The organism is Microvirga sp. CF3016, assembly GCF_036314085.1.
Taxonomy (GTDB): domain Bacteria; phylum Pseudomonadota; class Alphaproteobacteria; order Rhizobiales; family Beijerinckiaceae; genus Microvirga.
Genome location: NZ_JAYGGM010000003.1, coordinates 110,852 through 167,897 on the forward strand (window position 1 = coordinate 110,852; position 57,046 = coordinate 167,897).

Here is a 57,046-nt window from a genome sequence, read left to right on the forward strand (position 1 = left end):
CTCGACATCCTCATGCGCCGCGTCCGCAAGCGGGCGACCCGCCCGCTGCTGCAGAATCCGGACCCGGAAGGGACCATGCGCCGCCTCATGGAGCTGCGCTACCCGGTCTATGCTCAAGCCGACATCACCATCGATTCCCACGAGGCGCCGCACGACCGGGTGGTCGCCGACGTCGTCAAGGCCCTAGGGGAGTGGTTCGCCCGAGAGAAACAGGGGAGCGCCGAACCATGACGCGCCTGGCCGCCCGTACGGCAAGCCCATCCTTCATCACGGTTCCGGTGCCGCTGGGCGACAGGGCCTACGACATCCTGGTCGGGCGCGGGCTCATCGAGACGGCCGGATCGCGCATCGCGCGCTTGAGCGCCCGTGCAGCCGCCATCGTGACGGACGAGCATGTGGGGCCGCTCTATACCGCGGCTCTGGCGAAGTCACTGGAAGCGCAAGGGTTGCGCGCGTCCGTGATCACGCTTCCTCCCGGCGAGGCCACCAAGTCCTATGCCAGCCTGGAACAGGTCTGCGACGCGGTGCTGGCTGCGAAGATCGAACGCGGCGATCTCGTGGTGGCGCTCGGCGGCGGCGTGATCGGGGATCTCGCCGGTTTCGCCGCGGCGATCGTGCGCCGGGGCGTGCGCTTCGTCCAGGTGCCCACGACCCTGCTGTCCCAGGTCGATTCCTCCGTGGGCGGCAAGACCGGCATCAATTCCCGCCATGGCAAGAATCTCGTCGGCGCCTTCCACCAGCCGAGCCTGGTCCTGGCCGACACGGCCCTCCTCGACACGCTGCCGGTCCGCGAGATGCGCGCGGGCTATGCCGAGGTGGCTAAATACGGCCTCATCGGCGACGCGCGCTTCTTCGCCTGGTGCGAAGCGAACTGGCAGGGCATCTTCGAAGGCGGGCCCGAGCGAGACCAGGCGGTGGCGCAGAGTTGCCGCGCCAAGGCCGCCGTGGTGGTGCGCGACGAGCACGAGAACGGCGACCGCGCGCTCCTCAATCTCGGCCACACCTTCGGCCACGCCCTGGAGCGGATCACCCGTTACGATTCCGCGCGCCTCGTCCACGGCGAAGGCGTCGCCATCGGATTGTGTCAGGCCTTCCGTTTCTCCGCCTCCCTCGGGCTGTGCCCCACGGAGGACGCGCAGCGCGTCGAGGCGCATCTGTTGGCCGTTGGACTTCCCACGCGCCTCGCCCATGTTCCCGGGGGCTGCGGCACGGTGGACGAACTCATCGACGCCATGGCCCAGGACAAGAAGGTGAAGGGCGGCGCCCTGACCTTCATCCTGGCCCGGGGCATCGGGCAGAGCTTCATCGCGCCGGGCATCGAAGCCGACAAGGTCCGCGTCTTTCTGGACAGCGAAATCAAACCGTCACGGTCATGATCGAAGAATCCTCCGGCGATCTCTGGCTGGCGGCCCTGGTCGTCATCTTCTGCCTTCTGCTCTCGGCCTTCTTCTCGGCGGGCGAGACGGCCTTCACGGGCGCCTCCCGCTCCCGCATGCTGGTTCTGGAAAAAGGCGGCGACCGGCGCGCCAAGCTGGTGAACCGCCTGCTCGAGATGCGCGAGCGCTTCATCGGCACGGTGCTGATCGGCAACAACATCGTCAACATCGGCGTCTCGGCCTTCGCCACCAGTGTGCTCGTGGCGATCTTCGGCCACGAAGGCGCGATCTACGCCACGGTGATCATGTCGGTTCTGGTGATCGTCTTCGCCGAGGTACTGCCGAAGACCGTCGCCATCTCGTCGCCCGAGACCGCGTCGCTCGTTCTCTCACGGCCGATGTCCTGGGCCGTCGCGCTGCTGGGACCGCTCGCCATCGCCATCGAGCGGATCGTGCGGCTCATGCTGCTGCCCTTCGGCATCAGGATCGGGGAGAACACGCCGATCCTCTCCGCGAGCGAGGAGATCCGCGGACAGGTGGCCCTGCTGCACAAGGAAGGCGGCGTCGCCAAGGTGGAGCGCGACATGCTGGGCGGCCTCCTCGACCTCGAGGACCTGACGGTCTCGGAGGTGATGGTTCACCGTACCAAGATGCGCACCATCAACGCGGATCTGTCGTCCGAGGAGATCGTTCGCGAGGTGCTCTCCTCGCCCTATACGCGCATGCCGCTGTGGCGCGAAAGCCAGGAGAACATCGTCGGTGTACTCCACGCCAAGGATCTGCTGCGGGCGCTCGACGCGGTCGGCGGCGATGCAAGCAGGCTGAAAGTGGAGGCGATCGCGCTGGAAACCTGGTTCGTGCCGGACACCACGTCCCTGCGCGACCAGCTGAAAGCGTTTCTCGCCAAGAAGACCCACTTCGCCCTCGTCGTCGACGAATACGGCGAGGTGATGGGCCTGGTGACGCTCGAGGACATCCTCGAGGAGATCGTCGGCGACATCAAGGATGAGCACGATCTCTCGGTTCAGGGCGTGCGGCCGCAGCCGAACGGTTCGGTCAACGTCGACGGCTCCGTGCCGATCCGCGACCTCAACCGCGCCATGGACTGGAACCTGCCCGACGAGGAGGCGACCACCATCGCGGGTCTCGTCATCCACGAGGCGCAGACCATTCCCGACACGGGCCAGATCTTCACGTTCCACGGCTTCCGCTTCCAGGTCCTGCGCAAGTCGCGCAACCGGATCATGGCGCTCAGGATCACGCCTCTTACGCAGGTGCGGGCCCGGGCAGAGTGATCCTCACGGCAGGCTGGCTCATCATCATGCGCATCCCCGAGCCCTCCTCCTGAGGAGCGAAGCGTCTCGAAGGACGAGGGCGATTCCAGTGCACTCTGGGTCCCCCTTCGAGGCGGTCACTTCGTGACCTCCTCAGGATGAGGGGCAGAGATTGTTGCGCTATCCCCTCAAGAACCCCACCAGCGCCGCGTTGACGGCATCAGGCTCCTCGTGCTGGACCCAGTGGGTGGCGTTCTCGATCCAGCGAACGTTGCCGGACTCGCACAGGGCGAGGCTCGCCTCCGCTAGTCCTCTCTCGAGAAATCGGTCGCGTGCTCCCCAGACGACGAGCGTCGGCGGACGGACGGCGGGATCCTTCATGTCGGGCCTGAACGGCAATGCCCGATACCAGTTCAGCATGGCCGTGAGCGCGCCGGGCTGCGACCAAGCCTTCTCATAGTGAGCGATGTCATCGTCCGAGAAGGTACCGGGACGGCTCGTGCGCAGGAGCGCATCCTTGAGGCTGCGGTGGCCGTTGGCCGAGAGCATGGTCTCGGGCAGGCGCGGGATCTGGAAGAACCCGACATACAGGCTTCTCAGCATCTGGCTCGGATGCGAGCGCATATAGGCTCCGGCGACGCTCGGGTGGGGCGCGTTGAGCACTGCGAGCTTCGAGACGCGATCCGGATAACGCGAGGCCGTCCACCAGGCGACGAGCCCGCCCCAATCGTGCCCGACCACGGAGAAGGTCTCGCGCCCGAGCGCATCCGCCAATCCGACGACATCCTTCGCCAGGATATCGAGATCATAGGCCCGGCGCCCTTCGGGTTTGTCGCTGAGATTGTACCCACGCTGATCCGGCACGAGCACCCGACATCCCGCGTCGGCCAGCGGGCCGATCTGATAGCGCCATCCCCACCAGAATTCGGGAAAGCCGTGGAGGAGGATCACGAGCTGTCCGTCCGTAGGACCGGCCTCGACGGCATGAAGCGTGATGCCGTTGACCCGACGGCGGACGCCCGTTGATTGGGGATCGAAGCTCTGGATCATGCGTGCGCCGAAACCTTCACGCGTTTCGGGGGCTCCTCGGACGCCATGAACTGCGCCCGGGCCAGCTCTGCGAACCGGCCGCCCTTCGCCACGAGCTCGTCGAAGGTGCCGGTCTCGATGACGCGGCCCTGATCGAACACGAGAATGCGGTTGGCGTTGCGGATGGTGGCGAGACGGTGGGCGATCACGAAGGTCGTGCGTCCCTTCATCACCTCGTCGAGCGCGAGCTGCAGCTTGCGCTCGGTCGCGGCATCGAGCGCGCTCGTCGCCTCGTCGAGGATGAGGATCGGCGGGTTCTTCAGGAGCGCGCGGGCGATCGACAGGCGCTGGCGCTCGCCGCCGGAAAGGGAGCGTCCGCGCTCGCCGATGACCGTGTCGAGCCCCTCCGTCTGGCGCGAGATGAACTCGATGGCCTGCGCACGCTCCAGGGCTTCGATCATCTCCGCGTCCGTGGCATCGGGCCGTCCGACCTGCAGGTTCTCGCGGATGGTGCGGGCAAACAACATCGGCTCCTGAAACACGACGCCGATGTTCCGGCGTAAGGACGAGAGCGTGACGTCGCGGATGTCGAGGCCGTCGATGCGAATGGATCCCGATTGGGGATCGAAGGCCCGGTGCAGCAGCCCCAGGGTCGTCGACTTGCCGGAGCCGGTGGCGCCGACGAGCGCCACGTTCTCGCCCGTATGCACCGTGAAGGACACGTCCTGCACGGCGGAGCGCTTGCCGTCATAGGAAAAGCTTACATTGTCGAAGACCACGTCGCCCCGGTAACGCTCCACGTTCCTGGCATTGGCTCGGTCGTGAACGACGGGTGCCGTGTCCAGGATCTCGAAGAATTCCTGCAGCTTCGGCGCCTGCATGAAGAGCTGGTTGATGAAGCTGACCGCCTGCTCCAGCCGGCCGATCAGCATGGTGGCCATGCTCATGAACATCACGACCTCGCCGATCGTCGCCAATCCGTTCAGATGCAGCCAGGTGCCGAGAAGAAAGACCGCCGTAACGGTGATCGTGGCCGAGGCGCGGGAGGCCACGGAGGCGAGCGCCCACCACGACAGCACCGGATTCTGCGCCTGGAGCAGCTGCTGGATGATAGTGCGCAGGGAGCGGCTCTCGGCCTCGACCCGGGTGAAGGACTGGATCACCGGCACGTTGCCGAGCGCGTCGGAGGCATGCTCGGCAAGGCTCGAATGGTAGCGCTCCACCGAACCCTGGAGGGTTTCCGTCTTGCGCAGCACGATGGCCGTGAGAAATGCGAACACAGCCACGAGCGCGACGAGAAGCAGGCCCAGGCGCCAGTTCAGGAACACGGTCAGCGGCAGGAGGACGACGAGGGCGATGAGAGCGGAGAGATGCTCCCGGAAGAAACCGAGCCAGAGCCAGGACATGGCCCCCGAGCCCTCCAGCATTACCTTCAGCACGCGGCCCGAATGAGTCGAGGTATGGAAGGCGAGCGGCAGTTCGAGCACATGTTCGAAATAGTTCGCCACCACGGCCAGCCGCCGGCGATGCGCCAGGCGGTCGGCGTGCAGCGCCACCAGGGCGCCGGCGCCGATGGAGAACAGCCCGAAGGCCACCCAGGCGGCGATGAGCGGCGTGAGGGTCCCGAACGTCACGGGCGCAGCGCTCGGCAACTGGGCACGGGTGAGAACGTCGATGATGCGGCCGAACAGGATGGGCTCCGCGAAAGCAGAGATCGCGAGCGCGATGTTCGCAAGGGCCAGCAGCGCACCGACCCTCAAATCGGATCCGAGCTGGCTCAGAACACGGATGTAAAGCCTGATCAGCCGCATGGGGATCTACCTGCCGATGTGACGACGATGGCTGCGCCTCCGGTCAAGATTTACCCAGTTCAACCCGCTTGAAAAGCCGGGACGGTGCGGACCGGTTCCCCTCATCAGGCCCGGCTCCGCGCCGGCTTCAGGCTCCGGCGGAAGCGCCCGATCCATTTCGGCCCGGAATTCGATGGCGAGTGTCCGTTGTGCCGCGCCCGCGGCCGGGCCAGGAGAATGGCGCCTTCCTTGGTCTTGCGGATGTGGAGGGTGCGGGTGTGGAACTCCTCGAGACCAGGCCGGTGCCCGATCGACAGGACGCTCGCCCCCTTCAGCTCGTTCTCGAACAGAGCCAGCATCGATGCCTGGTTTTCCTCGTCGAGGGCGGAGGTCGCCTCGTCCATGAACACCCATTTGGGCCTGTGCAGCAGCACCCGGGCGAAGGCTATCCGCTGCTGCTGGCCGAGCGACAGGCTCCGGTCCCAGCGCTCGTGCCGGTCGAGCATCTGGACGAACTCGCCCAGGCCGCAGCGCTCGAGCGCCTCGCGCACCTGGGCATCGTCGAAGGTTTCGGGCGAGGCTGGATAGCTGATGGCGGCCCGTAATGTCCCCAAAGGAAGATAAGGCCGCTGCGGCAGGAACATCATCTCCTCGGGCTTGGGGATGCGGATCCGGCCGGAGCCCCAGGGCCAGAGGCCGGAGATGGCGCGAAACAGCGTGCTCTTGCCGGCGCCCGATTCGCCCATGATCAGCACCCGCTCGCCAGGCTGGATCTCGGCCGTCGCATCCTCGATGAGGATGCTGCCATCGTTGAGCGCGATCGAGACGCCCTCGAAACTGAGCCAACCCTTGGGATGGGGGCCAGTCTCGATCTGACGGGTCTCGGCTGCAACCTCGTCGAGATCGATGGCGGCCTGCCGGAACGTGGCGACGCGCAGGACGGCGGAGCGCCAATCGGCGATCTTCGGGAAGTTGTCGACGAAGTAGCGCAGCGCCGACTGCACCTGATTGAAGGCGCCGACCACCATCATCATCTCGCCGAACGACAGGCGTCCCGCGAAATAGTCCGGTGCAGCCGCAAGAATGGGCACCACGATGGCGAGCCAGCCATAGCCCGAGGTGATCCAGGTCAGCCGGGCGAGGCCGCTGGACAGGCGCCGGGACGCCTTGAGGACGGCCTCGACGAATTCATCGAGGTTGCGGCGCTCGTCCGGCTCTCCGTTGTAGAGGGCGACGCTCTCGGCACTCTCGTTCACGCGCACGAGCGCGAAGCGCAGTTCGGCCTCGCGGGCATAGCGCAGCGTGTTGAGGCGGATCATAGGGCGCCCGACGAGCCAGGTGAGCCCGGACCCGATCCCGGCATAGCCGACCGCGACCCAGACCATGTAGCCGGGGATCGTGATCTCGCGGCCGCTCAAGGTGAAGCTCACGGGCCCCGACAGCGCCCAGAGGACGCCGATGAAGCTCACGAGAAGCAGGAACGCCTGGAGCATGCCGACCCCGAGCTCGGTCGAGAGTTCGGAGAAGAGGCGGCAATCCTCCTGCATCCGCTGGTCCGGCTGGGCGCTGTTCTCGCCCATGAAGCCCATCTGGTACGCCCGGTTCGGCTTGAGCCAGATGTCGAGCAGCACCTGCGTCAGACGCTGGCGCAGCCGGATCTTGAGACGCTCCTGCAGCCACGTCTGGGCTACCACGAGAGCCAGGAGCACCGCGACGATGACCAGGAAAACCAGAAGCTGATCGAAGAAGGCGGACGTATCGCGCTTCTCGACCGCATCGAAGAAGGCGCCGTTCCATTCATTGAGCCGAACTTGGCCGAACATGTTGCCGACGAGGATGACGAGAATGGCCACGCTCAACCGCAGCATGGGCCAGCCCTTCCCGTTCCGGAGCATGTCGCGAAAGAGCAGAAACAGCTCCCGAAGGATGCTGGGCGACATCTCGTGGGGATGAGGCGCGTCCGGATGATGGGCCGCCGCGATGGCGGCCTCCTTCGCCAGGGTATTGCCTTGACCGGGGCCGACTTCCTGTTCGCTGCCCGTCGCAGGAGGGGGCGGCAGTTGCCTGCCCAGTTTGGGATCGAAATCCGGCATAGGTCGAAACGCGCACTCGTCCAGCTTGAGAGTTCCTCAAGCTAAAGCGCGTTTACATAGGTTAAGTTCCGGAACGACACTCGCGCGGATCGCCGCGAGGATCAGCGTCGGTCGCCCGCGACCGCGAGAACCCAATAGACCTTGTACTTGGAATGCGGCGCATAGGCCGTCGCGATCCCGATCCGGGTCGCTTTGGAATCGAGAAGGACCCGATTGTGCTGCGGGCTCTCCCGCCAACCCGAGAAGGCCTCGGCGAGGGTGTGGTAGCCGGCGGAGAGATTTGCCGCCGGAGCCGTGAAGCCCGCGGTGGCGAGACGTGCCTTAAATGTCTCGGCGGAACTCGGCTTGTCCGCCTTTGCCATGGCGGCGGCCTCCGCCTGGGCGGCAGCCTGCAGGTCGGGATCGAGGGCCAGGGGCCGCAGGCCGTTGTTGCCGCGATAGGCACCGATCATGTCGCGGGCCATGGCTGCGTCCACTTCGGCACCGGCCTGGGCCATCGAGACGTAGAAGCTCGGGGTCTGGCTGCGCTGGACGGGCTTCTCGCTCTGGCAGGCGGCCAGAGCGAGGGCGGGAAGGATCAGGAGGATAAAACGCTTCATGCAGGCGTCTTATCCTTGAGAAGGGTTAAGGTTTCGTCCTCTTTCTCGCCCGCTCTCGGCGCCTTGTCATGCGGCTCCTCGGCCGGTTCGGGCGCCGGTGCCGGCGCGGGAACGCCGATGCCGGCCTTGCGCAGGCCGCGGAAGATCTCGAAATAGATGTCGCTCGAAACCCGGGCCGCCGCATCGATATCGTCCACGAAGCAGACGAGGTCGAAATCGATGGTGTTTTCCGTCACCTTCTTGAACAGCACCCGGGGTGCGGGCTCGCTCATGACCTCCCGGTGGGCGAGGGCCGCCTTGCGCATGACCTCCGCCACCTGATCGGGGTCAGAGGCCCGGGGGACAGGAACCGAAACGAGCACGCGTCCCACGCGGTCGTTGCGCACGCGGTTGCGCACGATGCCGGAGATCAGGTTCGAGTTCGGCACGATGATCGTGGAGCGGTCGAAAGCCTGGATTTCGGTCGAGCGCACATTGATCCGGCGCACATAGCCCTCGCCGTCGCCGACGACCACGAGATCGCCGACCCGGATCGGGCGCTCCCAGAGCAGGATCAGGCCGGAGATGAAGTTGTTGACGATGGACTGAAGGCCGAAGCCGATACCGACCGACAGCGCACCGGCCACGATGGTCACCCGCTCCAGGCTGAGACCAAGATAGGTAAAGGCCATCACGCCCGCGATGATGATGCCGACATAGCCTGCTGCGGTGCTGATCGAGTTGCGCAGGCCCGCATCGAGCTCGGTCGCCGGCAGGAAGGTGTTGTTGAGCCAGCGCTGGATCACCCGGGTGACGGCGAAGCCACCGGCGAAGAGCAGGGCTGCAATGAGGATCGACGACAGGGAGATGGTGACGTCGCCCACGTTGAATCCGAAGAACAGGGCCCGCAGCGACCCCGTCACGTCCGTGGACTCGATGCCCCACGGCAACAGCACGAGCAGGATCGCGATGATGATCAGCGCCAGGCGAACGACGCCGCTCACCAGAATGCCGATCTGCTCGAGCGACCGGCGGCGCAGGCCCGTATTGGCCTGCAGCGTCGTGGCGAGCCGGCTCTGGCTGCGGAGCGACCCGCCGATGAACTCGTCCGCAAAAGCGATCCCGAGGATCAGCAAGGAGATCACGATGGAAATGCCCACCGCCTGATCGACCACGAAGGATGCCAGGGCCACGTAGCCGCCCGCCACGCTGCCGAGGATCACCGCGACCACGAACCAGCCGAGGCTGCGCAGCGGACCGCCGATATCGACCTCGGGCGCGACGTAAGGGCCGAGGCAGGCCTCGTCCTGGGACTCGCGGGCCGCGAAGCGCCGCAGGAGTTCGGCAAAGACGAGAGCCTCCGCCAGGGCGAAGACTGCCCGGGTCATGACGGTGACGGGCAAGGCGGCGGCAATGGCCGTGTTGAAGGCCTCGATCACCTTGCCGACCACCATGACGGTGGCCAGGGTGACGGAGAAGCTCATGATCCGGGCGGCGGAGGCATCCCGGACCGGGATCAGCCGCCAGGAGGGGTGCTCCGGTGCCAGGATCGCGTCGATCAGGGCGCGCACGAAGGCGATGAAGGCCAGGCCGCTCAGCAGGGCCTTGCCGACCTGCTCGAGTCGCGGCGGGACGATATCGACCGAATCGAAGGCCACCCAGACGATCCAGCTGCCGGCGATGGCCGGACCCGCCCCCAGGGCAAGCACGCCAAGGGCGGCCAGGAGGCGACTGCGTCGTGCGGGATCAGTGATGGCAGGATCGCGCCGGACGAGACGCGGCGCGATGGAGCGACGCCCGGCATAAAGAGCAATGGCCGCGCCGATGGCCAATCCGAGAAGGAGCAGGACGCCAAGCGAGGTGCTGCGCCGGAGCTGCTCCAAGGCATCGCCCAGGACGATTCCCAGCGCCCGCAGCTCCCGCGGAACGGCCTGCACCACGTCCATCCAGAGGCTCGGGCTGAAGAGGCCGTCGCTCTGCTCGAACAGGGCGCGGGTAAAGCCTGCCCGGCGTAGGTCGCCGATCTGCGTGTTCAGCTGCTCGGCCTGGACGAGCAGGGCGCGTCCGAGCCGCTGGGTCTCATCGAGTTCCGCCACGGCGGCTTCGCGCTCGGCGCGGTCGCGGGCCACATCGGCGCTCTCCTCGGGCTGACCTTTGTCCGGCTTCGGTCCGAGCTGGCTCAGGCGCTGCTTGCTGGCCTCGAGCTTCGGGGTCTGTTCGTCGATGACGGTGCGGATTTCCGCGATGATCGGTTCGATCTGCACGCGGATATTCTGCAGATCCGCATCGGACATGGTCCGCCCCTGGATCGCCGCTTCCTTCTGGTCGAGATCGGCCTTGAAGCCGTCGAGCCTGGCGCGGGCCGCCTTCGTTTCGGCCGAAACGGACGCGGGAGCCGCTGCTGCCGGTGCGGCCGGGGACTGAGACGAGGTCGGGCTTTGAGCCTGTGGCTGGGGATTGGGAGCGGTCTGAGCCTGCTGCGCATAGGGCGCGCCGCCGGCCGCAACGCTCAACACGATCGCAGCAGCCGCGAAGAGCCGCTTCATGCCCTTACTCGTCATTCAGTCTATCCTGTCGCATTCCCTGGAGCACCGGATTGATCTGGTGCTCCTGTTCTCAAAGAGCGCATGATTCGCTGCGGAAGACTGCCCCCTTGCAGGACGATGCGCCAGCGGGGCGGTTCTTTGCGAATCATTACGGCGAAAAGTCGCCGCCCAGCCCACGAAGCGCAACAAAAAAGCCGGGAGAGGCGACCGCCTCTCCCGGCTTCCTGAAGGGAAATCTTATTGCTTCGGCGCTTCGTTGGCTGAAGGCTGGGCCCCAGGGGCAGGATAAGCTGGATTAGCCGGGGACGTCCGGTCGGTCGGGTTGGCGTTCGACGAGCCGGTCGTGGAACCCGTCACATTGGCCCGGGCCGCATCGGTCCCCGGATCGTTGGGAGACGTCGAGCCGGCCCAGATCAGGTAGCCGGAAACGGCAACGGCAAGGAGCAGGAGCGAACCGATCAGCACGCCCAGAACCGGCCGGCCGGACGCTCCCTGGCGGGCGCGATCATCAGGAATCTGTTGAGCCATCTCTAGCCTCTTTGAAAACTTCGGTTTGTCGGGCGAGCAGCAAGGCTCGGCATTATCAGGGCAACGCGAGATGGAAGAGCCGGTTCCTGACGGGCGCCTGCAATCGACAGGGCTCCCGATGATCCGGTCCCTGGGATCCAATAATCCGTTTCCCCGTTGTTCGAGACGGGCCACCAATCACGGTCAGAGACGAGGGGCCAATGGTTCGAACGCGCTTCGGTGACGCGCGATGTCGCAGGCGGGATGCCTTCCCGCACGGCTCGCTTTCAGCCATGTTTTCGCCGCTTTCGAAACCCTTGGGTAATCTCTGATTCAAGGAGATGTCATGCAGGACAATCGCATCAGTCTGGACGGGACTTGGGAATTTTTGCACGTGGCCGACGACCGTCTGTCCGGCCCGGCGGAGGTTCGCCAGATCATGGTGCCAAGTCCCTGGCAGGCCCAGTTTGCGGATCTGCGCATGCGGGCCGGCATCGGCATCTATCGCCGGACGATCGAGATCGACGAAGCGTGGCTGCACGACAGCGTCTGGATCCGCTTCGGCGCCGTCTTCCACAACACCAAGGTTTTCATCAACGGCGAGGCCGTGGGCCACAACGAGGGCGGGTTCCTGCCGTTCTCGTTCGACGTGACCTCTTACCTCAAGCCGGGGCCGAACGAGATCAAGGTGCGTGTCGACAGCCCCACCGACAACCCGGCCGAGTTCCCGGATTCGCCCTTCGCCGAAATTCCGTTCGGCAAGCAGAGCTGGTACGGCCCTCTGTCCGGCATCTGGCAGCCGGTCTATCTCGAGCGGCGCATCTCCGATCACATGAACCGCGTCCGCCTCGTTCCCAATCTGACGACGGGACGGGTGACGTCGGGCGTGTTCTTCGCACGCCCCCTCACGGACGCGACCCAGATCCGCATCGAGGTCACGGACCCTTCAGGCGACGTGGTGCTCGACGAGATGCACGAGACGCAGGTGGGCGTCACCTCCATGCCGTTCGAGTTCACGCTCGACGATGTGCGCGCCTGGTCGCCGGATCACCCGAATCTCTACCGCATCCGCCTCGAACTCATCCGCAACGGTGAAGTGAAGGACGAGATCGCGGACAATTTCGGCTTCCGCTCCATCGAGACGCGCAACGGCAAGTTCTATCTCAACGGCGAGCCGCTCTACCTGCGCTCCGCGCTCGATCAGGATTACTACCCGGATACGATCTGCACCGTCCCGTCGGTGGAGTTTCTGGAAGATCAGTTCCGCAAAGCCAAGGAGCTGGGTCTCAACTGCCTGCGCTGCCACATCAAGGCGGCCGATCCGCGCTATTACGAAGTGGCGGACCGGATGGGGATTCTCATCTGGACCGAGCTGCCGAACGGTGGCATGGCCACGGACCGCTCCCGCGGGCGCAAGGAGAAACTGCTGAAGGGCATCGTCGACCGCGACGGGAACCACCCCTCGATCATCATCTGGACGATCATCAACGAAAACTGGGGCGTCGATCTCGTCAACGACGCCGATCACCGCGACTGGCTCAAGCGCACCTTCGCCTGGCTGAAGGCCTACGATCCGACACGCCTTGTGGTCGACAACTCGCCGCTCGCCCCGAGCTTCCACGTGGAATCCGACATCGCGGATTATCATTTCTACGCCGCCTATCCCGATCACCGGAACCAGTGGGACCAGTTCGTCGACGAATTGTCGAGCCGTGCTTCTTGGCTCTATTCGCCCCACGGCGATGCGGTGATCACCGGACGCGAGCCGCTGATGTGCTCGGAGTTCGGCAATTGGGGCCTGCCCTATCCGAAGGACCTGCGCGACGCCAAGGGCGAGGAGCCCTGGTGGTTCGAAACCGGTCACGACTGGGGCGAGGGCGTGATGTATGCCCACGGCGTCGAGAACCGTTTCTCGGACTGGAGCCTGGATCGCGTCTTCGGCGATCTGCGCCGCTTCGTCATCGCCGCGCAGTGGCAGCAGTTCCGCGCTCTCAAGTACGAGATCGAGTCCATGCGCCGGAAGCCGAATCTCGCCGGCTACGTGATCACCGAGCTGCACGACTGCCATTGGGAATCCAACGGGCTGCTCGACATGCGCCGCAATCCGCGCGTGTTCCATGAGCTCTTCCACATCGTCAATTCGGATACGGTCGTCGTGCCGAAATGGGAACGGGCCTCGTACTGGTCCGGCGAGACGGCGGTTCTCGGCCTTGCGATCGCCCATGGGGCCGGACCGGTTCTGGAGGGCGCCACCCTGGAGATCTCCATCTGCGGCGAGAGCCAGACCCTGTCCCTGCCCCGTCTCGAAGCGCCGGCCGTGCTCGATCTCGGCCGCATCGAGGTTCGCGTGCCCATGATGGACGAGCCCTCGCTGCGGCGCATCAGCTTCGACCTGCGCGCGGCCGACGGCCGCGTCGTCGCACACAACCATCATGACATCGCGATCCATCCCAAGCGCACGCGGCCGGTTCATGCGCGCGAACTGGTGTGGTCGCCGGATGAGGATATCCGGGAACGCTTCCGGGCGCTGGGCTACAGCATCGCCCGTGCCTTCGAGGAATCGACCCTGATCGTCTCGCGCACGCACAACAAGGCCATTGCGGATCATGTGCGCTCAGGCGCCAAGCTTCTGCTCCTGCCTGAAGAGGACATGGCCCTCTATCCATTCTTCCCGCACTGGCAGGCCGTCAAGGTGCAGTCTCGCGCCGGCACTCTCTGGTCCGGCGACTGGGCCTCGTCCTTCGGCTGGCTGCGGCGCTCGGGCCATTTCGCCCGCTTCCCTTCGGGCCCCCTGCTCGACGAGACCATGGACCGGGTGCTGCCGGATTACGTGATCGCGAACTGCAACCTACTCGACTTCCAGGCCCGCGTGTTCTCCGGCCTCGTGGTCGGCTGGATTCACAAGCCTGTGGCGCTCGGCGTCGAACGCTCCTACGGCCGCGGACGCCTGGTCGCCTCGACACTGCGCCTGTTCCGGGACGAACCGCTGGCAGACCCGACTGCGACCACGCTGACGGATGCCCTGGTGGAGTTGGCCGTGGAATCTCGCGCTGCACGCCTCGAGGAAGCCGTTCGGGCTGCAGAGGCCGCCGCATAAGGCTTCATGGTACGAACATCAAAAGGCGGCCAGAGAGATCCAGCCGCCTTTTTTTTTTCTCTTCACGAAGATCTGGCCATGGCGCTCCCGCCGGACGAGGCTTCGGCAGCGTCCTATTCGGCTGCCAGTCTCATGGTCTCCTCCGACCATTCCACTTCACTGTCCACGAAGAACCGGTCGAGGGCGCTCTCCAGCCTTGGCATGAGGAGGCCTCGCTCGGTGGCGAGAGCCGTGCTGAGAGCCGGATCATCACCGGCGCCGACCACGCGTTCCGGATCGAAGCCCGCACGCTCCGCCGCCATGGCGGCGAGATCGCGCCAGGAGGTCTCGCCGGTATTGGCCATGTGCCAGATGCCGGTGCCGCCATCGATCAGGAGATCCAGCGACGTGTTCACCAGATCAGGCACATAGGTCGGAGACACCACGTCGAGGCTGGCTCTGACGTCCTCGCCCTTGCTGAGGGTATTCAGGATCGACCAGATGAAGTTGTAGCGGTCCCACGGGCCGAAGAAGGCGCTCGTGCGCAGGACAAGCGCCTTGTCATGCGCCTCCAGGACCCTGCGCTCGGCTTCGGCCTTGCTCTCGCCATAGACGGTCGTGGGATTGACCTTGTCGCTTTCCACGTAAGGCCGGTCAAGTGTTCCGTCGAAGACGAGATCGGACGAGAAGGCAACAAGGGGGATGTCCAGATCCGCGCAGGCCTTGGCCAGTGTCTCGGCTCCCGTGGCGTTCTCCCGGAAGCAGGCCTGCCTGTCGTTCTCGGCTTGCATGACGCGCACATACCCGGCCGTGTTGATCACGGCCCAAGGACGATAGCACTCGAGAGCCTTGGCGACGCTCTTGGGGTCGGCGATATCCATGTCCTGGCGCGAGAGCAGGACATGATTGAGTCCACGGAAGTCGCATAGACGGGAATAGGCGCGGCCCAGGGTTCCCGTGGCGCCCGTGATCAGGAGCTGTCGCGGCTCGTCGGCCAACCAGCAGGACTTCGACTGTCGCGCCGGCGGCTTGTAGAATCGGATGTCCCGTTTCCACCAGCCGGCCCGGTCGAGCACCGGATGATCGAAGGTGCCCGCCTTGGCGAGCGCCTCGGCGGCATGGGCGAGCGCCGTGCGCCGTGGCTTGGGAGCTCGCACATCGAAGGGCCCTGGCTCGTAGAAGCCGTTGCGGCGGGTCAGCAAGCTGTTCCAGTCGACGGCACCGTAAAGAGACCAGACGGTGACGGCCCGGATGTCAGCTCCTTCCTCGCGCAGAGTATCGACGGCATTCCAGACTTCCATGAGCCAGCGCAGCTGATCGTCCCGGGTGCTGCCGTGATGCGCCTCCGTAACGGCCATCGGCCGCCTGTAGCGCTCCCACACCTCCCGCAGCCGGGCGGCCGGTCCGAGGTCGTAGGATGGCAGCGGCATGCGGACGGCTTCCGCGTCCGCATATCGATGCCGGCCATTGCCACCCCAGTGATGCTCCGGGTAGCGCGCCATGCGCTCATCGAGATAACGCTCGCTCGTCAAATAATGATTGATGCCGATGATGTCCGGCGCAGCATCTGCTTCGAGCAGGAGTTCGAGATCGGCCTGCGGGACGCCGTTCTCCAGCAGGATGTTCCACCAGGGATGATCCCGATCGACCATGCCGCACAGGAGGTCGAATCCCAAGAAGCGCCGCTGGTTCTCGTGCTCGGCCTGGTAGGCGAGCATGGGCGTCGAGAAAGTCTTGCCCATGTCGTCCGTCTGGACCAGCTGCGCATCGGGCCGGATCTTGCGGATGGCCCGCATGGACAGGACGGTCGCCTTGCACTCGTTCACCAGGATTTTGAGGAAGGCTTCGTAGCTAGTCCCGTGAGGATACCAATGGCCGTAAAGGCCCGAGAACCGGGCCGTGGTGAGCGGCTCGTTGACAGGGGTGTAGAGGTCGAGATGCGGATATCGCTCTGCCACGTTGGCGGCATGGCGCGCCAGAAGCTCGGGCCAGGCGGGATCGAGCATATGGGTGTAGCGCGGACCGCTCCCATGGTGGCAAAGGCCTGCAATGGCGCGAATGCCGAGTGCCTGGAGGCGATCCAGGCGCGCATCATGCCACGAGAAGTCCGTGCGGTCCGGGCTCTCGGGAGAGATCGTCTCCCAGAGCACCGGATGACGCAACGTGCGGATCCCGAGCTCGGCGATGCGGTCGAGATCCTCGATCCGCGCGTGATGACCCGTCTCCAGGCTTTGGTCGCGGTAATCGTCGCCAACTCTTGCGACGGTACATTCCAGGCCGCCCCAAAGCTCCAGTGGTCGTTTCATCATGCAACTCCGAGCTATTACAACAGTACTTCCACAACTGTTCCTAGTGCGGAATGTTCAATGCTCTTTGTCGATTACGAAACCAAAGCCGCCGAGGCCGATACGACTTTCACCGCGGAAGTGTCGGCGCCAACCGGCAGAGACTCGTTGATGCGCCGGAAGGTGGCAAGCGCCTGACCGACGATCTGGTCCATGTTGTAGTAGCGATAGGTGGCCAGACGGCCCACGAACCACACGTCCGGCGTTGCCAGGGCAAGCCTCTCGTATTTCTTGAACAGCTCCTGATTTTCCGCCTTCGGGATCGGATAATAGGGATCCCCCTCGGCGGAGGGATATTCGTAAGTCAATGCCGTCTTGGCGTGTTCCTGCCCCGTCAGGTGCTTGTATTCCGTGACGCGAGTGTAGTCATGCGTCTGCGGGTAGTTCACGACGCCCACGGGCTGATGCCAGGCCTTGTCGAGGGTGATGTGCTCGAAGCGGAGCGAGCGATAGGGCAGCTTGCCGAACTGGAAGTTGAAATATTCATCGATCGGCCCGCAATAGATGACGCGGCGATGGGGGACGACGTTCTTCACATCGTCGTATTCGGTCTGCGTCATGATATGGATGTTCGGATGGCTCACCATCTTCTCGAACATCCGGGTGTAGCCGTGCTTGGGCATGAACTGGAACTCGTCCGTGAAATAACGGTCGTCCCGGTTCGTGCGCGTCGGCACGCGGGAGGTCACCGACTTGTCGAGCTCTGACGGATCAAGCCCCCATTGCTTGCGCGTATAGCCGCGGAAGAACTTCTCGTAGAGTTCGCGCCCCACGACGGAGACCACGACGTCTTCCGAGGTCTTGATCTCACCGATCTGCTCCGCCCGCTCGGCAAACCAGTCCTGCAATTGCTCGGACGTGAGATTCAGCCCGTAGAGCTTGTTGACGGTGTCTAGGTTGATCGGGATCGGCACGAGCATGCCGTCCACTTCCGCCAGAACCCGGTGCTCGTAGAAGCGCCATTCCGTGAAGCGGGAAAGATAGTCGAAGATCTGCTTGGAATTGGTATGGAAGATGTGCGGGCCATATTGGTGGATGAGCAGGCCGTCATCGTCATAGCGATCATAAGCATTGCCGCCGATATGCGGGCGGCGGTCGATCAGAAGAACACGTTCGTTGCGCTCGGTGGCAAGTCGTTCCGCCAGAACGCTGCCTGCAAAGCCGGCGCCGACAATCAACCAATCATACATTCCAGATCACTCCGCAGGCGTGGTGGCATAAACGGGAAGGGACGAGGCAGGACGGTCGGCCGTCGTATCGCCGGTCGCATCCAGCATGAGCTTGTGCATGTTGGCCCAGGTCTTGTCCCAGGACCCGGCTGCCAGGTGACGATCGACCTTGGCGAGCCAGGCCTCCTTCGGCCGGGCCAGAATGGTCTCGACCTTGGCAACCACCTCCTTCGCGTCCTTGGCGATTTCGACGAGCCCTTTCTCGCCGTAAGGCCGCACCACGTCGGTGATCGGCGTCGAGACGACCGGAACACCAGCCGCGAGAAATTCCGGCGTCTTCGTCGGGCTGATGAACTTCGTCGCCTCGTTCAGGGCGAAATTCATAAAGCCCACATCCCAGCCGGACAGGTAATGCGGCAGCTCGTTGTAGGACTTTCCCCCGAGCCAATGAATGTTGGGCCGCTGCGGCAGGGTCGAGGGATCGATCTTCACGACAGGGCCGATCATCACGAAGTTCCAATCAGGGCGCAGATCGGCAACCTCGGCCAAGAGGTCGATATCCATGCGCTCGTCGACGACCCCGAAGAAGCCGAGGCGGACATGCGGGATCTTCGCCTGATCGTCAGGATCCTTGTCGATCGAGCGCGCTTGGGAGAAGTGCTGGAAGTCGATGGAGGATGGGAATCCGTGAACGCTGCGATGGCGATGACGCTTGGCCTCGTAGAGGCTCATGCCGCCCGTGAAGACCAGATCGCACCGGGCGAACAGAGCATTTTCCAGGTCGAGCAGTTCCTGCGACGCGCCACGGAAGAGCGAGAGTTCGTCCATGTTGTCGTAGACGCAAAGGTCGCATTCGAGATCGCTGGTAAAGGCCATGGCCATCGGCGTATAGTACCAGAACACGCGCGGGCCCTTGGCCTCGCGGCCGATCAGATCCTCGATTAGATCGTGCTGCTCGGCGATGATATCCTCATGGGACAGGCCCTCGGGGAGGATGGGCACAGCGATGGCGACGCCCTGAGGCCGGTCGCTCACATCCATATGAGGTTTTGCGCCCGCCTTGAACATCGGCTCTTCGATGATCAGCACATCGTAATGCTTGACGGCGCGGCTCAGGAGATGCTGAGGGCGCTGCCAGACGAAATCCCAGCGGAGATGGGAGAAACAGACGAGGAGCGGCTTTTCTGAATCGGCTTTGACGGGCGAACGAAGGGCATAGGTCTGCGTCATCAAACGCTCATGCATAGCGCCATCCTCGAATACAGGTGTGTTGTCGCGGTCGGACGGAAGAACACGGCCCGGGGTGAATAAAGCGATGTCTTAAGTGAAGCGCACCAACGAAGGGTCGTGGTCGCAATCGATTACACAACGCAGACGGGGCCGTTTGGTTCCATCTGTGTTCATCTTCCTGAACGCCTATTCATGGCTATAGCCAGCATCACTTCTTCTCGAGCATCAGTGTTCCTTGCTTTTGGATGAAGGTCTTGGCCTTCTCTGCCACCATGGCAAGGATCCACGGCAACTGCACTTCGACTCGCACCTGATCCTGCATCACTTCCAGGTGCCCATTGATGTTCTGTCCCATGGCCCCAACGCGAAAATCCATGCGATTTCCGTTCCAGCTCTCGTCGATGGACGCAACCTTGTCGCCGAACTGGGATTTCAGGCTCGTCATGCCGCCATGAAGGCGGCGCATGGCCTCAGCCTGGCCGAGATTATGAGGAATGGAAACGATCAGTGGCTTGGCCATTGGGGTGCTCCGCTTTTCAACGACAAGCGAAGCAGTGCAGGTCAGGTTCCCTCGTCCGGACCTGATCCGGACGAGGGAAATCGGCTCTCCGCAATTTGAGCTACAGCATTTCCACCTTGATCGCGCGAATCACGATGGTTTCCTGCTCGAACCGGCGTTCCAACTCGGCGCGGTATCGCTCCCACCAGGGATGATCGAGCTCTCGGGCCATGACTTCGAACACCACGATATCGTCATGGGACGTATGGCCGCCCTCCTTCCAGACCCCGTGGGCCGGCGCGCGCGTGAAGCTTGTTATGCCGCCGAATCGCTCGGACAGCTCTGTGCGGACCCGCCCATAGGCGGCGCCGTCGAAGCGGCGGCCGGCATTGTCGGCGAGCGGCAGAAGAATTTGAACCAGGTGCATGGACATCCCCTGAGGCGCCATAAGCTGGCGCAGGAAAATAGTTCAGGGGAAGGAAAAGGCGAGGCCCAGGACAGGTCAGGCCTGCAAAGCGGCAAACAGCGCGCGATCTGCTTCCGGCCAATCGTCGTCGGCCCGATAACGACCCGATGGTTTCGAGACGCGCCACGGACAAGCCGTAGACGCGTGAATCGCCTCCGAAGGACGCAAGCGACGCGCGGTGCCGTCTGCCTGTATTTCATCCACGACGACGAAGCCGAAGATGGTGAGGCGCGTTGCCATCACCTTGGTCTCGCGATCGCCTGCCTCGATAGGCAGAGAGCCTGCGGCATAAACCGCATCCATCAGGCTCCGTTGATCGCGGCGGGGATTGGCCGACGAGCGCGCGCCCGGAAAGCGGATGACGTTCGTCAGCTGAGACGAGTTCGATTCCATGTAAGCAACCCTTGGTCCCGAATCGAGCCAAGAATCGCCGCAATGGATTAAGAAGGGCCTAATCGAGCCTGTGCAGAGAAACGTAACCGGTCCCGGTGGATGTCAGCCCAAGCGCCTGAGCCGGACCCTTGGCGAGATCGATGATTCGTCGGTGAGCGAAAGGACCGCGGTCGTTCACTCGGACGACGATCGAACGGCCATTGGTTTCGTTCACGACCTTGAGCCTCGTGCCGAACGGCAGAGAGCGGTGGGCGGCCGTCATGTCGTAGGAATTGAAACGCTCGCCGCTGGCGGTCTTGCGGCCGTGGAATCCGGGACCGTACCAGGAGGCGGTGCCACGCTGAAAGGCTTTGCCGGTCTCGATATTCGTCTGTGCGATGGATCCGGTGATGGACGGGTCGTTCGAGGCGGTTGTATTGCAGGCTGCTACAAGAAGAAGAGGCATCATCGCAGATGCCCGGGTGAGGATGTTCTTCAAAGACAGTCTCCCCTTCCATTTCGATTGGAAGTGAAACTGAGCCTTAAAAAGGCAAGAATAAGGCGCTATGAAATTTTTCTACGTTCGCTCATCCTTCAGGATTATAAAATACTCGCAGAACTAGCCTGAGACAGGCTTTCGCTCGAAAATTATAGCCTGAATAACGTTACTTTTCTGGACGGGAAAGCTTCACCTTTTCGTGATCCAACAGGAAGGCCACTGGCCGAGAGCGCGGGCCGGTCTAGTTCAGACATCCGTTGTTCCACGTCAGCCGGGGCCCACCATCCATGGTCACATCCTCCCCATCGCAGCCTGTTGCGGTCGTCGGGGCAGGCCCTGGAGGTCTGGCCTCCGCCATGCTGCTGGCGCGGGAGGGCATCCCGGTCACCGTGTTCGAGCGTGAGCCCGCGGTGGGCGGACGAACCCGCACGATCCATGCGCCCGGCGGCTACAAGTTCGATATCGGCCCAACCTTTTTCCTTTACCCGCGCGTTCTGAAGGACATCTTCGAGGCGTGCGGCGAGCGGCTGGAGGACCACATCGAACTCAAGCGCCTCGACCCGCAATACCACCTCATCTTCGAGGGCGGCGGGTCCATCCGTGCCACGTATGATCTGGATCGGCTTGAGCAGGAGATCGCACGCCTCGCGCCCGCCGATGCACGCAACGTGCGCCGGTTCCTCGACGACAATCGCGACAAGTTCGAAGCCTTTCGGCCGGTGCTGGAACAGGCCTTCTCAAGCCCGGCAGATCTCTTCTCGCCGGCAATGCTCGCTGCCTTGCCGAAGCTGAGGCCCTTCTCCAGCGTCGACAGCGATCTCAAACGCTACTTTGCCGATCCGCGTGTGCGTCTCGCGTTTTCATTCCAGACGAAGTATCTCGGCATGTCGCCGTTCCAGTGCCCGAGCCTGTTCACGATCTTGTCGTTTCTGGAATACGAGCACGGCGTCTTTCATCCCATGGGCGGCTGCGGCGCCGTCTCGGAGGCGATGGCCAATGTGGCGCGCAAAATGGGCGTCGACATCCGCTTGAACACACCGGTAGACCGTATTCTCTACGACGGCGGCGAGGCCGTCGGCCTCGAAGCAGGCGGGGAGAAATTCGCCGCAGGCTCCATTGTCGTGAACGGCGACTTCGGCCATGCCATGCGGCACCTCGTGCCGGAATCCATGCGCCCGCGCTGGACGAACAAGAAGCTCGATCGCGCAAAAATCTCGTGCTCGACCTTCATGCTCTATCTCGGCATCGAGGGCGACGTCGGCGATCTGGCGCATCACACGATCCTGCTGTCGCGGGATTACGAGCGCAATATTCACGAGATCACGAGCGGCATCCTGCCGGACGGGCCGTCGATCTATGTGCATCATGCCGGCGTCACCGACCCGTCACTGGCTCCCAAGGGTCACACGAGCCTCTATGTGCTTGTGCCCGTGCCGAACCTGCGTTGCGGGATCGATTGGACCAGCGAGGCGCCGCGCTACCGCAAGCTGGCGCTGGACCGGCTGAAGGTGCTTGGACTTGGGGATATCGAAAGCCGCATCCGTTATGAGCGAGTGGTGACGCCGCGCGGCTGGCAGGACGATTTCGCCGTGTTCGAGGGCGCCACCTTCAACCTCGCGCACAATCTCACGCAAATGCTCTACTTCCGGCCGCACAATCGCTTCGGCCGCAACGTCTACCTGGTCGGCGGCGGCACGCATCCGGGCAGCGGCCTTCCCGTGATCTATGAGGGTGCACGCATCACGACGCGCCTGCTGCTTGAGGATCGGGAACGCCGCAAAGCAGGCGACCGCAGCCTGGAGCCTACCGTCACGCCGCTCGGCGAAGCGACGCTATAGAGGAGTACCGGATGAGACACGTTGGACTGACGGCTGCTCTTTTCCTCTCCGTCTCATCCGCCCACGCGGCAACGCTGACGATCCGCGCGGAAGGCGTCCAGCCGGACCAGAACATGGTCTATGCCGGGATCTGCGACACGAGCTTCGAAGAGATCACTTGTCCCTACAAGGATCGCGGCCAAGCCAGGTCGGGAACGGTGGAACTGCGGATCAGGAACGTGAAGCCTGGCTCCTATGCCATCGCCGTCTTTCACGACATCAACGGCAACGGCAGGCTCGACCGCAGCTTCATCGGCCTGCCCAACGAGCCTTACGGCTTCTCGAACGATGTCGGCCGTCGTGGCCCTCCCAGCTTCGAGGCCGCCCGGATCGTGGTCAAAGAACCCGCGACGACGGTCGTGATCCCGATCCGATAGGGCCGTTATGCTGTGGCGCGCCTATGCTCTCCTGTCTCATGGAGGAGACCGCATCGGGCTCGGCTCCATCGGCCCTGCATCCTGGCAGCGACCGGTCACTCCGTCGTTTCGGCGTTCGGTCGACGTGCTGAAAGTTCTTGAAGAGGCCGATCGCGCCATCTGGTCGGCCAGCGCGCTTTCAGCGTGCGCCGAGAGCGGTCTTCTCGCTCATCTCGGCAGGCCCGCGGAGATCGACGAATTGGCGCGGGCCGCCTCGCTGCCGCCCGCGCTCGTAGGAACCTTGATCGACGTTCTCGCGAGCTATGGATTCGTGGTGTGGGAGCGGAGTCGCGTTCGAGCAGCCCCTCCCCTGATGCCTTTCACCACGCCCGAGGGCATGCTGACGTTCCGGGCCTCCCTTCGGGCTCCCCTCCTACAAGCCGACAGCTTTCGGCGCAGACTTGCCGACGGTACCCTCACCCTCGACGGATGGACCCATACGGACGAAGCGATCATCGAGGCGCAAGGGCTCCTGACCCGGCTCTGGACCACCCGGGCTCTGCCGAAGCTGAAGTTCCTGCCGGGCCTCGTCTCCCGTCTTGAAAGGCCTGGTGCGGGCCTGCTGGACGTGGGCGCGGGCGCTGCAGGCCTCTCGATTGCGCTCTGCGAACATTTTCCGCATTTGACGGCAGTCGCTCTCGAGCCTGCGCCACGCCCGGCTGCGATCGGACACCGGCATGTGCAGGAGGCCGGCCTTGCCGCTCGCATCGCCGTTCGGCAGGAGCGCGTGGAGGATCTCAGGGACGAGAAGGCCTTCGACCTCGCCTTCCTGCCGCAGATGTTCCTGCCCGAGGCCGTTCTCCAAGGCGCGATGGAGAGGATCTTCCGCTCCTTGCGGCCCGGCGGCTGGCTCCTCGTCGCGGTTCTGTCCTCCGAGGGGCGCGGCACGATCTCTGCGATCAACCGGCTGAAGAACCTGCTCTGGGGCGGGGGCATGCGCGACGTGAACCATCTGAAGCCACGCTTGGCGGCTGCGGGGTTCGACCCGGTGATCCGTGCGCCAAGCGGACATTCGCTTCGGATGATCTGCGCTCGCCGCCCAAACCTTCGTGAACCGCCTTGAACTGGCCCATACCCTTCCTAGAACCAACTCGATTGGACGCAGACCCATGACGGATGGGCTCGTGCCTTGCGGGAGGGATGCGTGAGCGCTCGACAGACTTCGGTTGCCGTTATCGGCGGAGGATTGGGCGGATTGGCGGCCGCCTGTGTCGCGGCGGCTCGCGGACACAAGGTCACCTTGTACGACAAGAACACCTGGATCGGCGGCAAGGCGGCAGTTTTGCACGAAGACGGCTTTCGCTTCGACATGGGGCCGACGATCCTGACCGTGCCTCGGGTTCTGGAGCGCATCTTCGCAGAAGCCGACCGCAACCTCTCCGACTACGTCGACCTCGTGCGCCTCGATCCGCAATGGCGCTGTTTCTTCGATGACGGAACGCAGATCGATCTCCAGGAAAACATCGACGCCATGGCTGAGGCCATGGATCGCTTCGCCCCTGGAAAGAATGCCGGCGAAGGATACAAGCGCTTCCAGGGCATCTCCGCCCACCTTCACGACATCTCGAACCGGTTCTTCTTTTGGAAGCCGGTGGAGGATCTCTTCGACACCATCAACATCCGCGCCAACATGAATCCCGCAACCCTGCGGGATGTTCTGTCCCTGCGCATGGGCTCCTCCGTGGCCGGCACCATCCGGTCCAAGGTGAAGGACGAGCGCCTGGCGCAGATGCTCGACCATTTCACCCAATATGTCGGCTCCTCTCCCTATGGCTCGCCCGCGGTGCTCTGCGCCATCGCCCACATGCAGGCGGCGGACGGGGTATGGTACCCCATGGGCGGCACCCGTGCAGTGGCGGAAGCCCTGGCAAAGCTCGCCAGCGAGCTGGGCGCTACGATCAGAACCGACAGCGATGTGGCATCGCTCAAAATCGACAATGGGGCGATCACAGGTCTTGTTCTGGCGAGCGGCGAGACGGTCGCTTACGATAACGTCATCTCCAACATGGATTCCATCCGCACCTACCGCGAGCTCGTGGGTGGCGAGGTGGGCGAGCATTACGCCCGGAAGGATTTCGAGCCCGCCTGCTCCGGCGTGGTTCTCTACCTCGGCCTGAACAAGCGCTATGATCACGTGCTCCACCACGATTTCGTGTTCTCCCGCGATCCGGAGGAGGAGTTCGACTTCATCTACCGGCGCGGCGAGCCCGCGCCCGATCCCACCTGCTATCTCGCGGCTCCGGCTGCCACCGATCCGAGCGTCGCGCCGGACGGCGGCGAGGCGCTCTATGTTCTCGTTCACACGCCTTACCTGCGCCCGCACCACGATTGGTCGCAGATGTTCCCAGCCTATCGGCAGGTGATCCTCGACAAGCTGAAACGGACGGCCGGCATGAGCGACATCGAGGAGCGCATCGTCGTCGAACGCCATCTCACGCCCCAGGACATCCACGACCGCTACAAGGTGCTCAACGGCGCGATCTACGGACTGGCGAGCCATGGCAAGTTCATGGGCGCTTTCAAGCCGGGCAATCGCAGCCGGCAGGTGCGCGGCCTCTATCTCGCTGGTGGCGCGGCCCACCCCGGCCCCGGCATGCCGATGGTCATGATGTCGGGCTGGATCGCCGCTGACGCCCTCGATGCGGATTGCAAGGTCGAGAATTTACGGAACGTGTCTTGAGGCAGAAAACGAGCAAGGCGGAGACGGAGCGCTCTTTCCCCAGTCGCGCGGGAGATTCTCCCGTCGCGCGCCGTTCTGCCCTGCTTCACCGCTTCATGGTCTCGACCTTTCGGCGCTATTTCACACGCCACATGAATGCCCTGCGGATCGCCTCATGGGGCATGCCGGATGAGCTCCGGCAAGGTCCCGTCATCGTCTATTCCAATCATCCGGCCTGGTGGGACGCGGCGGTCTACATCCTGACTGCCGACCGCTTCTTTCCGGCCTATGAGAGCTATGCGCCTATCGATGCCGCGATGCTGAAGCAATACGGCATCTTCGGCCGCATCGGCGCTTTCGGCGTCGATCTCGAAAGCCCGCGTGGTGCCGCGGATTTTCTGAAGGCTGGTGCAGAGATTCTCTCCGCCTCAGACCGCGCTCTCTGGATTACCGCGCAGGGACGCTTCAGTGACGTGCGTGAGCGTCCTCTCGGCCTCAAGCCCGGCGTCGCGCGCCTCGTCGAGCGCGCTCCCGATTGCATGGTCCTGCCGCTTGCCATTGAATACGGTTTCTGGCTGGAACGCGGAGCGGAGGCCTTCATCGCGTTCGGCGATCCCATGCGCGGGCAGGACCTTTTGAGCCTTGCGCGCCCTGCCCGCCTCGAGCGTCTTGAAAACGAACTGACTACGATGCTCGATCACCTGAGTGCCGACGTGCAGAGTCGCGACCCATCCCGATTCCGATCCGTGCTCGAAGGGCACGCCGGCGTCGGCGGCCTCTATGACGGATGGCGACGGATGGCGGCCGCCTTGCGCGGGCGCGTCTTCGATCCCTCCCATGAGGGACGCGCCTCATGATCGTGCTCGGCTTCATCCTGCTCGTGCTGGCCGCCATCCCGTTCGTGCTCGTGCTCATGAACCTGAGCATCCTGCGCTCAACACCACGCCAAGCGCCGCAAGGCGACGTCCTCGTCTCGATCCTTATTCCAGCCCGCAACGAGGCGAAGAATATCGGGTCCGCTCTCGATGCGGCGCTCGGCAGCATGGGCGTGCCTGTCGAAATCCTGGTGATGGATGACGGGTCGACGGATGAGACCGCTGCCATCGTCCGTGCCCATGCGGCCCGCGATCCCCGCGTGCGCCTTCTCACCGCGCCGCCGTTGGAGGAGGGATGGACGGGCAAGGTCCACGCCTGTCACCATCTCTCCGAGGCGGCGTACGGCACGCATTTTCTGTTCGTGGATGCGGATGTGCGCTTGGGCTCCCATGCGGCGGCCATGATGGCAGGTCACGCGCAGGCCACGGATTCCGGGCTCGTCAGCGCCGTCCCACGCCAGATCATGGTCACCCTCGGCGAGCTGCTGACGGTGCCGACGATCAATCTGCTGCTCCTCGGCTACCTTCCGATGGGCTTCATGCGCCTCTCCCGCGACCCTGGTCTGGGGGCGGCCTGCGGCCAGCTCATGCTCGTGGAGCGTGAAGCTTATCATGCGACCGGCGGCCACGCGGCGATCCGCTCCCGCATTCACGACGGTATCCAGCTGGCGCGGCTCTTCCGCCGCAAGGGAATCATGACGGATCTGCTACCAGGAGAAGATCTGGCCACCTGCCGCATGTATACCGGATTCGACGAGGCTTGGACGGGCTTCGCGAAGAATGCGCACGAAGGCATGGCGACACCGGTCGCACTGCCGGTCTGGAGCCTGCTTCTGCTCGGCGGCCATGTGCTACCATTCGTGCTTTTGCCGATTGCCGCCAATCCGCCGCTCGCCGGCGCAGCGCTTCTCTCGCTTGCCACACGCACTCTCGTGACCTTCGCGACGCGCGAGAATCCCTGGTCCATCCTCTTGCATTCGCTCACGACTCTGATTGGTCTCGCGATCCAGTGGAGCGTGCTCCTGGGGATCGGCCATGCCCGCCGCTCCAGCTGGAAGGGAAGGTTTTACCCGTTGGAGCAGAAGCCATGAACGCGAGTGCCGGGCAATCGTCGAAGCGGCCGCGGGACGAGAACTTTCCGGTGGCCTCGCTCGTCCTCTCGCCCGAGCACCGGGATGCGGTGCTCGCCTTCTACGGTTTCGCCCGCATGGCGGACGACATCGCCGATGCACCGGATCTCGCGGCTGCCGAGAAGCTGACGCGCCTCGACGCCCTCGAACAGGCCCTCGTCTCCGGCGACACGCGAGTTCCCGAGGCGGCGCGCCTGCATGCCGTCGACAGGCAGCACAAGGCCGGCCTGATCCAGGCCCGCGACCTGCTGCGCGCCTTCCGCCAGGACGTAGTCAAGGCGCGCTACCACGACTGGGCTGAGCTTACCGATTATTGCCGCTTCTCGGCCAATCCGGTCGGCCGATTCCTGCTGATCCTCCACGGCGAGCGTGGTGCCGCTCAAGGACCGGCCGATGCCCTGTGCACGGCGCTTCAAATCCTCAACCACGTTCAGGATTGCGGCAAGGATCGTGGGACGCTGGGTCGCATCTACATCCCGATCCGCTGGATGCTGAGCGCAGGATCCGAGACCGCCTTCTTCGATCCGGCGCGCATGGCTGTCCGCCGTGACGTCTTCGACGCCATGCTCGACCGGGTCGATGCACTGATCGATCAGGCGCAATCGCTGCCCGAGCATCTGCAGAACAAGCGCCTGCGGGCGCAGAGCATCGCGACCATCGCTCTCGCCAGACGTTTGAGCCAGCGTCTGCGGCAGGCTGATCCGGTTCTGGAGCACGTGCAGGTGAGCAAAGCCGATATCTGCACGGCGTTCCTGCGCGGGCTTGGCGGCACGGTCAGGAGGCCTTCTCCCGGCGATCGCCACGTCACCGCCGCGGTGGTGCGCCGTTCGGGCTCGTCCTTCCGCCTCGGCATGCAGAGTCTCGGGCCCGAGCGCCGCCGCGCCATTCATGCGGTCTATGCATTTTGCCGCGCGGTGGACGACATCGCCGACGGCGCAGCGCCCGCCTCCGAGAAGCGGGCCTTCCTGCGCGAGTGGCGGCGCGAACTCGACCGGCTGCACCGCGCGCCGGAAACGCCTATCGGGCGGGAACTCGCCCGTGCCTCGACCCTGTTCAAGCTGCCCATCGAGGAGTGCCACGCTCTGCTCGATGGAATGGAGACGGACAGTTCCGACCGCGTGCGCCTTCCGGGCGATTATGAGCTCGGCCTCTATGGCCGTCGCGTTGCAGGCTCGGTCGGGGCGCTGTCGATCCGCATCTTCGGCGTGCCCTCGGCCCATGACTTCGCGCTCAATCTCGGACGCACCCTGCAGCTCGTGAACATCCTGCGTGACGTGGACGAGGATGCCACTTGCGAACGGGTCTACGTTCCCCTCTCCCGGCTCGCGCAGCTCGGATTGCAAGACGCGCCGGCCCTCACGCTCGTTGCCGACCCTCGCTTCGCGCGCGTCTGCGAAAGCCTTGCCGAGGAAGCACGGACGGGTTTTGCGGCCGCGGACGCAGCCCTCATGAGCCTTGATCGCAAGGCCCTGAAACCGGCGATTCTAATGATGGAGAATTACCGGCGCGTGCTCGACCGGCTGCAGGCACGCGGCTGGGGCCTGCGCCAAGGCAAACTACGCCTAAGCACCGCCGACCGGCTGCATCTCATCACCCGTGCCATGAGGCCGGCATGACAAGGCGCACCCACATCGTCGGAGGCGGCATCGCGGGCCTGAGCGCAGCGCTCACTGTCACGGCCGATGGCGGCGAGGCGGTCGTCTACGAGGCGGCACCACAGCCTGGGGGACGTTGCCGGACGCTGCAGCCTGCCGACGGCTTCATTCATGACAACGGCACCCATGTGCTGTTCACGGCGAATGGACGGACCCTGGATCTCCTCAGAACCATCGGCGCTCGTGATCGATGGATCGAGCCCGAACCCAACGGGCTTCCGCTCTACGATGGGCGGACGAGGGAAATGCATCATGTGGGTCTCTCCCCATGGTCGTGGCTTTTCCCCTCCCGCCGTCCGCGTGGCCTGACGCTGCCCGATCTTGCGCGCATCCTGCGCCTCGTCTTCGCCGCGAAGGATAGCCCGGTCGCCTCCATCATCGGGGCGCGCCCGATCATGGACAGCCTGATCGAGCCTTTGACGGTGGCGGTGCTCAATACGCCAGCCACGCAGGCGTCCTCGCAACGACTTGCCTATGCTCTGCGACAGCTCGTCCGGCCGGGGGGCGGGCACCTCCTGGTGGCGAAGAACGGCTTGAGCGAAGACCTGATCGAGCCTGCGGTTGCCACTCTTGCGGCGAGGGGCGCCTCGGTTCTCCCCGGACAGCGCCTGCGCATGCTCCTGACGAGCCATGAGCGCGTCATCGGGCTGGCGCTGGCGGACCGCACCGTGATGCTCGGTCCCGGCGACCGGGTCATCCTGGCGCTCCCGCCTTATGAAGTCGAACGGCTGCTCCCCGGGCTGCCCGTGCCGACATCCTTCGAGCCCATCCTCAACGTTCACTACCGCATTCCAGGTTCGGCAAACCCGCGCTTCATCGGCTTTACAGGCATGCTGGCGCAATGGGCGCTGATCCGTCCCACCCATGTGAGCGTCACCGTCTCGGCCGCCGACGCGGTGGTCGACCACAGTGCCGCCGATGTGGCGACCAGAATTTGGCGCGAGATCGCGCCGGCGCTGCGCGACCTCGGACTCGAGGCGTCAGGCGACTGTCAACCTGAGAGTCGGGTGGTGAAGGAAAAGCGCGCGACGATCCGTCAGGCCGCGGAAATTCTCCCGCAGCCTCCCCTGCTTCCTCTCGCCAACCTCGCCTTGGCCGGGGATTGGCTCGGCTCCCTTCCCGCCACCATCGAGAGCGCCGTCATGGCCGGGGAGCACGCCGCATCCCTCCTGCGCCACGCCGGCTGCCTCCGCCCTTCCACTCCGCGCGCCCGCCCCTTGAAGACGGAGGATGCGGCATGATTCAGGACCACCCGTCGCTCACCGTGCTGCTCGCGGCGCCTCGCGGTTTCTGTGCCGGCGTCGAACGCGCCATTCGCGCCGTCGAGGACGCTCTCGAGCGGACCGGCAAGCCCGTCTACGTGCGTCACGAGATCGTGCATAACGGCCGCGTGGTGGAGGAGCTCAAGCGCAAGGGTGCGATCTTCGTCGAGCACATCGCCGAGATCCCGGATGGCGCCGTGGCCATCTTCAGCGCTCACGGCGTTCCCCGGGCCGTGGAGCGGGAGGCGGCGGGGCGCCAGCTCTCTGTGCTTGATGCCACCTGCCCGCTCGTGCGCCGCGTCCATCTTGAAGGACAGCGCCATGCCAAGGCCGGGCGGGAGGTCATTGTCATCGGCCATCGCGGCCATGTGGAGATCGAAGGGACGACCGGGCAGATCGACGGCATCGTCCATGTGATCGAGAGCGTCGCGGAGGCGCTGACCGTTCCCGTCACGGATCCGGAGCGCATCGCCTACATCACCCAGACGACCCTCTCCGTCGACGACACGCGCGAGATCATCGCGATCTTGAAGAGGCGCTTTCCGGCGATCCAGGGCCCCGACATCAAGACGATCTGCTACGCCACGCAGAACCGGCAGATGGCAGTGCGCGTGATCGCCAGGCGAGCGGAGCGGATCATCGTGTGCGGCGCGCGCAACTCATCGAACACGAACCGCCTGTGCGAGGTGGCCGCCAGCGAAGGGCGCCAGGCTCTCCTCCTGCAGGATCCGAATGACCTGACGCTCTCCTTCATCGACGGCGCCGCCGTGATCGGCCTGACCGCCGGTGCCTCCGCTCCCGAGGATCTGGTGCAGGAGGCCCTGGCCCGCCTCGCGCAGTGGCGCAGGCTCACCGTCGAAGAGGTGCGCGTGACCCATGAGGATGCGCAGTTCGCGCCCGTCGATCTCTCGCGCCTCGTGTCTCAGCTTGCGAACGCTTCCTGAACGTCCCGCGGCGTGGCCGTGACCAGCCCCAGCCTGTCGCGGCGCAGCCAGCGCCACAGCATCAGGCAGGCCACCACGGCGAGCCCGCTGGCAAGGCCGATCCAGATGCCGACGCCGCGCAGCGAGGTACCGAAGGCCAGGATGATGCCGAGCGGCAGGCCCACGCCCCAATAGCCGAACGCCGCATAGAGCATCGGCACCCGGGTATCCTGCAAGCCGCGCAGCATCCCGGCGCCGACCGCCTGCGCGCCATCCACGAGCTGGAAGATGGCGGCCACCACCAGGAAGGTACGCGCCAGCTCGATAACGAGCGCGTTCTTCGGGTCGTTCACATCCAGGAAGACACCGAGCAGGAGATGGGGCGCGAACAGCATGAGGGAGGCCGTGACGACCATGAAGCCGGTGCCGATCGCAAAGGAGGTCCAGCCGGCCCGGGTGACGCCCTCCGCATCCTGCGCCCCATAAGCCCGGCCTACCCGCACCGTCACGGCCTGTCCGATCCCGAGGGGCACGGAGAAGCAGAAGGACGCGATCTGCAGCGCGACGGCATGAGCGGCCAGTTCGCTCTCGCCGATCCGGCCCATGAGCATGGCGGCGGCATTGAAGATCGTGACCTCGAACATCAGCGTCAGGCCAATGGGAACGCCGATCCGCCACAGGGTGCGATAGCGCGGCCAATCGGCCCGCCAGAAGCGTCCGAAAACATGATAGCGCCTGAATTTCGGATGGAGGACGATCACGAGGGCAAGCCCAAGGAACATGAAGGTGCTCGAGAGGATCGTCCCGATGCCGACGCCGATCAGCCCCAGGGCCGGCAGGCCGAAGGAGCCGACCATCAGCACATAGGCCGCGCCGAAATTCACCGGAATGGCGAGGAGGCCGATGAACAGGGCCCAGCCGGGGCGCTCCAGCGCCGCCAGGAAGGAGCGCAGCACCAGGAAGAACAGGAACGGCAGAAGGCTCCATTGCAGCGCACGGATATACTGACCCGCATTGTGAGCAAGCCCCGGCTCCTGCCCGATGGCGAGAAGAATCGCCTCTCCGTTCCAGGCCACGATCCAGATCGGAATGGCCACGGTGACGCAGGCCCACAGGCCCTGGCGGACCGTGCGCCGCACCTCGCGCACGGAATGGCGCTTGCGGCCGAGCTCCTCGGCGATCATCGGCGAGGTCGCGTTGACGAGGCCGATGCCGAAGATCAGGAAGGCGAAATAGAGATTCGTGCCCAACGCGCCCGCCGCGAGGGCCTCGGACCCCATCCAGCCCATCAGGACGACGTCGGACGTGATCAGGGCGTTCTGCGCCACGGTGGCGAGCACCAGAGGCCAGCCGAGGGACAGGGTCGCGCGCAGCTCCGCCATCCAGTCGGCGCGTTCGGTCGGGGAGGTGTGAGGAATCATGGTAGCGGGCTTGTAACCGGCCCACGGCCGGAAAGCCACACCCGGAGCGTCGTGCCGGAGGCGCTGGACCGAACTGGCGCGGGGCAAGGAACCGGGGCGGAAGCGCGCCCGTTCATTTCCTTACTCACGTTCTCGTGTTGTTTCCCGGAGTTCACGATGGCGCAGCCGGCGCTCTCAACCGATATCGATTTTGCCCTGCCGCCGGTCCTGCATAACGAGCGTGGCGGCCTGCGCACGGTCGGAATCGAGATCGAGTTCGTGGGCCCCTCGGCCGAGCGGACCGTCCAGGCCCTGCAGGAAGCCCTCGGGGGCCGGCTCCTCGAGGAGGATCCGCATGCCTTCGCCTTGAAGGAATCCGCCATCGGCGACCTGACCGTGGAGCTCGACAGCCGGATCCTGCACCCGGGCAAGCAGGCGGGAACGCAGAGAGGGGTCCTGCCCAAGATCGCCGCCCTGTTCGGCTTTGCGGCCCGCTATCTTGTTCCGTGCGAACTGGTCACGGCGCCGATCCCGATCGATCGGCTGCAGGAGCTCAACCGCATCCTGACGGTCCTGCGCGGACTCGGTGCCAAGGGTACACAGGATGCGCCCTTCTATGCCTTCGGGCTGCATTTCAACCCGGAAATTCCACGCCAGGATGCGGCGACCGTCACGGCTTTCATGAAGAGCTTCGCTCTGCTCAATCCGTGGCTCCGGCGCGAGGCATCGCCCGACACCACCCGCAATCTCCTGGGCTTTGCCGATCCGTTCCCGGCCGAGTACGTCCGCAGGATCGCCGATCCGGATTACTGGCCGGATGTACCCGCCTTCATCGACGACTATCTCGCCTTCAACGCGACCCGGAACCGCGATCTCGATCTCCTGCCTCTCCTGCATCATTTCGACCAGAAGCGAGTGCGTGCCGTCCTGCCGAACGAGAAGATCAACGGCCGCCCCACCTTCCACTACCGCCTGCCCGACGCACGGGTCAGCGATCCGGGCTGGAGCATCGCGCCGGACTGGAATCGATGGGTTTGCGTCGAGCGCCTCGCAGGCGATCGCGAGAAGCTGGATGCCGTTGCCTCCGCCTATCTGTCGTTCGAGGGGGAGGACAAGAGCTGGGCCAACGTGGTGGAGCAGATCGTACGGTCATGACGAGCCCCCTGATCGGCGTCACCACATCCCGGCGAGGCGGATGGCGGAGCTACCTCATGCACCGGCTGGCCCTCTACCGCGCCGGCGCGCGCTCCGTCCGCCTCGTGCCTGGTCATCCGCTGCCGACGGAGCCCTTGCAGGGTCTCGTCATCGGCGGCGGCGACGATATCGGCGCAGAGATCTATGGCGGAAAGGTTCTGCCCGACGTGCGCATCGATCCCGAACGCGACAGGCTGGAGCTGGAGCTCTTGAAGGCGGCCCTCCCGGCGGAGCTGCCGATCCTCGGCATCTGCCGCGGGTCGCAGATGATCAACGTGGCGCTCGGCGGCACCCTGCACACGGACATCTACGAGGTCTATGTTCAGGCGCCGAAGATGCGCACGGTCCTGCCGCGCAAGACGGTGACCATCGAGACCGGCTCCCGGCTCGACCGGATCCTGAGCTGCAATCCCTGTCAGGTGAACGCCCTGCATCACCAATCCGTCGATCGGCTCGGTCAGGGTCTGAAGATTGCCGCGCATGACGAGAGCGGGATCGTGCAGGCCATCGAGAGCCAGAGCGCCCCGTTCCTGCTCGGCGTGCAGTGGCATCCGGAGCTTCTGATCTGGAAGAAGCCGCAGCAGCGGTTGTTCGCGGCTCTGACCGAAGCGGCGCGCGAGGCCTCCGCTCCGCTCTCCGCGGCAGCGCTCGCCAGATAGATCAGCGAGCCTGTCTCGTTGCGCGCGGGAACAACGGGATGACCTTGCCGGCACCATGCCTATTCAGATGCCGCTGGATCGCAACATGCAAGTCGCGGCTGACGATCGGCTTCTGGAGCAGCGGGAATTCGCTGTCTTCGCCGGTCACGACGGGGCTGCCGGTAATGAGCAGCACGGGCAAGGTTGGGAAGGCTTGACGCACTTCGCGGGCCAGCATGACCCCGTTCATCGTTCCAGGCATGGCCACATCGGCGAGCACGAGGGCGGGCCTGCGCGTGTTCAAGGCCTTCACGGCCTGCGCCGCGTCGGTCGCGATGCTGGTGACGTAGCCGAATTCCTCAAGCGTCGATTGCAGCGCGAGCGCGACTTCGAGCTCGTCGTCAACCACAAGAACTTCCGTGTGGCTCTGCACGCTGTCATCCGGCGCATCATCCTCGCGCACCGGGCCGGAGGGCAGCAGGGTCGCTGCATCGGAGCGCGGAATGTAGAGAATGATGGAGGTCTCGGTGCCGTCCCGGCGCACTTCCGAGGCACCGCCGAGACCCTGCAGGAAATGCAGACTCTGACGCAGGGACAGCCAGGACGACAGATCGAGATCCCGCAAGGCAAAGGCTTGCTCCTGCTCCGCCTCAGGAGCATGGCGCGCCTCTTCGGGGCCGGCGCTGCAGATGGTGAGCTGCACGAAGTCGCCCTCGCGGGTCAGGTCCGGGAGGGAGCCTTTGACGACATGCACGTTCCGGGCCTCGAGAGTGACGGTGCCTCCTTGAGGCAGAGCATCCCGAACATGGGCGCTCAGAGCCACGATGGCTGTCTGGATGTCGTCCGGATTGGCCTCAATGGCCCAGAGATCCTCTGCGAGTGAGACCCGCAATTCGACCGTGTCGCGCAGCAGGGATCGGCTCATCAGATCGGCCACCGAGCTCACCTGTTCCGCAATGTTCACATATTGCACCTTACCTTCGCCTTGCCGGGCAAAGGCCGTTGATTGGGCGATGAGCTTTGCGGCTTGATCGGAAGCCACGAGAGCCGAGAGCAGCTTGCGCTGCAGGATCGGCTGATCTTTCAGCTGGCGTGCCGCCGCGTCGATATTGGCGCTGATCACCATGAGGCGGTTGTTGAGATCATGGGCGATCCCATCCCGCAGCCGGTCGACGGCCTGGACCTTCTGCATGCGGCGCAGCGCATCATCGTCGTCTGGGACAGGCGCTTCCTCAAACGCGGACAGTTCGGCGAAGGACAGAGATGCAGCAGGCGGTTCGAAGGGAGCCGCCGTCACATCCTCGAACACGGAGAATTCGTCGGACGCGCCATCCTCTCTGTCCCGAAGAGCCTGCCTGATCTGTCGTCCGATCACCAGGGGGGACCCGGCGGCGAGCAGGAGAAAAAGCCCGGCCGAGGCAGCCACGAGAGCCGAGTTCCTGAGATAGGCAGCCGCCGCCAGCGCAAACCCCGACATGATCAGGGCGCCGGACAGGCTCAGCAGGGACAGCTTCAACGAGACAGGCAGCAGATGCATGAGGCTTTTCTAAAATATGATTTGACCTGATGGCCCCCAGACGCCACTTGCAGAGCTTATCTTGTGTAGCACGAACCAGCGGCAAGCGAGGGTGACCTCGCGATAAAGTGTTATTGTTCCATAAAGGAGATAATTGTGCGGCTTTCTGATGTCCCAGGCTTGACGCAATTGACGCTTGCATTGGCCCTGACGGCCTCGTTTCTACCAACGGCAGGCGCGCAAGAATCTCAAGAGCAAGCCGTTGAGCGCCGCGTGAACGAGCTTCTCGGGCAGATGACCTTGGAGGAGAAGGTTGGTCAGCTGAATTTAGTCTCCCATGGCCCTCCGCTGCGTTGGGAGGACATTTCCGAGGGGAAGGCCGGCGCGCTCCTGAACTTCAACAGCGCCCAGGACGTGGCCCGCGCCCAGGCGCTGGCACGCCAGAGCCGCCTCAAGATCCCGCCGCTCTTCGGACTCGACGTCCTGCACGGCTTCCGCACCCAGTTTCCGCTTCCGTTGGGCGAGGCTGCAGCGTTCAGCCCGCGCGTCTCGCGCCTGGCCTCCGAATGGGCGGCCAAGGAAGCGGCCTATACCGGCGTGAACTGGACCTTCGCACCCATGGCCGACCTGTCGCGCGACAGCCGCTGGGGTCGTATCGTGGAAGGCTTCGGCGAAGATCCCACCCTTGGCGCTGCCCTTACGGCGGCGCGCGTGGAGGGCTTCCGCAAGGGCGGGCTTGCAGCCGCCGCCAAGCACTTTGCAGGTTACGGCGCGCCGCAGGGCGGGCGCGATTACGACACCACCTACATCCCGCGCGCGGAGATGTACGACACCTATCTGCCGCCGTTCCGGGCCGCGGTGGAGGCGGGCACAGCAAGCTTCATGGCGGCCTTCAACGCCCTGAATGGCGAGCCCTCGACGGCGAATCCCTGGCTGCTGACGGACGTGCTGCGCACCCAATGGGGCTTCGACGGGTTCGTCACCTCGGATTGGGTCGGCATCGGCGAACTCATCAACCACGGCATCGCGGCCGACGGCGCCGAGGCCGCCCGCAAGGCGATCCTCGCCGGGGTCGACATGGACATGATGGGCCAGCTCTATATCAAGCATCTGCCCGACGAAGTGCGTGCAGGCCGGGTGCCGGAGAGCGTGATCGACGAGTCCGTGCGGCGCGTGCTGCGCACCAAATTCCGCATGGGCCTGTTCGAAAGGCCCGACATCGATCCGTCCCGCCTGGATTCCGCCTTCCCGTCACCGGAATCGCGCCAGGTCGCCCGCGAGGTCGCCCGCGAGACCTTCGTGCTGCTGCAGAATCGGGGCAATGTATTGCCTGTGCCGCAGAGCGTACGTTCCATCGCCGTCGTCGGACCGCTCGCCGATGCCCCTCACGACCAGATGGGTCCCCACGCCGCACGCGGTCACAAGGAGGACAGCGTCACGATTCTGGAAGGTGTCCGCCGGCGCGCCCAAGCCGCGGGAATTGCGGTACGCCATGCTCCGGCCTGTGACCTGTTCTGCCGCAACACGGACGGCCTGCCCGCAGCCCTCGAGGCGGCCCGTCAGTCGGATTTCGTGATCGCCGTCTTCGGCGAGCCGCAGGAATTGTCCGGCGAGGCCGCTTCTCGGGTCAATTTGGAACTCAACGGCAAGCAGATCGAGGTGCTGGAGGAACTCGCCAAGACCGGCAAGCCTGTGGCTCTCGTGATCATGGGCGGACGGCCTCAGGTGCTGGGTCCGGTGGCAGACCGCATTCCCTCGATCCTGATGATCTGGTACCCGGGCACGGAGGCCGGCCCTGCCGTGGCCGATGTGCTGTTCGGCGACGTGAATCCCAGCGGCAAGCTGCCGGTCACCTGGCCGCGCGCCACGGGACAGTTGCCGCTCTATTACAACCGGCTGCCCACAGGACGCCCCACCCTGGCCGACAACCGATTTACGGTGAAGTACATCGACGAGGCGATCACACCGCTCTACCCCTTCGGCTGGGGCCTGAGCTACACGCAGTTCGCCTATTCCGAGGCGAAGCTCGCGAGCACGCAGCTCGATGAGGGCCAGACCCTTGAGGTCTCGGTCAGTGTGAAGAACACGGGCGCGCGGGACGGCCAGGAGGTCGTGCAGCTCTACACCCGCGACCCGGTGGCAAGCCGCAGCCGGCCGTTGCGCGAGCTGAAGGCCTTCGAGAAGATCGCACTCAAGCCCGGCGAGACGAAGCAGGTCACCCTGCGGGTACCCGTCGAATCCCTCGGATTTCACCTCGACGACGGCACCTATCTCGTCGAGGCCGGCACGAATCAGGTCTTCGTCGGCGGCTCTTCGCTGGCCGATCCCGCCGGCGAGGCCGAGATCCTCAGGACCTTCCGCATCCCGCCCATGGAACGGCGTGCTGCGACGTCCACCGGCGTCGCGCAATAAGGAACATCCAGCAAGGCTTGGCGGTTCACCCATGACAGAAGGAGCCGCCATCCATGCCCACGATCAGCCATAACCCCGTCGAGACTCTGGCCCGTCTCGGCTATGGGGCGCGAGGCGTGGTCTATGGCCTCGTCGGCGGCTTGGCCCTTCTGGCCGCCGTCGGATCCGGCGGCCAGACGGGGGGCAGCCGCAGCGCCCTGCAGACGCTCCTCTCGCAGCCCTTCGGCAAGCTCTGGCTGATCCTGATTGCCCTCGGCCTCTTCGGTTTCTGCGCCTGGCGCATTCTGGAGCCCCTGACCGATGCCGATCACCGCGGATCCGACATGAAGGGCTGGGGTGTCCGAGGCGCCCACCTGATCAGCGGCATCATCTATGCCGGTCTTGCGATCTCCGCCCTGAACCTTGCTCTTGGACGCAGCTCCGGCGGTGGAGGAGAGGATCAGACGGCGCAGGACTGGACGGCTTGGCTCATGAGCCAGCCTTTTGGGCAATGGCTAGTGGGCCTCCTGGGTCTTGCCATCGCCGGAACCGGTCTCGCCTTCCTCTGGAAAGCCTGCCGCGGCGACGTCACGGAGCGCCTGGCCCTGCCCGCCGACAAGAGAGATTGGATCGTCGCCCTTGGCCGTATGGGTTTTGCCGCCCGCGGCGTGGTGTTCCTCATGATCGGCGGCTTCCTGATCCTCGCCGCCATTCGTGCTTCATCCTCGCAGGTGCACGGCCTCGGCGGCGCGCTCCAGGCGCTGCAGCAGCAACCCTATGGCTGGGTGCTCCTGGCGCTCACCGCGCTCGGCCTCTTCGCTTTCGGCCTCTTCGGCCTGATCCAAGCCCGCTACCGCCACATCGATGCGCCGGATCTCGACGACGCCAAAGCCGCCGTCGCGCGAATGGGGCGATAAGTGTTAGCAGGGGTGCGGAAATATTGGCGATCCCGGGAAGACTCGAACTTCCGACCTTCGGTTTAGGAAACCGCTGCTCTGTCCTGCTGAGCTACGGGACCGCTTAAGGAGACCGGGTTTAGCATGCTCGGCAGGGTCATTCCAGAGGGTTGAGGCGCTAAGCGCAGGCCTGGCAGGCCGTCACGCGGAACCCGAAACCGGACCGAAGGAACTCCGCATGGTCCGGCCGGTTTGTTGCAAGGCAACCGGAGGCATATCATGGCGCAGACGCTTCGAGACTTTCTGAAACGGGTCGAGAACCTTCCTCCCGATACCCTGCTCTGTGTGGCCGAGGTGGACGAGGCGTTCGCCGCTCACGTGGAAGAGATCGAGATCATCGAAGACGCCAGGGCGCAGAACCGGAAGGCCGAAGGCACCGAAGCCGTCGAGTTGGGGAACGGCAGCCAGAGGGTCGTGGTGATCCGCTGGTAGGTCTGAAAGGCGGATTCTGCTCGCCATAAACCCACGGATCTTGGCCGCAACGATTTATGCCCTTTGCCATTGATTTCGCAAGAAGCGGCTTTCGCCGGCATGCAGCTTTCTCCCAAGACGCGGAGATCCTGCAGCCAGCCGTCATTCCATCGCGGCACGAATACCAGTCAGGATTTCACCATGACGAAAAACATCCCAGGCTCCCGCAGAAATCCCGAAGGCATCCCCCAGGAAGGCCATGGCGGTTCGAATGTGCGGGGGGACCCAGCACCAGCAGGGCAAGGACGGCAACGGCGCCCAAAAGCGCCAGCAAGAGAAGAAATCATGAGCAGCACTGGCAATCGCAGCAATCCGAACGAGACCCGCGTGGCGGGCCATTCGGAAAACGATCAGGCTCACGCCAATGCCAGCGGCAAGCCCGACATCGGCAAGCAGGGCGGCGCGACGCATCAGGAGAGCCGAGACCATAACAAGCACAACAATGCGGGGCAGAGCGGTCACAAGCCGCAGCAGCACAGCCAGGCGCAGGAAAAGCATTGATCGGATCGCTTCAAGCGTAGCCGTATCCCGCCAAATGGGTATGATCCCGTCCGATGACGGGATCGACCCTGCCAATTGTCTTGAGTGCCAGCCTCGGGATCGCCCTGACGATCTCGGCGGGCTCGGCGCAGCCCGTTTCGCCGATACGACCGAGACCAGGCTGCACGATTGAGGCGCAGCCTGATCGGCTGCAAGCCCTCTCCTCGGAAGGCGATCTCGTTCTGGCCTCCGGCCGTACGGCCAAGCTCGCGGGCATCCGGCTTCCGGGCGAGGCGCCCCACCGGGAGAAGGCGCTGGCCTGGTTGCAGGCCCGCATCGATCAGCCCGTCCTCGTCTGGGCCGCCGCCAGCCCCGACCGTTGGAGCCGGGTTTCCGTCCGCATCCGGTCTTCCGACAGCGCCTCTCCGCTCGATTGGAGCCATGGCCTGATCGAGGCAGGGCTCGCGATCACGGATGCGGGCCTGGATGAAACCTTCTGCGAACCGGAATTGCTCGCCCTTGAGGCCACGGCCCGCGAACGACGCCTTGGTCTTTGGGCCGATGACCGCTATAAGCCCATGGACGTCAATCAATCCGAGCCTCTGCGGGACCGAATCGGAAGCTTCGTGCTGGTCGAAGGTCGCGTCAGAAGCATCGGGGAGCGCAAGCAACGCACCTATTTGAACTTCGGGGGGCTCTGGGCAGAAGACTTCACGATCATCATCCCGAGGAAGACCTGGAAACAGATGTCGGACCGCGGCATGGGTGCCGAGGCGCTCAAGGGTCGGCGGATCAGGGCCCGAGGCATTTTGCAGCCTTGGCAAGGGGCAGCCTTCTCCATTGTCATACCGGATATGATCGAGCGTCTCGAAGGCGGCCGCCTGCCACGATGAACGAGCATGAGCACAACACGTCAGACAGGTAGCTTCCGAGTTGTCGCCGGCATCATCATGCTCGGCACTCTCCTGGCAGGATGCACCGGCTTCGGCGGGGACGTCTCTCTGCCCGCCAACGCTCCCCGGGTGATCGGCCCGGACCGGGACCGCGACCATATTCGACTCGTGCGGGCCTTCGGCGGCGAGGGCCGGGCGCCCCAGCTCCAGCAGATGCTCACCGATGTGACGAACCGGCTCGTCATGGCCACCGACCGGCCGGACGAGGCCTTTCAGGTGACGATCCTCAACTCGCCGGTGATCAACGCCTTCGCCCTGCCCAACGGCCGTCTCTATGTGACCCGCGGGCTCCTGGCGCTCGCCAACGACACGTCCGAGGTAGCGGCCGTGCTCTCCCATGAGATCGCCCACGTCACCCTTCGCCACGCCTCCCAGCGCAGCGAGCTGCAGGCCCGCTCCGACTTGATCGAGCGCGTGGCTGAGAACGTGCTGAACGATGCCGAAGAGGCCGCCATGGCGCAAAGCCAGGCCCGCTCGACGCTGGCCAGCTTCTCGCGCGCGCAGGAGCTCGAGGCGGATCAGATGGGCGTCAAGGTTCTGGCCCGGGCCGGCTACGATCCCTACGGGGCTCCCCGATTCCTCACAGCCCTTGGGCGCTCGGGCACGAGTTCGGACGCCTCGACGGCGGAGCGGAACGCCTCGCATCCTCGCACCGACGACCGGGTGACGCGGGCGCTGCAGGCCGCGCGGCGCACGGGCATGCAGGGCACCGGCGAAACCGGACGCCTCGCCTATCTCACGGCCCTCGACGGACTCGCCTATGGCGACGATCCGGCCGACGGCGTCGTGAAGGGGCGCCGCTTCATCCATTCGCGGCTCGGCGTCGCCTTCGAGGCGCCGGAGGGCTTTACCCTGGAGAACACGTCCCAGGCCGTTCTGGGGGCGTCAGGAGACGGGGAGCGGCGCCTCCTCTTCGATGCCGCCGACACGCCGGAGGGGCAGAGCCTTGAGGATGTGCTGCGTTCCACCTGGACGGATACGGTGGAGCCCGGCACCCTGACGACCGGAACGGTGAACGGCCTGCCGGTGGTCACTGCCCTGTCTAACGGCAAGGAATGGACCTTCCGCCTGTCGGCCATCCGGATCGGCAGCACCACCTACCGGCTCATCATGGCAACCCGCGGCAACAGGGGGGACCTGGAAGGGATCTTCCAGCAGACCTTGAACAGCGTCCGACAGGTCCAGCCGGACGAGGCGCGCCGGATCAGGCCGCTGAAGCTGCAGATCGTCACGGCCCAGCGGGGCGACACGGCGCAGGCCCTGGCGGCCCGGATGCCGGTCGACAAGGCGCTCGAGAAATTCCTGCTCCTCAACGGCCTCGACAGGAACGACGCCCTCAAGCCGGGTGAGCGCTACAAGATCATCATGGAGTGAAACTTCGAAACTTCGCGCCCTGGAAAATGGATCGGCGAGGCGGAACCGCCTCGCCGTACAATGTTCTCCAGAAACCTGAACGCCCTACACGAAGGCGCCGGACGCCTGAGGGTATTTTTCCACCAGGGCTCGCTTGAGCTTTTCCAATGCCCGATTCTCGATCTGGCGAACACGCTCTTTCGAGATCCCGAGCCTGTCGCCCAGGAACTCCAGGGTCACCTGCTCGTCGTCGAGACGGCGGGCGCGCAGGATCCGCAACTCGCGCTCGTTGAGAACCTCGAGCGCCTGCTGCAGCCAGCGCACGCGGCGCTCGGTGTCGATCACGTCGCTGACGCTCTCATCCGGCAGGGGGCTGTTGTCGACGAGGAACTCGACGCGCTCTGCCGAATTGCCCGGATCGGCGTCCAGAACCGGCGCGTTGAGGGACGTATCGGGCGCCGAAAGGCGGGCGTCCATGAGCGCGACATCGGCCTTGGAGACCCCGATCGCCTCGGCGATCTTTGCATGCACATCGGCAGAGATGCGCTCCTCTCCACCGCGGGTCAGGCGGGCGCGCAGGCGGCGCAGATTGAAGAAAAGTGCCTTCTGGGCGGAACTCGTTCCCCCGCGAACGATTGACCAATTGCGAAGGATGTAATCTTGCACGGAGGCACGGATCCACCAGGTCGCATAGGTTGAGAAGCGAACCTCGCGTTCGGGCTCGAACCGGGCTGCCGCTTCGAGAAGACCCACATGGCCTTCCTGAACGAGATCGGCCATAGGCAGCCCATAATGACGGAAGCGGGCTGCCAGCGCGATGACGAGGCGCATGTGAGCAGCGGTCAGTTGATGAAGTGCCGCTTCATCGCGGTTCTCTTTCCAACGCACGGCAAGTTGATGCTCCTCATCTCTCTCGAGAAAAGGTGCATTCATGGCAGCGCGGACGAACCGGCGGCGAACCCCTGAGATTTCTCCCATTGTGTGCTCTCCCTTGGCAGAGTCACAACGAGCGAGGCCGCAAAAAGTTCACTTCCAACAGCCAAGTTTTGCAAAATAGATTCGGGCCGGTGAAAAACAAGGCATCCGGCCATAAAAAAGCCCGGCCAAAGCCGGGCTTTTTTGAACGATGGGGAAAGCCTCGAATCAGGCGGCCTCTTCCTGAAGGTCGTCGCCCTCGCCGTCCACCTCGGCCTCGGCACCCTTGGCGCGACGCGGCGACTTGGCAAGGCTCTGCTCGATAAGCTTGAGAGCCTCCGTATCCGTGATCTTGTTCACGGCGGAAATTTCGCGCACGACCCGATCAAGGGCGGATTCGTAAAGCTGGCGCTCGCTGTAGGACTGCTCGGGCTGAGCCTCGGAGCGGTAGAGATCGCGCACGACCTCTGTCACGGCAATCAGGTCGCCTGAATTGATCTTGGCCTCGTATTCCTGGGCGCGGCGCGACCACATGGTGCGCTTCACGCGGGCACGACCCGTCAGAACGTCCAGAGCCTTTTGGACCAGAGCCGGTTCGGCAAGCTTGCGCATGCCAACGCTGGAGGCTTTACCGGTCGGAACGCGAAGGACCATCTTGTCCTTGTCGAAGGAGACCACGTACAGCTCCAGTTTGAAACCAGCGATCTCCTGCTCTTCAATGGCCGTGATGCGGCCGACGCCATGAGCGGGATAAACGATCGCTTCACCGGACTTGAACCCAAGGCGCGGGGCGGACTTCTTGGCGGTTGTCATGCGAGAGAGGCCTCCTTGCATGGTCCTCGCTTGGCAGCGAGGAAGCTGTGGTTCCACTGGGCAGGGCCCCAGGGGAACGAGGATAGGATGTGAGTGTCGCGGAACTTGACTATTCCGCTCGTCTCCCTGATGTAAGCCAGCGGCTACAAACGCTCATGCCCTTGACCAAGGCAGCAACGCTCCCTTAAGTCAAAGGACGCGAATCTTTGCTTCATTGTGTGAACCGCCGGTCTGCGGAGACGGTGCACGGCTTGAGCGCAAGCGACGGCATTTGTGGACCCTATCACAGTCCGGCCGAAAAAGCAAAAATATTTCAACGGATAGCGTAAAAGTGGCCTGTTCGTGGCCGCGCTTGAGGGCTGACGCACCGTCCGGAATACCGGTCACGGTCCGTCAGCTGAAGCGGCACGTTCTCTAAAGAGAACCCTCGGATCGATCCCGAAAGCGCACCCGTTTTCAGGTCGGACGCTAGTCGCCGTCACCGGGATTGGCCGAGAAATAAGTCTCGAACTTGCCCGCAACCCCGTCGAATTCCTTCGCGTCGGCGGGCGGGTCCTTCTTGATGGTGATGTTCGGCCAACTCTTGGCCATATCGGCGTTGAGCTTGAGCCACTGCTCCAGGCCCGGCTCCGCATCCGGCTTGATGGCTTCAGCGGGGCATTCCGGCTCGCAGACGCCGCAGTCGATGCACTCATCGGGATGGATGACGAGCATGTTCTCGCCCTCGTAGAAACAATCGACCGGGCACACCTCGACGCAGTCCATGTATTTGCACTTGATGCAATTTTCAGTGACGACGTAGGTCATGAACGGTCCTTCGAGGGTCTGTCCGGCAAGTGAGAACAACGCGCCGCCGCTCTAGCCGTTGTCGGGGTCGCTGACAAGCGCTGCGTTGTCCTGGTTGAGATTGAGGTAGAGCTGCCTTGCTTCCGTTGCAGGACCCCGGCGCGCGCCGAGGGCCTCGATCCGGACCACGAGGGTGGTTCGCGGCAGCGCAACGGTCACCACGTCGCCGACGGCCACCGCCTTGGCGGCATTGTCCGTGCGCTGGCCGTTGAGCCGGACGAAGCCGCTCGTGACCAGCTTGGCGGCAAGCGTCCGGGTCTTCGCGAAGCGTGCGAACCACAGCCACTTGTCGAGCCGCTGCCGGTCCTCACGCATGCGCGTCACGCCCTCACTTCTTGCTGTCCTCGAGCTGGGCCTTGAGAGCCATCAGCTTGGCGAAGGGCGAGTTCGGATCCGGCTGCTTCTCGCGACGTTCGTGCCCGCCCTCGCGCCGGTTGTCGGGACGCGGTCCGCGACGCTCCTCGCCGCGGCCGGGGCCGCGCGGCGGCCGGTTCTGCGGACGCCCGCCCTCCCCTTGCGCCTCGCGGCGCTCTGGGCGCGGACGACGCTCGCCGGTCTGCTCTCCCTGGTCTGCATGGCGAGGACGCCGATCGCCGCGCTCCTGCCGCTCGCCGCGTTCGTGGTGGCGGCCGCCGCGGGCGTCGCGGCCATGGCGGGCTTGGCTGCCTTCATGATGACGGCGGCCCTGACGCCAGACCTCGATCATCTCGGGCTCGGCGGAAACCTCGACAGGGGTCTCGGCTGCGGGTTCGGCAGGCGCCTCGGCGGGAGCCAGGGCTTGGCCCTCGGGGGACGCCACGGCCCCGGCCGCGCTGGCTTCCACCTCCTGGGCGGAGACGGAGGCCTCGGGAGCCTCCACGGCGACGGCGCCGATCTCCTCGGTGCCGACCGCCGGCTCGGATCCGTCGCCTGGCACGTCCTGCACGGGCGCCGCGGCCTCACCCTCGGAAACGGACTGCGGCTCGGCCGCTTTCGGAGCCTCCACCAGCGGCACCGTGATGGCGGGGCCGGGACGACGCTCCATCACATAGCCGAGGGACTTGAGGATGGTGGCAAAATCCTCGCCGGCGCAGCCGACGAGGGACGTCATGGAGACGGTGGGAACGAAGCTCTCGCCGTCGGCCGCGCCGGCCGGCGGCTCGCCGGGGGTGATCCCGGGCCGGTAGGCAATGGCGGGCCGGATCAGGTCAGCCAAGCGCTCCAGGATGTCGACGCGCACGGCACGTCCGCCGAGAACGCGGAAACCGGCGGCGCGATAGAGTCCATGGACGATCTCCGGATCGACCGGAATCGAGGTACGGCCGGACTGGGCAAGATGGGCGATCTCGTCGATACCCTTCTGGTCGAGGCCGCCGTTCTGCAGGGCCCAGAGCTGGGTCGCCAGGACGCGGGGCGCGGGCTTCAGGAGGGCCGGCAGGTAGAGATGATAGGCGCCGAACCGGACGCCGGCCTTGCGCAGGGCGCCCCGGGCATCCTGGTCGAGGCTGCGCACGTCGTTGAGGACCTTCGCACGCTCCAGCACGCCCAGGGCCTCGCCGATCTGGAACCCGATGCCGCGGGCAAGGCCCGTCAGCTCGGCGCTGCCTTCCAGCTGCAGCAGCGGCCCGAGCAGGCGCACGATATAGGCCTTCAGCCAGGCGCGCAGGCGGGTGTCCACCTTGTCCCGGGCCGGACCCGTGAGATGCTCGTCCGAAAGGATGCGCACTTTGGGCTCGAACAGCTTGTCGCCGGCCTCCAGCTTGGCCACCGGATCGCCCATCCAGCGGATGGTGCCGTCGTTCGACAGCACGAGCATGGCGTCCGGCGTTTCCGCGAACCGATCCGCCCGCGCCTCGATCTCGCCGGCCAGGGCCTTGCTGGCGGCATTGCGCAGGGTTTTGGCCTCCGTGGTGTCGGCCTGGGGATCGGGCACGAAATGAAAGCCGTGCAGGTGACCGATGTGCTGACCCTCGACGTTGACGTCGCCGGTGGTCGTGATTTCCGCTTCGAGCATCGTTTTCTCTCTCAAGCGCCGCATGAGAACGCTCGTCCTCCGGTCGATGAACCGTTGGGCGAGACGTTCATGGAGCGCATCCGATAGCTTGTCCTCTACCTGACGCGCAACATCCTGCCAATGCTCTGGATCCTTCAACCAGTCCGGACGGTTGGCGACGAAGGACCAGGTCCTGACCTGGGCGATGCGGTTGGAGAGGGTGTCGATATCCCCATCGGTCCGGTCCATGGCGGACAGATGGCGGGCAAACCAATCGGCCGGGACGGCTCCATCCTTCATGAGGAAACGATAGAGCTGGCCGACGAGATCCGCATGGGTCTGCGGAGAAACTTTCCGATAATCCGGCACTTGGCAGATCTGCCAGAGCCGCTCCACGGCATATTGGGTGCGAGCCATGGCCTTGATGTCGTCTTCCCGCGCCAGAACCTCGAGGGCCGTCGCGTCCTCGCCCGTGGGTGCCCGCACGAGACCATGCTCCCGCGGCTGGACTCCAAGGGAATCGCGCAGGCGGGCGAGGGACGAGAAATCAAGGTCGGGATTGCGCCATTGCAGGATGCGAACCGGATCGAAGGTATGGTTCTCCAGCGCCTCGACGGTTTCCGCGTCGAAAGGCGGGCACCGGCCGGTGGAGCCGAAGGTACCGTCGCGCATGTAGCGGCCGGCACGGCCGGCGATCTGGGCGAGCTCAGGATTGTTGAGCTTGCGGAACTGGAACCCGTCGAATTTCTTGTCGGACGCGAACGCCACATGGTCCACGTCGAGATTGAGCCCCATGCCAATGGCATCGGTGGCGATCAGGTAATCCACGTCCCCATTCTGGTAAAGCTCGACCTGGGCGTTGCGGGTCCGCGGCGACAGGGCGCCCAGCACCACGGCCGCGCCGCCGCTCTGGCGGCGGATCAGCTCGGCGATGCCGTAGACCTCCTCGGCCGAGAAGGCCACGATGGCCGAGCGGCGGGGTAGGCGCGAAACCTTCTTCTCGCCCGCAAAGGACAGATTCGACAGGCGCGGCCGCGTGACCACATGGACACCGGGAATCAGCGCCTCGATCAGCGGGCGCATGGTGGCCGAGCCGATGAGGAGCGTCTCCTCGCGCCCGCGCTGGTTCAGAAGACGATCGGTGAACACGTGGCCCCGGTCGAGGTCGCTGGCGAGCTGGATCTCGTCCACGGCCACGAAGGCGAGATCGAGGTCCCGCGGCATGGCCTCGACGGTCGAAATCCAATAGCGCGGCCGGTCGGGCTTGATCTTCTCCTCGCCCGTGATCAGGGCAACGTTGTGATGGCCGGCCTTTTCCACCACGCGGTTGTAGACCTCGCGCGCGAGCAGGCGCAGGGGCAGGCCGATCATGCCGCTGTCGTGGCCGAGCATGCGCTCGATGGCCAAGTGGGTCTTGCCGGTATTGGTGGGGCCGAGCACGGCTGTCACGCCGCGCGACCGCGCTTGCGGGGGAAGGGAGCGACGGGACATGCCTGGATGACGGGTAATCGGAAGGGTCCCGGAGTGAGAGCCGAGAGGCTTTAGGGCCGGAGACCGGCACCGGGAGCCTTCTCTACAAAGCAGCCTCGAGCCCAAGCGGCGGGCTGCGGTTAATCCCTTATATGGTGCAAATGGCCGCCTTCGCTACCCGAAGCGGCACGAATACGTAAGGGCTTTCAGGATTTACTGAACGGCCTCGGCCTTGATGGCCTCGTCGGCTTTCTCGGCCTTTCGGGCCGGCGCGGACGACGTGCCGTCCTCCAGCGACCAGAGGGAGGCCTGCATCTCGCCCGTGCCGATCATGGTGCGCACGGATACCTTGAGCGGGAAGAGCAGGCGCGGCCCCTCGACGGGCGCCAGCCACACGGACATATCCTTGTTCTCCTGCATGAACTTGGTGGCCGGGCGCTCGCTCCGGTGGCCGGAGATCGGCACATAGCGGGCATTGCAGACGAGAACGGGCCCGGAATAGCCCGGCACCTCCACGTTCTTCGTTTCCGCATAGGACAGGACCACGTTCATCCGGGAGGCGCCGTCGAAGACCGGGATGGTCCGGTCACAATTGGCGGGATCGGTGAGTTTCTTCGAGGCCAAGGCCGGCATGAGCAATGCGCTCATGGGGTCGACGACGCCCTTCTTGTCGTCGGGTTTCACCGGGACCCGGTCGGGCTTGGGCTCCAGGGGTGGGTCGATTTGGACATCGGCCACCCGGCCGCTCTTTAGCCCCATGCGAACGCTGCGCTGATTGTCGGAGGTCTTCGAGACGACGGCAAACTTCGACGAGCGAGGCGTCTCTCCGGCAAGGCTGCCGGACGCGCTGGCTTCCCCCTTGCCGCCGGTCAGGATCATGGCAAGCCCTGTCAGCTTCGCCCTTCCTTCCATCTCGTATTTCGGCCCGTTGAAGGAGGACGACAGGTCCGCCTTGCCCAACGGCAGGCCGGCCAAGGTGATGTCATAGCTCACCTTCAGGGTTTGAGCCTGCGGGCTCTGGGCTTGCGCGAGCGAGCCCGATCCGGCGAAGGCCAAGGTCACAACAGCTGAAGCGATGAGGCGCATAAGGGGTTTCCGATAGTCTATTCCGTTGCATCGCACGAGATTCGGAATAAATCATGGCCCTGGTGCTTCAAAAAAACGAGATGCGGCGTCGCACTATTCTTGACGTCCTCCCCCTTTTTGGCCTATAGGCTCGCACCTTCCAAGGACTTCTGGTGTCCGGCCGCGCGGGATCTGCGATCAGGCAAACCCGCGAATTCGAGGCCGCGACCCTTACACAGACGAATAGGATTGAACCCATGTCGCGCCGTTGCGAACTGACCGGCAAGGCCGTGCTGAGTGGCCACCTGGTGAGCCACTCGAACCGCAAGACGAAGCGGAAGTTCCTGCCGAACCTCTGCAACGTCACGCTCCAATCTGACACCCTGCAGCGCTCCGTGCGCCTGCGCGTCTCCGCCAATGCGCTTCGCTCGGTCGAGCATCGCGGCGGCCTCGACGCCTTCCTGGCCAAGGCCAAGGCTGAGGAGCTCTCCACCACCGCCCTGGCGGTGAAGCGCGAGATCGAGAAGAAGCTCGCCGCCGCGAGCTGATTTCAGTCCGCCGATCCGATCTGCATGGCGGGCGGCCTCGGTGCCGCCCGTTTTGCGTTGTCTTAAGGCTTGAGCATTCGCCCGAAAGAGGCCGCCTATGACCCGAATCGACCGCCGCGACTTTCTCATTGCCCTGACGGCAATGACCCTGGTCGTCCTCTCGTCGAACATCCTGGTCCAACATCCGTTCCACCATCTGGGCTTGGGCGACTACCTGACCTGGGGCGCCTTCAGCTATCCGTTCTCCTTCCTGGTCACCGATCTGGCGAACCGGCGCTTCGGCACGCAAGGCGCGCGCCGGGTGGTCTATGTCGGCTTCGTCCTGGCCGTGGCGCTGTCCATCGTCCTGGCGACACCGCGCATCGCCATCGCATCGGGCGCGGCCTTCCTGGTGGCCCAGCTCCTCGACATCAGCATCTTCGCCCGCCTGCGCGACCGGGCCTGGTGGATGCCGCCCTTCATCTCCTCGGTGATCTCATCGGGCCTCGATACGGCGATCTTCTTCTCGTTCGCATTCTATTGCGGCGCCGTGCCGGGCCTCGGCCTCACGATCAGCGAGATTCTGGGACAGGCAGGCATCGCGGACGAATGCATCGCCCTGCCCTGGACCAATCTCGCCATCGCCGACTATCTGGTGAAGCTCGCCCTCGCGGCGATTTCGATCGCCCCTTACGGCGCGATCCTGGCCCTCATGCGCCCGAGGCTGCAGCGGACCGCCTGATCGGGCGGATCTCCTCACCCTGTCAGAGCGCATCCTCCACATAAGGAGGATGCGGGATCGCCTGATGCGCCGCCCGCAGGGCCGCCGACCAGCGCTCGCGCAGGTCGCGGAAATAGGGCTCGTCCTCCTGGATCCTGTAGGTGATCCCGGCCTTCAGGGCATCGCGCTTGGCCACCACGATATCGATCGGCAGACCCACGCCCAGATTGGACTTCAGGGTCGAATCCATGGAGATCAGCCCCAGCTTCAGGGCCTCCACGAGGCTGGTGCCGTGGGAAATCGCCCGGTCGAGGATCGGCTTGCCGTATTTGGGTTCGCCGATCTGCAGGAAGGGCGTATCAAGGGTCGCCTCGATGGCATTGCCGGCCGAATAAACCTGATAGAGCCGCATCGCGGTCGACCCGATCTGCCCGCCGAGCAGCATAGTGACGTCGAAGGTCATCTGGCGTTTTTCGATCTCGACCCCGTCCATTTCATAGACTTGGCGGACGGCACGGCCGACGAGCTGGGCCGCCTTGAACATGCTGGGCACGGTCAGGAGCGTCTCGACAGCACCGGTCTCGGGATTTTCGAGCCCCTCGGTCAAAAGCGACAGGACGGATTGGCTGGCCGACAGATTGCCGGCCGTCGCGAGCGTGATCACGCGCTCGCCCGGCTTCTCGAACAGGTGCAGCTTGCGGAAGGTCGCGATGTTGTCGACGCCCGCATTGGTGCGCGTATCGGCGATCATGACGAGGCCATCCCGCACGAGGATGCCGACACAATACGTCATGGGGGTTCCTCCAGGAGCCTTCTGGTCGAGTTGCTGAGGTGTCGAGGCCATACTCACGCCTGTGCTTGACGGGCGCTTTCGATCCTCAAACGAACGTCGAGCGCTTCACGGGTGAGTCCGTAATAGCTGCCTCGAACCGGGGCTGCATCAAGATAATCGAGCCCGATGGCCAATCGGACGTAATGTTCCGTTGCGGAAACGGCATTGGCGGGGTCGAAACTCACCCAGCCGAGATCCGGGATGTAGGCCTCGGCCCAGGCATGCCCCGCCTCCTGCTCGATCTCGCCGGGCTTGTGCAGATAGCCCGACACGTAGCGGGCCGGGATCTTCAGCGACCGCGCGGCGCTCAGGAACACATGGGTGAAATCCTGGCAGACCCCGTGGCCCGCCGCAAAGGCATCCGCTCCCACGGTTGTGGCACTCGTCGCTCCCGTATCGAAGCGCAGGCGCCCGGGGATCGCGTTCAAGAGCGCATGGGCCTGATCCAGCGGACTTGTAAAACGCCCGGCGGTCCTCTCTGCGAATTCACGGATAGCGGTGTCGGGACGGGTCAGGGGTGTTTCCCGAAGATAGAAGATTTCCGGGAAGCGCTCGACCCCTCCCCTGACGAGCCCGGCCGTGTCCGTGGTCTCGATTTCACCGGCCACGTGGAGGGTGATCTGGCTCACGGGCCCCGAGACCGACAAGCTGTGGATGATGTTGCCGTACCAGTCCTCCCGGCGCATCAGCCGGGCGTCACCATCCATGTCGATGTTCCAGGACAGGACCGTCTGGTTGTCCGATCCGCGCGGCGTGAGCCGCAGGAGCTGGATCGCCGACTTGGCGGGCTCGCTGTAGTGGTAGACCGTCTCGTGGGTGATGCGGATGCGCATGGGTCAGCACAGATACTGGTTCGTGATGGCGTGCCCGAGCCGGTTGTTCTCGGCGAGGAAGTCCTGCAGGAACTCGTGCAGCCCATGCTGGAAGATATCCTCAATATTCCGGTTCGTCAGCCGGGCATGAGTCGCCCTCGCCTGGCGCTGCGCGGGGCCGGACGTGCCGTAGCGCTGGGAGAGGTCATCGAGATGACGTGAGAGGGCCGCGTAGCAGGCCGCCAGCGAGCGCGGCATCTCCTCGCGCAGGATCAGGAGATCAGCCACGAGCCAAGGCCTCAGGTTCTGGTGATAGACCCATTGATAGCTCACGAGCGCGGAGACCGAGCGCAGAATGGCGGCCCATTGATAATAGTCGATGCCGCCGCCCACCGCCGCATCCTGCGGCAGAAGCACGTGATACTTCACATCGAGCACCCTGGCGGTGTTATCGGCCCGCTCGATGTAGAGGCCGAGGCGGGAGAACCAATAGGCGTCGTTGCGCAGCATGGTGCGCATGGCGGAGCCGTCGTAGCGGAGCGAGGCCTCCTTCACGAGGTTCAGGAAGCGAGGAAGATCCTCCACCTTGATCTTCCTCGCCTTGTAGCGGCGCAGATCAAGCCAGGCGGAGTTGATCGCCTCCCACATCTCCGAGGTGAGCGCCGAGCGCACGGAGCGGGCATTCTGCCGGGCGGTATCGAAACAGTTCTGGATGCTCGACGGGTTCGCTTCCGAGAAGGCCAGGAACTCGATCACGCTCTCAGGGGTGGATTCCCCATAAACGGCGCGGAACTGATCGACGCCCCCGGCGGTGATGAGGGCGGATTCCCACTCGTTGGTCTCGACGCCGTTATAGGAGATCGGCATCGACGCCATGCGATAGGCGACGTCGAGAATGCGGGCCGTGTTCTCGGCCCGCTCCACATAGCGGGAGAGCCAATAGAGGCTGTCGGCATCACGACTCAGCACGAGAAACGCTCCGGCTCATTCACTCAGCACCCAGGTATCCTTGGTCCCGCCGCCCTGGCTCGAATTGACCACGAGCGACCCTTCCGTCAGCGCCACGCGGGTGAGACCGCCCGGCACGAGCCTGACGCCGTCGCGCCCTGTCAGCACGAAGGGCCGCAGATCCACGTGGCGGGGCGCCAGCCCCTTCTCGGTGAAAACCGGGCTCGTCGACAGGGCCAGCGTCGGCTGGGCGATGTAGTTGTCAGGGTTGGCCAGAATCCGCGCCTTGAAATGCTCGCATGCATCCGCCGTCGCATGAGGGCCCACCAGCATGCCGTAGCCGCCGGAGCCGTTGACCTCCTTCACGACGAGCTCGTGCAGATTGTCGAGCACATAAGCGAGTGAGTCCTGCTCACGGCAACGCCAAGTCGGCACGTTCTTCAAAATCGGCTCCTCGCTCATGTAGAAGCGCACGATGTCTGGCACGTAAGAGTACATGGCCTTGTCGTCGGCGACGCCTGTCCCGGGCGCATTGGCGATGGCGACATTGCCGGCCCGGTAGGCGGCGATCAGCCCCGGAACGCCGAGGGCGGAATCGGGCCGGAAAACCAGCGGGTCGAGGAAATCGTCGTCGATGCGGCTGTAGATCACATCGACGCGCTTGGGCCCCTCGGTCGTGCGCATATAGACCATCTCGTCCCGCACGAAGAGATCCCGCCCCTCGACGAGTTCCACGCCCATCCGGTCGGCCAGGAAGCTGTGCTCGTAATAGGCGGAGTTCAGCGAACCGGGGGTCAGGAGAACGACGGTCGGGTCCCAGGGGCTGCTCGCCGGCGCGACCGACTTGAGGGTGCCCAGAAGCTCGTCGACGTAGTTCTCGATGGGCCGGATGCGCTGCATGCCCACGAGTTCCGGGAAGAGGCGCATCATCACCTCGCGGTTCTCCAGCATATAGGAGACCCCGGAGGGGGTGCGCAGGTTGTCCTCGAGCACGTAGAAATCCTGGTCGTCGACCCGGACGATGTCGATGCCCGCCACCTGCACATAGATGTCGCTGTTCAAGGACAATCCGTGCATCTGCGGGCGGTAATAGGGATTGAGATAGACAAGTTCCGATGGAACGATCCCGGCACGCAGGATGTCCCGCGCGCCATAGATGTCCTTGAGGAACATGTTGAGCGCCTTGACCCGCTGCTCGAGACCGCGCGCGAGGCGGGACCATTCCTGGCCCGACAGAATGCGCGGGATGATGTCGAAGGGGATCAGCCGCTCCTCGGCTTCCGTATTGCCATAGACCGCGAAGGTGATGCCGACCCGGCGGAAGAAGAGTTCCGCCTCCTCGCGGCGGTGTTCCAGCAATTGCGGCGGCGCCGATTTCAGCCAGTCCTGGAGGATGCGGTAGGCATCCCTGCTTTGGCCGTCATGGCCGCTCATTTCGTCGAAGATCGCCTGTGCCGCCACCGGTTCTCCTCAAGCCTCGCGAAGCGGACACCCGGCGCAAAGATTGGCATCGGGCCCGCAGGAAGGAAGCTTAGTTGCCTAAAACCTAGGGCTTCAAGCGAGACGAAGGGATAGAGGCAGGCAGAGATTGACGAGAAAAATGGCAGATGCCCTTCCGGAAGGCAGCGCCGACCAGCGGCTCAGGCAGGAAGCGCGAATTCGAGCAACAGGGTTCTCTGCAGGGAGCTGAAATTGTTGTCGGAGATCAGGGAGAGAACGACATCGCCGCCTTCCCGATGAACGGCCAGCCCCTCCATGTTGTCGACCTGGTGCGAAGCCTCGCTTTCGTAGAGGATCTCGCCGTCCACGCGGGCTCCCGACCGGAACGCGCTTGCCTCGATGCGGCGAAGGCGGCAGCCGAAGCCGCCGAAGAGCGAGAAGCGGCGCTCCAGGATCACGGCGGCGCCATCGGGCAGGAAGGCGAGGTCGGTCACGTCGTAGCCGCCGGAAAGGGCGATCTGGAAGGCGCCCTGCCGCGGGCCCGTCAGGATGAAGCCGCTGCCGCCCTCCGCGATCCCGACGAGCGCCCCATTCAAGGGTGAGCGCTGGGGTGCAACGCCAAGGGCTTCCAGGCCGCCATTGCTGGGCAGATCCCTCAGTTCCTTCGGCACGGGAATGGGAACGCCGCGGATGATGCTCCCTATGCCGGTGCGCTCGAACCGGATGACCGCATGGTTGCGCTCGATGCCCACGAAGGCGGCGTTGCCGGCAAGGGCGAAGCTTTCCGTGTCGTAGTAGCGCGAGCGTCTCAACGGTACGCCGTTGCCCAGGATCAGAGGCGAGAGCACCGGGCCGGACAGGCCAGAGAGCCGTCCGTCGGCCGTTTCGATCCGGGCCTTCAGCACTTGCGCATTGTCGGCAAGGGCAATGATCTCCTGGCCATTGGCCGAGCGCCACAGGCCGGAGAAGCCGCCGAAGGCGGAGACCTGCGAGCGCAGATCGACCCCTGATCGGAACATCAGGGCACCGAAGCGGCTGCGATCCGGATCGGTGGTGGAGAGCCGGCCGATCGGCCGCGCCTCCACGGCGATCGCCGTCGCGCCCCTGAAGGCCTGCGGGCGCTGCGCCAGGGCTACGCCCGTGCAGGCCAGGGTCGCGGCTGCGGCACCGCCTCCGATCAGGAAATTGCGCCGGCTGAGCCTCAAGCGACGGCCCTGCGGCGGGGAGCGCCACGGGCGGGCGGGACGGCATTCTCCTCGAACAGCTCCGCGAGCTTCTCGGTCATGACGCCGCCGAGCTCCTCCGCATCGACGATGGTCACCGCACGGCGGTAATAGCGCGTCACGTCGTGGCCGATGCCGATGGCGATGAGCTCCACGGGAGACCGGGTCTCGATCTCCTCGATGACGAAGCGCAGATGCCGCTCGAGGTAGTTGCCGGGATTGACCGAGAGCGTCGAGTCGTCCACCGGCGCGCCGTCCGAGATCACCATCAGGATGCGCCGCTGCTCGGGGCGCCCGAGCAGGCGCTTGTGCGCCCAGTCGAGGGCCTCGCCGTCGATGTTCTCCTTAAGCAAACCCTCGCGCATCATCAGACCCAAGTTCTTGCGCGCGCGCCGCCAGGGCGCATCCGCCGACTTGTAGATGATGTGGCGAAGATCGTTCAGGCGGCCGGGATTGGCAGGCTT

50 protein-coding genes and 1 tRNA gene (2 of these 51 cut by a window edge) are annotated in these 57,046 nt (G+C 64.7%); 23 read left to right on the forward strand and 28 right to left on the reverse strand.

Going from position 1 to position 57,046, the window contains the following annotated elements; translation table 11 throughout:
• The 3 genes in view from VB672_RS05055 to VB672_RS05065 are tightly spaced (each overlapping or abutting the next) and all read left to right on the forward strand, a layout consistent with a single transcriptional unit that may run on beyond the window.
• A protein-coding gene (locus tag VB672_RS05055; protein ID WP_329783091.1) for a shikimate kinase crosses the window boundary here: on the forward strand, positions 1-231 show its final stretch. The gene continues 402 nt to the left of window position 1, outside the view; 231 of the gene's 633 nt are visible here — the last part of the coding sequence; its start codon lies off the left edge, out of view; it ends in the stop codon at positions 229-231.
• Complete coding sequence (aroB, locus tag VB672_RS05060; protein ID WP_329783092.1) at positions 228-1,376, forward strand: 3-dehydroquinate synthase; 1,149 nt, start codon at positions 228-230, stop codon at positions 1,374-1,376. Before VB672_RS05055 ends, aroB begins: the two co-directional genes overlap by 4 nt.
• Positions 1,373-2,671, forward strand: a complete 1,299-nt coding sequence (locus VB672_RS05065; RefSeq protein WP_329783093.1) for an HlyC/CorC family transporter — start codon at positions 1,373-1,375, stop codon at positions 2,669-2,671. The genes aroB and VB672_RS05065 overlap by 4 nt, the downstream gene beginning before the upstream one ends.
• 159 nt (positions 2,672-2,830) lie before the next feature.
• Here VB672_RS05065 and VB672_RS05070 read toward each other — a convergent pair whose 3' ends face one another.
• From VB672_RS05070 to VB672_RS05095, 6 genes are all read right to left on the reverse strand, one after another.
• The gene (locus VB672_RS05070; RefSeq protein ID WP_329783094.1) at positions 2,831-3,700 is read right to left on the reverse strand and encodes an alpha/beta fold hydrolase; all 870 of its coding nucleotides are present in this window, start codon (positions 3,698-3,700) and stop codon (positions 2,831-2,833) included.
• Positions 3,697-5,490 (reverse strand): glucan ABC transporter ATP-binding protein/ permease, encoded by a 1,794-nt coding sequence (locus tag VB672_RS05075; RefSeq protein ID WP_329783095.1) that lies wholly within the window; start codon positions 5,488-5,490, stop codon positions 3,697-3,699. The genes VB672_RS05070 and VB672_RS05075 overlap by 4 nt, the downstream gene beginning before the upstream one ends.
• A gap of 104 nt (positions 5,491-5,594) precedes the next feature.
• Positions 5,595-7,562, reverse strand: a complete 1,968-nt coding sequence (locus VB672_RS05080; RefSeq protein ID WP_329783096.1) for an ABC transporter ATP-binding protein/permease — start codon at positions 7,560-7,562, stop codon at positions 5,595-5,597.
• 101 nt (positions 7,563-7,663) lie between these two features.
• Complete coding sequence (locus tag VB672_RS05085) at positions 7,664-8,161, reverse strand: CAP domain-containing protein (protein ID WP_329783097.1); 498 nt, start codon at positions 8,159-8,161, stop codon at positions 7,664-7,666.
• Positions 8,158-10,701, reverse strand: coding sequence for a DUF3772 domain-containing protein (locus VB672_RS05090; protein ID WP_329783098.1), 2,544 nt, complete (start codon positions 10,699-10,701; stop codon positions 8,158-8,160). The genes VB672_RS05085 and VB672_RS05090 overlap by 4 nt, the downstream gene beginning before the upstream one ends.
• 222 nt (positions 10,702-10,923) lie before the next feature.
• Positions 10,924-11,214, reverse strand: coding sequence for a hypothetical protein (locus VB672_RS05095; RefSeq protein WP_329783099.1), 291 nt, complete (start codon positions 11,212-11,214; stop codon positions 10,924-10,926).
• A 325-nt stretch (positions 11,215-11,539) separates the two neighbouring features.
• Here VB672_RS05095 and VB672_RS05100 point away from each other — a divergent pair, with 325 nt between their 5' ends.
• On the forward strand, positions 11,540-14,290 hold the full coding sequence (locus tag VB672_RS05100) for a glycoside hydrolase family 2 protein (protein ID WP_329783100.1): 2,751 nt from the start codon (positions 11,540-11,542) through the stop codon (positions 14,288-14,290).
• Between the two features lie 113 nt (positions 14,291-14,403).
• Here VB672_RS05100 and VB672_RS05105 read toward each other — a convergent pair whose 3' ends face one another.
• The 7 genes from VB672_RS05105 to VB672_RS05135 form a co-directional block, all read right to left on the reverse strand.
• On the reverse strand, positions 14,404-16,575 hold the full coding sequence (locus tag VB672_RS05105; RefSeq protein ID WP_329783101.1) for a family 1 glycosylhydrolase: 2,172 nt from the start codon (positions 16,573-16,575) through the stop codon (positions 14,404-14,406).
• A gap of 74 nt (positions 16,576-16,649) precedes the next feature.
• Complete coding sequence (glf, locus tag VB672_RS05110) at positions 16,650-17,804, reverse strand: UDP-galactopyranose mutase (RefSeq protein ID WP_329783102.1); 1,155 nt, start codon at positions 17,802-17,804, stop codon at positions 16,650-16,652.
• A gap of 6 nt (positions 17,805-17,810) precedes the next feature.
• Positions 17,811-19,013 (reverse strand): glycosyltransferase family protein, encoded by a 1,203-nt coding sequence (locus tag VB672_RS05115; RefSeq protein ID WP_329783103.1) that lies wholly within the window; start codon positions 19,011-19,013, stop codon positions 17,811-17,813.
• 208 nt (positions 19,014-19,221) lie between these two features.
• Positions 19,222-19,533 carry a polyhydroxyalkanoic acid system family protein gene (locus VB672_RS05120; protein WP_329783104.1) on the reverse strand — a complete coding sequence of 104 codons (312 nt, stop codon included), beginning with the start codon at positions 19,531-19,533 and terminating at the stop codon, positions 19,222-19,224.
• A 100-nt stretch (positions 19,534-19,633) separates the two neighbouring features.
• Positions 19,634-19,939 carry a hypothetical protein gene (locus VB672_RS05125; protein WP_329783105.1) on the reverse strand — a complete coding sequence of 102 codons (306 nt, stop codon included), beginning with the start codon at positions 19,937-19,939 and terminating at the stop codon, positions 19,634-19,636.
• Between the two features lie 75 nt (positions 19,940-20,014).
• Positions 20,015-20,371 (reverse strand): hypothetical protein, encoded by a 357-nt coding sequence (locus tag VB672_RS05130; protein WP_329783106.1) that lies wholly within the window; start codon positions 20,369-20,371, stop codon positions 20,015-20,017.
• A 58-nt stretch (positions 20,372-20,429) separates the two neighbouring features.
• Positions 20,430-20,849 carry a septal ring lytic transglycosylase RlpA family protein gene (locus VB672_RS05135; protein WP_329783107.1) on the reverse strand — a complete coding sequence of 140 codons (420 nt, stop codon included), beginning with the start codon at positions 20,847-20,849 and terminating at the stop codon, positions 20,430-20,432.
• A 287-nt stretch (positions 20,850-21,136) separates the two neighbouring features.
• Here VB672_RS05135 and crtI point away from each other — a divergent pair, with 287 nt between their 5' ends.
• The 9 genes from crtI to ispH all read left to right on the forward strand — a co-directional run bounded on the left by crtI (position 21,137) and on the right by ispH (position 31,667).
• Positions 21,137-22,687: a phytoene desaturase family protein gene (gene crtI, locus VB672_RS05140; RefSeq protein WP_329783108.1), complete on the forward strand. Its 1,551-nt coding sequence runs from the start codon at positions 21,137-21,139 to the stop codon at positions 22,685-22,687.
• 11 nt (positions 22,688-22,698) lie between these two features.
• Positions 22,699-23,103 (forward strand): DUF2141 domain-containing protein, encoded by a 405-nt coding sequence (locus tag VB672_RS05145; RefSeq protein WP_329783109.1) that lies wholly within the window; start codon positions 22,699-22,701, stop codon positions 23,101-23,103.
• 7 nt (positions 23,104-23,110) lie between these two features.
• Positions 23,111-24,205: an SAM-dependent methyltransferase gene (locus VB672_RS05150; protein ID WP_329783110.1), complete on the forward strand. Its 1,095-nt coding sequence runs from the start codon at positions 23,111-23,113 to the stop codon at positions 24,203-24,205.
• 81 nt (positions 24,206-24,286) lie between these two features.
• Entirely contained in the window at positions 24,287-25,822 is a 1,536-nt protein-coding gene (locus tag VB672_RS05155) for a phytoene desaturase family protein (RefSeq protein ID WP_329783111.1), read from the forward strand.
• Between the two features lie 95 nt (positions 25,823-25,917).
• Entirely contained in the window at positions 25,918-26,658 is a 741-nt protein-coding gene (locus tag VB672_RS05160) for a lysophospholipid acyltransferase family protein (RefSeq protein WP_329783337.1), read from the forward strand.
• Positions 26,655-27,767, forward strand: a complete 1,113-nt coding sequence (locus VB672_RS05165) for a glycosyltransferase (RefSeq protein WP_329783112.1) — start codon at positions 26,655-26,657, stop codon at positions 27,765-27,767. Before VB672_RS05160 ends, VB672_RS05165 begins: the two co-directional genes overlap by 4 nt.
• On the forward strand, positions 27,764-29,422 hold the full coding sequence (locus VB672_RS05170; RefSeq protein WP_329783113.1) for a squalene/phytoene synthase family protein: 1,659 nt from the start codon (positions 27,764-27,766) through the stop codon (positions 29,420-29,422). The genes VB672_RS05165 and VB672_RS05170 overlap by 4 nt, the downstream gene beginning before the upstream one ends.
• On the forward strand, positions 29,419-30,702 hold the full coding sequence (locus VB672_RS05175) for a hydroxysqualene dehydroxylase (RefSeq protein ID WP_329783114.1): 1,284 nt from the start codon (positions 29,419-29,421) through the stop codon (positions 30,700-30,702). Before VB672_RS05170 ends, VB672_RS05175 begins: the two co-directional genes overlap by 4 nt.
• Positions 30,699-31,667, forward strand: coding sequence for a 4-hydroxy-3-methylbut-2-enyl diphosphate reductase (gene ispH / locus VB672_RS05180; RefSeq protein WP_329783115.1), 969 nt, complete (start codon positions 30,699-30,701; stop codon positions 31,665-31,667). Before VB672_RS05175 ends, ispH begins: the two co-directional genes overlap by 4 nt.
• Here the strand turns inward: ispH and VB672_RS05185 are convergent.
• A complete protein-coding gene (locus VB672_RS05185) occupies positions 31,646-33,067 on the reverse strand; it encodes an MATE family efflux transporter (protein ID WP_329783116.1) in 1,422 nt (473 codons plus the stop codon). The genes ispH and VB672_RS05185 overlap by 22 nt on opposite strands.
• 156 nt (positions 33,068-33,223) lie before the next feature.
• Between VB672_RS05185 and VB672_RS05190 the strand changes: the two genes are divergently transcribed.
• Together VB672_RS05190 and VB672_RS05195 are read left to right on the forward strand one after the other, a co-directional pair.
• Entirely contained in the window at positions 33,224-34,201 is a 978-nt protein-coding gene (locus tag VB672_RS05190; protein WP_329783117.1) for an amidoligase family protein, read from the forward strand.
• On the forward strand, positions 34,198-34,899 hold the full coding sequence (locus tag VB672_RS05195) for a gamma-glutamyl-gamma-aminobutyrate hydrolase family protein (protein ID WP_329783118.1): 702 nt from the start codon (positions 34,198-34,200) through the stop codon (positions 34,897-34,899). The genes VB672_RS05190 and VB672_RS05195 overlap by 4 nt, the downstream gene beginning before the upstream one ends.
• A 1-nt stretch (position 34,900) precedes the next feature.
• On the opposite strand, the gene VB672_RS05200 is transcribed toward VB672_RS05195, so the two are convergent.
• Positions 34,901-36,415, reverse strand: a complete 1,515-nt coding sequence (locus VB672_RS05200; protein WP_329783119.1) for a response regulator — start codon at positions 36,413-36,415, stop codon at positions 34,901-34,903.
• A 252-nt stretch (positions 36,416-36,667) separates the two neighbouring features.
• Here VB672_RS05200 and VB672_RS05205 point away from each other — a divergent pair, with 252 nt between their 5' ends.
• Together VB672_RS05205 and VB672_RS05210 are read left to right on the forward strand one after the other, a co-directional pair.
• On the forward strand, positions 36,668-38,806 hold the full coding sequence (locus VB672_RS05205) for a glycoside hydrolase family 3 N-terminal domain-containing protein (protein ID WP_329783120.1): 2,139 nt from the start codon (positions 36,668-36,670) through the stop codon (positions 38,804-38,806).
• A 53-nt stretch (positions 38,807-38,859) separates the two neighbouring features.
• Entirely contained in the window at positions 38,860-39,702 is an 843-nt protein-coding gene (locus VB672_RS05210; RefSeq protein WP_329783121.1) for a DUF1206 domain-containing protein, read from the forward strand.
• A gap of 24 nt (positions 39,703-39,726) precedes the next feature.
• Here the strand turns inward: VB672_RS05210 and VB672_RS05215 are convergent.
• Positions 39,727-39,803: transfer RNA gene (locus VB672_RS05215), tRNA-Arg, on the reverse strand.
• A gap of 157 nt (positions 39,804-39,960) precedes the next feature.
• Here VB672_RS05215 and VB672_RS05220 point away from each other — a divergent pair.
• The 4 genes from VB672_RS05220 to VB672_RS05235 all read left to right on the forward strand — a co-directional run bounded on the left by VB672_RS05220 (position 39,961) and on the right by VB672_RS05235 (position 43,019).
• On the forward strand, positions 39,961-40,173 hold the full coding sequence (locus VB672_RS05220) for a sugar phosphorylase (RefSeq protein ID WP_329783122.1): 213 nt from the start codon (positions 39,961-39,963) through the stop codon (positions 40,171-40,173).
• Between the two features lie 324 nt (positions 40,174-40,497).
• A complete protein-coding gene (locus tag VB672_RS05225; RefSeq protein WP_329783123.1) occupies positions 40,498-40,713 on the forward strand; it encodes a hypothetical protein in 216 nt (71 codons plus the stop codon).
• Positions 40,714-40,766: 53 nt separating this feature from the next.
• Positions 40,767-41,585, forward strand: coding sequence for a thermonuclease family protein (locus tag VB672_RS05230; protein ID WP_329783124.1), 819 nt, complete (start codon positions 40,767-40,769; stop codon positions 41,583-41,585).
• A gap of 6 nt (positions 41,586-41,591) precedes the next feature.
• The gene (locus VB672_RS05235; protein ID WP_329783125.1) at positions 41,592-43,019 is read left to right on the forward strand and encodes a M48 family metalloprotease; all 1,428 of its coding nucleotides are present in this window, start codon (positions 41,592-41,594) and stop codon (positions 43,017-43,019) included.
• A gap of 84 nt (positions 43,020-43,103) precedes the next feature.
• Here VB672_RS05235 and VB672_RS05240 read toward each other — a convergent pair whose 3' ends face one another.
• The 6 genes from VB672_RS05240 to VB672_RS05265 form a co-directional block, all read right to left on the reverse strand.
• The gene (locus tag VB672_RS05240; protein ID WP_329783126.1) at positions 43,104-43,976 is read right to left on the reverse strand and encodes an RNA polymerase factor sigma-32; all 873 of its coding nucleotides are present in this window, start codon (positions 43,974-43,976) and stop codon (positions 43,104-43,106) included.
• 165 nt (positions 43,977-44,141) lie between these two features.
• Positions 44,142-44,726 carry a CarD family transcriptional regulator gene (locus VB672_RS05245; RefSeq protein ID WP_329783127.1) on the reverse strand — a complete coding sequence of 195 codons (585 nt, stop codon included), beginning with the start codon at positions 44,724-44,726 and terminating at the stop codon, positions 44,142-44,144.
• 468 nt (positions 44,727-45,194) lie between these two features.
• Positions 45,195-45,533, reverse strand: coding sequence for a ferredoxin FdxA (fdxA, locus tag VB672_RS05250; RefSeq protein ID WP_262272494.1), 339 nt, complete (start codon positions 45,531-45,533; stop codon positions 45,195-45,197).
• Positions 45,534-45,584: 51 nt separating this feature from the next.
• Positions 45,585-45,887, reverse strand: coding sequence for an RNA-binding S4 domain-containing protein (locus VB672_RS05255; RefSeq protein ID WP_329783338.1), 303 nt, complete (start codon positions 45,885-45,887; stop codon positions 45,585-45,587).
• A 13-nt stretch (positions 45,888-45,900) separates the two neighbouring features.
• Positions 45,901-49,035: a helicase-related protein gene (locus VB672_RS05260; protein WP_329783128.1), complete on the reverse strand. Its 3,135-nt coding sequence runs from the start codon at positions 49,033-49,035 to the stop codon at positions 45,901-45,903.
• Positions 49,036-49,227: 192 nt separating this feature from the next.
• Complete coding sequence (locus VB672_RS05265; protein WP_329783129.1) at positions 49,228-50,100, reverse strand: DUF3108 domain-containing protein; 873 nt, start codon at positions 50,098-50,100, stop codon at positions 49,228-49,230.
• Between the two features lie 236 nt (positions 50,101-50,336).
• Between VB672_RS05265 and rpmB the strand changes: the two genes are divergently transcribed.
• Positions 50,337-50,627 carry a 50S ribosomal protein L28 gene (rpmB, locus tag VB672_RS05270; RefSeq protein ID WP_036354407.1) on the forward strand — a complete coding sequence of 97 codons (291 nt, stop codon included), beginning with the start codon at positions 50,337-50,339 and terminating at the stop codon, positions 50,625-50,627.
• A 97-nt stretch (positions 50,628-50,724) separates the two neighbouring features.
• Positions 50,725-51,348, forward strand: coding sequence for a queuosine precursor transporter (locus tag VB672_RS05275; protein WP_329783130.1), 624 nt, complete (start codon positions 50,725-50,727; stop codon positions 51,346-51,348).
• 22 nt (positions 51,349-51,370) lie between these two features.
• Here the strand turns inward: VB672_RS05275 and VB672_RS05280 are convergent, their stop codons facing one another.
• From VB672_RS05280 to cobT, 6 genes are all read right to left on the reverse strand, one after another.
• Positions 51,371-52,120: a peptidase gene (locus VB672_RS05280; RefSeq protein WP_329783131.1), complete on the reverse strand. Its 750-nt coding sequence runs from the start codon at positions 52,118-52,120 to the stop codon at positions 51,371-51,373.
• A 53-nt stretch (positions 52,121-52,173) separates the two neighbouring features.
• On the reverse strand, positions 52,174-52,992 hold the full coding sequence (locus VB672_RS05285; protein WP_329783132.1) for a transglutaminase family protein: 819 nt from the start codon (positions 52,990-52,992) through the stop codon (positions 52,174-52,176).
• Between the two features lie 3 nt (positions 52,993-52,995).
• Positions 52,996-53,940, reverse strand: coding sequence for an alpha-E domain-containing protein (locus tag VB672_RS05290; protein ID WP_329783133.1), 945 nt, complete (start codon positions 53,938-53,940; stop codon positions 52,996-52,998).
• Between the two features lie 15 nt (positions 53,941-53,955).
• The gene (locus VB672_RS05295) at positions 53,956-55,353 is read right to left on the reverse strand and encodes a circularly permuted type 2 ATP-grasp protein (RefSeq protein WP_329783339.1); all 1,398 of its coding nucleotides are present in this window, start codon (positions 55,351-55,353) and stop codon (positions 53,956-53,958) included.
• Between the two features lie 206 nt (positions 55,354-55,559).
• Positions 55,560-56,564: an esterase-like activity of phytase family protein gene (locus VB672_RS05300; RefSeq protein WP_329783134.1), complete on the reverse strand. Its 1,005-nt coding sequence runs from the start codon at positions 56,562-56,564 to the stop codon at positions 55,560-55,562.
• On the reverse strand, positions 56,561-57,046 hold the end of the coding sequence (gene cobT / locus VB672_RS05305) for a cobaltochelatase subunit CobT (protein ID WP_329783135.1). Its footprint extends 1,413 nt past the window's final position; only the last 486 of its 1,899 coding nucleotides appear in the window; its start codon lies off the right edge, out of view — the gene reads right to left on this strand; it ends in the stop codon at positions 56,561-56,563. Before cobT ends, VB672_RS05300 begins: the two co-directional genes overlap by 4 nt.

What these genes read in the sequence shown, in the direction of transcription:
- aroB (WP_329783092.1), top strand. Translation starts at nt 228, where the DNA reads ATGACGCGCCTGGCCGCCCGTACGGCAAGCCCATCCTTCATCACGGTT.
- VB672_RS05095 (WP_329783099.1), bottom strand. Translation starts at nt 11,214, where the DNA reads ATGGCTCAACAGATTCCTGATGATCGCGCCCGCCAGGGAGCGTCCGGC.
- VB672_RS05120 (WP_329783104.1), bottom strand. Translation starts at nt 19,533, where the DNA reads ATGGCCAAGCCACTGATCGTTTCCATTCCTCATAATCTCGGCCAGGCT.
- VB672_RS05100 (WP_329783100.1), top strand. Translation starts at nt 11,540, where the DNA reads ATGCAGGACAATCGCATCAGTCTGGACGGGACTTGGGAATTTTTGCAC.
- glf (WP_329783102.1), bottom strand. Translation starts at nt 17,804, where the DNA reads ATGTATGATTGGTTGATTGTCGGCGCCGGCTTTGCAGGCAGCGTTCTG.
- VB672_RS05190 (WP_329783117.1), top strand. Translation starts at nt 33,224, where the DNA reads ATGGCGCAGCCGGCGCTCTCAACCGATATCGATTTTGCCCTGCCGCCG.
- VB672_RS05280 (WP_329783131.1), bottom strand. Translation starts at nt 52,120, where the DNA reads ATGACGTATTGTGTCGGCATCCTCGTGCGGGATGGCCTCGTCATGATC.
- VB672_RS05170 (WP_329783113.1), top strand. Translation starts at nt 27,764, where the DNA reads ATGAACGCGAGTGCCGGGCAATCGTCGAAGCGGCCGCGGGACGAGAAC.
- VB672_RS05265 (WP_329783129.1), bottom strand. Translation starts at nt 50,100, where the DNA reads ATGCGCCTCATCGCTTCAGCTGTTGTGACCTTGGCCTTCGCCGGATCG.
- VB672_RS05275 (WP_329783130.1), top strand. Translation starts at nt 50,725, where the DNA reads ATGACCCGAATCGACCGCCGCGACTTTCTCATTGCCCTGACGGCAATG.
- VB672_RS05130 (WP_329783106.1), bottom strand. Translation starts at nt 20,371, where the DNA reads ATGGAATCGAACTCGTCTCAGCTGACGAACGTCATCCGCTTTCCGGGC.
- VB672_RS05255 (WP_329783338.1), bottom strand. Translation starts at nt 45,887, where the DNA reads ATGCGTGAGGACCGGCAGCGGCTCGACAAGTGGCTGTGGTTCGCACGC.
- VB672_RS05285 (WP_329783132.1), bottom strand. Translation starts at nt 52,992, where the DNA reads ATGCGCATCCGCATCACCCACGAGACGGTCTACCACTACAGCGAGCCC.
- VB672_RS05195 (WP_329783118.1), top strand. Translation starts at nt 34,198, where the DNA reads ATGACGAGCCCCCTGATCGGCGTCACCACATCCCGGCGAGGCGGATGG.
- VB672_RS05075 (WP_329783095.1), bottom strand. Translation starts at nt 5,490, where the DNA reads ATGCGGCTGATCAGGCTTTACATCCGTGTTCTGAGCCAGCTCGGATCC.
- VB672_RS05225 (WP_329783123.1), top strand. Translation starts at nt 40,498, where the DNA reads ATGAGCAGCACTGGCAATCGCAGCAATCCGAACGAGACCCGCGTGGCG.
- VB672_RS05235 (WP_329783125.1), top strand. Translation starts at nt 41,592, where the DNA reads ATGAGCACAACACGTCAGACAGGTAGCTTCCGAGTTGTCGCCGGCATC.
- VB672_RS05260 (WP_329783128.1), bottom strand. Translation starts at nt 49,035, where the DNA reads ATGTCCCGTCGCTCCCTTCCCCCGCAAGCGCGGTCGCGCGGCGTGACA.
- VB672_RS05165 (WP_329783112.1), top strand. Translation starts at nt 26,655, where the DNA reads ATGATCGTGCTCGGCTTCATCCTGCTCGTGCTGGCCGCCATCCCGTTC.
- VB672_RS05145 (WP_329783109.1), top strand. Translation starts at nt 22,699, where the DNA reads ATGAGACACGTTGGACTGACGGCTGCTCTTTTCCTCTCCGTCTCATCC.
- fdxA (WP_262272494.1), bottom strand. Translation starts at nt 45,533, where the DNA reads ATGACCTACGTCGTCACTGAAAATTGCATCAAGTGCAAATACATGGAC.
- VB672_RS05210 (WP_329783121.1), top strand. Translation starts at nt 38,860, where the DNA reads ATGCCCACGATCAGCCATAACCCCGTCGAGACTCTGGCCCGTCTCGGC.
- VB672_RS05185 (WP_329783116.1), bottom strand. Translation starts at nt 33,067, where the DNA reads ATGATTCCTCACACCTCCCCGACCGAACGCGCCGACTGGATGGCGGAG.
- VB672_RS05080 (WP_329783096.1), bottom strand. Translation starts at nt 7,562, where the DNA reads ATGCCGGATTTCGATCCCAAACTGGGCAGGCAACTGCCGCCCCCTCCT.
- crtI (WP_329783108.1), top strand. Translation starts at nt 21,137, where the DNA reads ATGGTCACATCCTCCCCATCGCAGCCTGTTGCGGTCGTCGGGGCAGGC.
- VB672_RS05240 (WP_329783126.1), bottom strand. Translation starts at nt 43,976, where the DNA reads ATGGGAGAAATCTCAGGGGTTCGCCGCCGGTTCGTCCGCGCTGCCATG.
- ispH (WP_329783115.1), top strand. Translation starts at nt 30,699, where the DNA reads ATGATTCAGGACCACCCGTCGCTCACCGTGCTGCTCGCGGCGCCTCGC.
- VB672_RS05230 (WP_329783124.1), top strand. Translation starts at nt 40,767, where the DNA reads ATGACGGGATCGACCCTGCCAATTGTCTTGAGTGCCAGCCTCGGGATC.
- VB672_RS05245 (WP_329783127.1), bottom strand. Translation starts at nt 44,726, where the DNA reads ATGACAACCGCCAAGAAGTCCGCCCCGCGCCTTGGGTTCAAGTCCGGT.
- VB672_RS05070 (WP_329783094.1), bottom strand. Translation starts at nt 3,700, where the DNA reads ATGATCCAGAGCTTCGATCCCCAATCAACGGGCGTCCGCCGTCGGGTC.
- rpmB (WP_036354407.1), top strand. Translation starts at nt 50,337, where the DNA reads ATGTCGCGCCGTTGCGAACTGACCGGCAAGGCCGTGCTGAGTGGCCAC.
- VB672_RS05090 (WP_329783098.1), bottom strand. Translation starts at nt 10,701, where the DNA reads ATGACGAGTAAGGGCATGAAGCGGCTCTTCGCGGCTGCTGCGATCGTG.
- VB672_RS05175 (WP_329783114.1), top strand. Translation starts at nt 29,419, where the DNA reads ATGACAAGGCGCACCCACATCGTCGGAGGCGGCATCGCGGGCCTGAGC.
- VB672_RS05085 (WP_329783097.1), bottom strand. Translation starts at nt 8,161, where the DNA reads ATGAAGCGTTTTATCCTCCTGATCCTTCCCGCCCTCGCTCTGGCCGCC.
- VB672_RS05200 (WP_329783119.1), bottom strand. Translation starts at nt 36,415, where the DNA reads ATGCATCTGCTGCCTGTCTCGTTGAAGCTGTCCCTGCTGAGCCTGTCC.
- VB672_RS05065 (WP_329783093.1), top strand. Translation starts at nt 1,373, where the DNA reads ATGATCGAAGAATCCTCCGGCGATCTCTGGCTGGCGGCCCTGGTCGTC.
- VB672_RS05125 (WP_329783105.1), bottom strand. Translation starts at nt 19,939, where the DNA reads ATGCACCTGGTTCAAATTCTTCTGCCGCTCGCCGACAATGCCGGCCGC.
- VB672_RS05105 (WP_329783101.1), bottom strand. Translation starts at nt 16,575, where the DNA reads ATGAAACGACCACTGGAGCTTTGGGGCGGCCTGGAATGTACCGTCGCA.
- VB672_RS05150 (WP_329783110.1), top strand. Translation starts at nt 23,111, where the DNA reads ATGCTGTGGCGCGCCTATGCTCTCCTGTCTCATGGAGGAGACCGCATC.
- VB672_RS05115 (WP_329783103.1), bottom strand. Translation starts at nt 19,013, where the DNA reads ATGACGCAGACCTATGCCCTTCGTTCGCCCGTCAAAGCCGATTCAGAA.
- VB672_RS05160 (WP_329783337.1), top strand. Translation starts at nt 25,918, where the DNA reads ATGGTCTCGACCTTTCGGCGCTATTTCACACGCCACATGAATGCCCTG.
- VB672_RS05295 (WP_329783339.1), bottom strand. Translation starts at nt 55,353, where the DNA reads ATGAGCGGCCATGACGGCCAAAGCAGGGATGCCTACCGCATCCTCCAG.
- VB672_RS05220 (WP_329783122.1), top strand. Translation starts at nt 39,961, where the DNA reads ATGGCGCAGACGCTTCGAGACTTTCTGAAACGGGTCGAGAACCTTCCT.